This is a genomic window from Agrococcus sp. DT81.2 (genome assembly GCF_049844935.1).
GTDB lineage: Bacteria > Actinomycetota > Actinomycetes > Actinomycetales > Microbacteriaceae > Agrococcus.
This window is the reverse complement of the sequence record NZ_JBNCLZ010000006.1, coordinates 186734-234191: the sequence shown is the minus strand read 5'-3', so window position 1 is coordinate 234191 and position 47458 is coordinate 186734. Positions and strand designations below refer to the sequence as shown.

Below are 47458 nucleotides of genomic sequence, written 5' to 3'. Positions count from 1 at the left end.
CGTCTCGAGGTGCTTGTCGGCGGTGCACGAGATCGGCGAGCGCCACGAGGAGCTGCGCGAGCTCGAGGCGCGGCGGCGCGCGGCGCAGCGCGAGCGACCCTGGTGGCAGTAGCCCTCCCTGCTCACTGAGCCGCTCCGCCGCCGCCAGGCGGCTGAGCGTGTCGAAGCCGGGTGAGTCGGGCACCAGGTTTCGACACGTTCAGGGCGCTGCGCGCCCGGAACGGCTCAACCACCGGAAAGGGACGGCGTCCGCCACCACGACGCGGCGGGCGACGCCGAGGCGTGCGCGGCGATCGTCATCGGCGCGGCGAAGCGACACGAGCTCGACGAGCTCGACGAGCTCGTCTCGAGGTGCTTGTCGGCGGTGCACGAGATCGGCGAGCGCCACGAGGAGCTGCGCGAGCTCGAGGCGCGGCGGCGGGCGGCGCAGCGCGAGCGGCCCTGGTGGCAGTGAGCCGGAGGTCGGCCGTCGCAGCCGAGCCGGGTGGGTGGCAGCCGTGTGGGTGGCCGCCCCTACCGTGTGCATCACGACGAAGCGCCATGTGGGTGGCCCCGCATAGCCTTTTTGGCGACGAAGGAGTCGACGATGACCCGGAGCGAGCAGGCAGCAGCAGCGGTGCAGGCCGCGCGCGACCTGCTCGACGACGCAGGCTCGTTCCCGCTTGAGTCCCACGCCGACTTCGTCGACCTGCTCGGCGCAGTGGCGGCGCTGTCGAGAGTCGTCGACAGCCTCAAGGTGCGGATCGCGGCCGGCGTCGAGGAACGCTCGCACGGCTGGGCAGACGAGTCGCTGTGCCTGCGGATGGGGCACCGCAGCCCTCGAGAGGCGCTCGCATCCGCGTTCGGCATCCGCGACCGCCAAGCGTCCGAGCTGCTCACCATGGCAGCGACCACCTCCGCCACGCCGGGACTGACCGGCCACGAGGTCCCCGCCAGGTACCAGCGCGTCGCCGGAGCGCTCGCCGGCGGCGAGCTCTCGCTCGCGCAGGCGCACGCCATCGTGGCGACCCTCGAACCGGCGGCGCCGCGCGCCGACCGCGAGCAGCTCGCTTGGGCTGAAGACGCGCTCGTGGGCGCGGCGACGGATCCGGCAGCACCGCTCGTCCCCGAGCTGCTCGTGACGCAGGCGCGCGCGTACGCCGCGGCCCTCGACCCCGACGGCGTGCTGCCGAGTGCCGAGCGGCAACGGTCCATGCGCTCGCTCCGGCTGTGGCAGCGGCGCGACGGCATGTGGCGGCTCGAGATGGACTCGCCTCCGGAAGACGGCTCTGCCCTCAAGTCGCTGCTCGATGCCTACACCGGTCCGAGGGTCAAGGTCGGCTTCCGCGACGACGATGACGGCACGGCCGGTGCAAGCGCTGACGAGCCGCCGATCGACGACCGAAAGCCCGAGCAGAAGCGGCACGACGTCCTCGTCACGCTCGTGCGCGCGCACGCCGCATCCGGCGACGCGCCCGTGGCGGGCGGCGAGGCTCCCGTGCTGGTGCTCACCGGCACAGTGGAGGCATACACCGCCTATCTGCAGGGGGTCGCGCACCCCGAGCGCACCCTCACGATCGAGCACACCGGAGACCTCATCCCGATCGAGACGATCGAGCGGCTCGTGTGCGACGCGAAGCTGCAGCACGTCGTCGTCAACTCCTGCTTCCACACGCTCGCCCTCGGCCGAACCGAGCGCCTCTTCAATCGCGCCATCAGACGCGCGCTCGCCGCGCGCGACAAGGGCTGCCGCGTGCCGGGCTGCGGTATGCCGGTCGCCTGGTGCGAGGCGCACCACATCGTCCCCTGGCAGCTCGGCGGCCCGACCGACGTCGACAACGGCATCCTCGTGTGCAGCTACCACCACCACGAGATCCACGCCGGCCGACTGCGGGTCGAGAAGGCCGGTCCGGAGCCGGGCAACTGGCGCATCGTGGCCGAGCTGCGGCCGGCAGATCCCTACGCCCGTAGCCGGCGCAAGCCCGCGGAGCGCTCGCCGTCGACGCCCGTGCAGCCGGTGCAGTACCCGACGCGCGACCTCGACGCCGCCTCCACCGGCGCGGGCAGCTCGAGCGGCGTCCTGGCCATGAGCGCGGCACCCGCGCTCGCCCGCAGGCTGCCGGATGTGGCACCCGCGACGCGGCCACCGCGGCCACCGCGGCGCACGCGGCATGCCAGGCCGCGCCTCGTCGAGCAGAGGCTTCGCGGCATCATCCGACGGCGCCGGCCAGCTGCACGCGTGGCGGCGTTCGACCTTCGGCCGCCCGGCCACATCGTGATGCGGACCTGAGCCGCCTCGGCCACGGCCGTTCGCTTGCCGCGCCCGGAGTCGGAGCACCCGGCCATAACGAAAGCATCACGTTCTGGCGCGGCGGATGCACTTACATTCGCGGTTTTTCGCGGATCTCTCGCTCGCGGACCAGAAGTCGAGGTTGTAACAGCGGGTACGGTGGAGGGGCGGACGGCATCCATGTCGTCCCGATCCACCTGGACGCGACCGTCGGCTGCGCCGCCGACGAGCGTATGGTGCCGCTTCGCAGACGATCCCGATCGTCCATGAACGGCAGACCACACACCGCTCGCGCGGCTGCACCCGTCCTCGACTGAACGCCATCCGTGGCGCGACAGGAGCGACATGAGCGAACCGCGCATGCCAGACGACGACCCAGCCGCCGACGGCATCGCCGTGCGCGTCGAGCGCCTCACGAAGGTGTTCGGCCGACGAGCGAAGGAGGCCGCCGACAGGCTCGCGGACGGGTCGTCGCGCGACGAGGTCGCGAAGCTCGGCACCGCAGCCGTCATCGACGCCTCCTTCGAGGTGCGGCGCGGCGAGATCTTCGTCGTCATGGGCCTGTCGGGCTCGGGCAAGTCGACGCTCATCCGCATGCTGAACGGCCTGCTCGAGCCCACGCGCGGTCGCGTCGAGATCGGCGGTGCCACGGTCACCGGCATCGATGCGAAGCGACTGCGCGACGTGCGCCGCTCGCAGGTGTCGATGGTGTTCCAGCACTTCGCACTGCTCCCCCACCGGACCGTGCTCGAGAACGTCGCGTACGGCCTGGAGATCCAGGGCGTGCCGCGCGACCGCCGCCACGAGCAGGCGCGCGCGGTCATCCGCCGGGTCGGTCTGCAGGAGTGGGAGTCCCGGCTGCCGGGCGAGCTGTCGGGCGGCATGCAGCAGCGCGTCGGCATCGCCCGCGCCCTGTGCGCCGACACCCCGGTGCTGCTGATGGACGAGGCGTTCAGCGCCCTCGACCCCCTCATCCGCCGCGAGATGCAGGAGCAGCTCGTCGAGCTGCAGGCCGAGCTCGGCAAGACCATCGTCTTCATCACGCACGACCTCAACGAGGCGATGTTCCTCGGCGACCGCATCGCGGTCATGCGCGACGGCCGGATCGTGCAGATCGGCACCCCGGAGGAGATCCTCACCGACCCCGCGAACGACTACGTCGCGCAGTTCGTGCAGGACGTCGACCGCACGCGCGTGCTGACCGCCGCGAGCGTCATGGAGCCGCCTGCCGCCGCCGTGCCCATCACGGTCGGCCCGCGCGGTGCGCTCAAGGCGATGCGAGACCTGCAGACCTCGATGCTCCTCATCACCGGTCCTGGCCGCACCGTGCTCGGCGCCGTGCACGACCGCGACGTCATGCGTGCCGTGCAGCGCGGGCAGCGCGACCTCGGGCCCCTCATCGACCCGCACGTCCACCGCGTGGGACCCGACACGAGCCTCGCCGAGCTGCCCGAGCTCGCCGTCACGAGCGGACTCCCCATCGCCGTCGTCGGCGAGGGCGAGCGGCTGCTGGGCGTCATCCCGCGCGTGATGCTGCTCGCCGCGCTCGGCAACGTGCCGACCGACACCTCCGAACTGCAGGTCGTCGACCTGCCGCCGGCGGTCGACGCGCGCCTCGTCACGCAGACCCTCGACGCCGTCCAGGAGGTGTCCGATGCTCGATGATCTCCGACTCCCGCTCGGGACGTGGGTGGAGTCCGGCGTCGACTGGATCACCACCAACCTCGCCGTGCTCTTCAGCCTGATCCGCACGGTCGTCAGCGGCGTGTTCGACGGTGCGGAGCTGCTGTTCACGGAGCCGCCCGCGATCGTCATGATCGCCGTGCTCGCCGGCCTCGGCTTCGTCGTGCGCGGTTGGCGGATGGCGCTCGGCACGGTGCTCGGGCTCGTCGCGGTCGCGCTCGTCGACCAGTGGGACAACGCGATGGAGACCCTCGCCCTGACGGTCGTGGCTGCCCTCATCGCGCTCGTCATCGCGATCCCGCTCGGGATCTGGGCGGCGCGCTCCGACACCGTCTCGGCGATCCTGCGGCCGATCCTCGACTTCCTGCAGACGATGCCGGCGTTCGTCTACCTGATCCCCGCGATCATCCTGTTCGGCATCGGCGTCGTGCCCGGCATCATCGCGACCATCGCGTTCGCGATGGCGCCCGGCGTGCGGCTCACCGAGCTCGGCATCCGCGGCGTGAACCGCGAGATCGTCGAGGCCGGCACCGCCTTCGGCGCGTCGCCGGGCCGCATCCTGCGCCAGATCCAGCTGCCCCTCGCGGTGCCCACGATCATGACGGGCGTCAACCAGATCATCATGCTGTCGCTCTCGATGGTCGTGATCGCCGCGATGGTCGGCGCCGGTGGCCTCGGGCAGGACATCGTGCAGGCGCTCCAGCGCATCGACGTCGGCCTGGGCTTCGAGGCGGGGCTCTCGGTCGTGATCCTCGCGATCATCCTCGACCGGATGACGAACGCGCTCGGCAGCCTCCAGCAGCACAGCCCTGTCGCGCGCCTCCGCGCGCGGCGCTCGGCGGCCATCGCGGCGCCGGCCCCCACGAGCCCTGAGCCGTCCGCGGCGCCGGGGAACGACGATCTCCGCGCCGTCGGCGCGGGTGGAAAGGACGAAGCATGACGAAGCGATTCATCCGAGGAGCCGCGATCGCGGCAGTCGGCGCGCTCGCCCTCACCGGCTGCGCAGCGAGCGGCGCCGAGCCCGAGGCAGGCGACGCGGCGACGAGCGACCGGACCGACCTGACCATCGGCGTCTTCAACGGCTGGCCCGAGGGCGAGGCCGTCTCGTACCTGTGGGAGGCGATCCTCGAGGAGCAGGGCTACGACGTCGAGCTCGAGTACGCCGACGCGGGTCCCGTGTTCGCGGGTGTCGCCGGCGCCGACTACGACGTGACGCTCGACGGCTGGCTGCCGATGACGCACGCCGACTACCTCGAGCAGTTCGGCGACGACCTCGTCGACCTCGGCGCCTGGAACGAGGACGCCGTGCTCACGCTCGCCGTGAACGAGGACGCGCCGATCACCTCGATCGCCGAGCTCGCCGACAACGCCGACGCCTTCGGCAACCGCATCGTCGGCATCGAGCCGGGCGCTGGGCTCACGGGCGCGACGCAGGACAGCGTCATCCCGACGTACGGCCTCGACGGCATGGAGTTCCAGACGTCGTCGACGCCGGCGATGCTCGCGGAGCTCTCGAGCGCGCTCGACGCCGGCGAGAACGTCGTCGTCACCCTGTGGCGCCCGCACTGGGCCTACGACGAGTTCGCGATCCGCGACCTCGAGGACCCGGAGGGCACTCTCGGCGCTGCCGAGGGCATCCACTCGATCGCCCGCACGGGCTTCGAGGAGGACTACCCGCAGCTGACGCAGTGGCTGCAGGCCTTCGAGATGGACTCGGAGCTGCTGTTCTCGCTCGAGAACGCCATGTTCAACAGCGACGCCGACGCCTCCGACTACGAGGACGTCGTCGAGACCTGGATCTCCGAGAACCAGGAGTGGGTCGACTCGCTCACCGCGACGGCGTAGCGCACGAACGACGAGGGCCCCGCATCCGATCGGATGCGGGGCCCTTGCCGTTCCTCCGGCAGATAGAGGGCGATGTGCTCGTTCGAGGCGCGCTCTGCAGCCGATCGTCCTCTACCTGCGTGCGGGCCCGCGCTGCCGTCAGTCGGTCGCCGTCACGTGCGCGAGCAGCTCCTCCACGAAGCGCGGCTCGTCCTCGAGGTGCGGCGAGTGCCCCGCGTGCTCGAACACGACCTCGCGGTACGCGCCGCCGTTGGCCGCGTACTCCTCGAGCACCGCACGCGTCTGGGCGATCATCGGCTGCGGCGGCGCGACGTCCTCGCCCGGCCAGCCGGGCACGATGCCGTGCTTGCCGAGCGTGTTGATGTCGAAGAACGACTCGTCGCCGACGATCGCGTCGTGCGCCCCGCGGATCCAGAGGATGCTCGGCTTGTGGTCGAGGTCGACGATCCCCGTCAGGTCCATGTGCGCCGCCGACATCGTGTTGAGGATGCCGCGCGTGCCTGCCGCGAAGCCGGGCCACGACTCGGACGCGACACCGTCGCCGGGCTGGTTGTCCTCCCCCGTCTTCGTCGACAGCATCGACTCGACCCAGAGGTCCTCTCGGCCGTCGTCGAAGCCCGGTGCGACGTAGCCGGAGCGGAAGACGCTCCGCGGGCTCGTCGGCGCGTCGGCCGTCGTGTCGCCCGCGGCGAGCCGGGCGACGAAGTCGGGGTTCACACCGAGCCCGCCCGTGCCCGCCGCGTCGGGCGTGCACTTCGAGCCGTCGAGCCTCGTGCCGAAGCCCTGCGGCGGCACGGTCGCCATGAGCGTCGCCGACCGCACGAGATCCGGCCGATCGAGCATGAGCTGCATCACGATGCCCCCACCCATCGACCAGCCCACGAGGTGCACGGCCGCCAGGCCGAGCGCATCCAGCACGCTCGCGACGTCGTCGGAGAAGTCGCGCAGCCCCCTGGTCGCGTCGACCGGCAGCGTCTCGCTGTCGCCGTAGCCGCGCAGGTCGATCGCGACCGTCGGCCGCGGGAGCGCGAGCATGAGCGGCTGGAAGAACAGCGACGACGAGACGTTGCCGTGCACGAGCACGATCGGCGTGCCCTGCCCGTGCCGGCTGAGCACCGACGCCCGCAGTCGGTCGGTCTCGACGAAGGTCTGCTCGATCCCGTCGAGGACCGTGCTCACGCGAGGATCTCCGGCTCGGTCTTCTCCCGCAGCTCCTCGAGCGAGACGCCGGGCGCGAGCTCGACGAGCTTCAGGCCCTCGGGGGTGACGTCGAGCACGGCGAGGTCGGTGATGATGCGGTCGACGACGCCCTTGCCCGTCAGCGGCAGCGAGCACGCGTCGACGATCTTCGCCGAGCCGTCCTTCGCGACGTGCTCCATGAGCACGATCACCTTCGCGGCGCCGTGCACGAGGTCCATCGCGCCGCCGGGACCCTTCACCATCTTGCCGGGGATCATCCAGTTGGCGATGTCGCCGGATGCCGACACCTGCATCGCGCCGAGGATGGCCGCGTCGATCTTGCCGCCGCGGATCATCGCGAACGACGTCGCGGAGTCGAAGAACGACGTGCCCGGCAGCGTCGTGACGGTCTCCTTGCCGGCGTTGATGAGGTCGGGGTCGACCTTGTCCTCCGTCGGGTACGGACCGACGCCGAGGATGCCGTTCTCGCTCTGCAGCACGACGGTCACGTCGTCGGGCACGTAGTTGGGCACGAGCGTCGGCAGGCCGATGCCGAGGTTGACGTAGTTGCCGTCCTCGAGCTCCTTCGCCGCACGCGCGGCCATCTCATTCCTGGTCAGTGCCATCTCAGGCCTCCTCTGCTGCTTCGGTCACCGTGCGCCGCTCGATGCGCTTCTCGATGTCGTGCCCGACCTCCACGATCCGGTGCACGAACACACCGGGCAGGTGCACGGCATCCGGGTCGATCTCACCGGGCTCGACGAGCTCCTCGACCTGCGCGATGCAGATCCGCCCCGCCATCGCGGCGGGCGGCGAGAACTGGCGAGCCGCCTTGTTGAAGACGAGGTTGCCGTGGCGGTCGCCGCGCAGCGCGTGCACGAGCGCGAAGTCGGTCGTGATCGCCTCCTCGAGCACGAACTCCTTCGGCACACCGTCGACGTCGAACGTCGCGGTGGGCTTCGGGGCGGATGCCTTGGCGACCGTGCCGTCGGCGTTGTACAGCTGCGGGAGGCCGCCCTCCTGCACCTGCGTGCCGACGCCCGTGCGGGTGTAGAACGCCGCGATGCCCGAGCCGCCCGCGCGCAGCTTCTCGGCGAGCGTGCCCTGCGGCGTGAGCTCGAGCTCGAGCTCGCCGGTGAGGTAGCGGCGCTCGAACTCCTTGTTCTCACCCACGTACGACGAGGTCATCTTGTCGATCTGCCCGTTGCGCAGCAGCAGGCCGAGGCCCCAGTCGTCGACGCCGCAGTTGTTCGAGACCACCTTGAGGTGCTTGACGCCGCGCTCCTCGAGCGCGCGGATGAGCGCCATCGGGTTGCCGGAGAGGCCGAAGCCGCCGACGGCGAGCGTCGCCCCATCCTGGATGTCGGCGACGGCCTCCGCCGCGGAGCCGTAGGTCTTGTCGATCGCCATCGGTCAGCGTCCCTCTCTGGTTGCTTCTGCAGCGCTGTGTTCTTCTCCAGCGCTGGGGTCTGCGGTCGCGGCGAGCGAGACCGCGTCAGCCACGGCGTCCACCCCCCGGCCCATCAGGATCGTGTAGTGGTTCGTCTGCTCCACGTCTCGCACGTCGAGCAGCGGCAGCCGCGACGTCCACGTCGCCAGCCACTCGTCATCGTAGAGGCCGGGGGCCTCGTCGAAGAGGCCGCGCGGGCTGCGCAGCAGCAGCACGGGCACCGTCAGGCCCTCGAGCGCCGCCGTGTAGCCGCCGCGGCCGTCGAGCTCGAGCAGGTTCGCGATGACGGCGTCGGGCGTCGCGGATGGGCGCAGCGCGCCGTCCACGTCGACGAGGTCGTAGTCGACGTACTCCTCGATCGCCGGGCTCCAGTAGGGGCCGAACGCGGGGTGCTGCCGCCAGAAGTCGCGGTACGCCTCGGTCGACGGGAACGTCATCCGCAGCCGCTCGATCGCCGGTCCCAGCACGTCCTCGGGGTTCAGGACGACGCCCTCGGGCGCCGGGCGCAGCGGCAGCCCGCCGTCGACGAGCACGAGCGCCTCGACGAGCTCCGGGTGCGCGGCGGCGAGCCGCACGGCGACGTAGGCGCCCATGGAGTGCCCCACGACGATCGCGCGCTCGAAGCCGGCGGCGGCGATCGCGGCGGCGACGTCCTCGGCGTGCTGCTCGAGCCCGAAGGGAGCCGGCAGCGAGCGCGAGCCGCCGCGACCGCGCAGGTCGACCGCGAGCACGGGCGCGTCGAGGCGTGCGGCGAGCGGGGAGAACGAGCGGTGGTTCGCCGTGATCCCGTGGATCGCGACGACCGGCGTGCCCGCCGCATCCGCATGCCAAAGCGTCGCGACGAGCTCGCCGCCGTCGACGGCGGCGCGCAGCGAGGTCTCCCGCAGCGGGGTCTCCCTCACCCGGGTCTCACGCAACGGGGACTCGCTCATCGGGTCGTCCATCCGCCATCCATGACGTACGAGGCGCCGGTGGCCATGCCGGCGTGCGGGCCGACGAGGAAGAGCGCGAGGGCGCCGATCTCCTCGGGCTCCAGCAGCCGCTTGATGGCCGGCTCGGTCAGCATGATGCGCTCGAGCACCTCCGACTCGGGAATCCCGTGGATCCTCGCCTGGTCGGCGATCTGCGCCTCGACGAGCGCCGTGCGCACCCAGCCCGGGTTGATGCAGTTCGAGGTGATGCCGTGCGCGGCGCCCTCGAGCGCGGTCACCTTCGACAGCCCCTCGAGGCCGTGCTTCGCGGCGACGTAGGCCGACTTGAAGGGCGAGGCGATGAGGCCGTGCACGCTCGAGATGTTGAGGATGCGTCCCCACCCGCGCTCGACCATGCCCGGCATCGCGGCGCGCGTGAGCAGGAACGGCACCTCGAGCATGAGCGTGTGGATGCGGCGCCACGCCTCGGGCTCGAAGTCGACGATCGGCGAGACGCGCTGGATGCCGGCGTTGTTCACGAGGATGTCGGCCTCGAGCGAGAGCGACTCGAGCGCGCCGACGTCGAGCAGGTCGACCTCCCACGACTCGCCGCCCAGCTCCTGCGCGAGCGCGGCGGCTGCCGCGCCATCGCGGTCGGCGATGACCACGGCCGCGCCCTCGGCCGCGAACGCGCGGGCGATGGCGGCACCGATGCCCGCGGCGCCACCGGTGATGACGGCCCTGCGGCCGGAGAGCGTGCTCATGAGTCCTCCTTGCTGTGCGCCGCGATCGCGACGCGGTCACTGGTGGGTGCTGGGGTGGTCTGGACGGCCGGCGCGGCCTGGCCGGCCGGTGCGGCCTGGGCGGCCGGTGCGGCCTGGGCGGTGCCGAGCGCGCGCTGCACGAACGCGACCATCTCGTCGAAGACGTGCTCGGGCACGGGCGTCGCGCCGGAGCCGAAGGCGCCGTCGTCGCCGGTCGGCCACAGCACGTAGCGCATGCCGATCATCTCGCCGACGCCCATGAGCGCCCACGCGGCGACCTCCGGGTCGATGTCGCCGATCTCGCCCGCCGCCTTCGCGCGGGTGAGGCCGTCGCGGTAGCCGTCGACGATGCGCTCGTAGTGCGCGCGCATCGCGCCCGGCGAGACGTACTCTGCCTCGCGCACGACGCGGTAGAGCGCGGGGTGCTCGGCGGTGAACGCGAAGAACTCGCGGAAGCCCTCGCGCTCAGCCTCCGCCCGGTTCGCGCCGCGCGCGGCGCCGTCGCTCATCGCCTTGCGCACGCGCCGGTTCAAGTCCTCGACGAGCTGCTCGAACAGATCGAGCTTCGACGAGAAGTAGAGGTAGAAGGTGCCCTGCGCGACGGCGGCGCGCTCGGTGATGCGCGAGATCGACGCCGCCTGGTAGCCCTGCTCGGCGAACACCGCCTCGGCGGCCGCGAGCAGCCTGCCCTTGGTCTGCTCGCCGCGCTTCGTCCTCGGCTCGTTCATCGTGCCTCCGCCCGCTCCGCCTCGAAGGCGGCGGTGAGCGCGCGGCGCAGCGGCTTGCCGCTCGTCGTGCGCGGGATGTCGTCGACGACGACGAAGCGCTTGGGGTGCTTGAAGTCGGCGAGCCGGCCGTCGAGGTGCGCGCGCAGCGCCGCCGGCTCGGCGGGCTCGGCGAGCACGACCCAAGCGACCAGCTCCTCGCCCCAGCGCTCGCTCGGCACGCCCGCGACGGCCGCGTCGGCGACCGCGGGGTGCTCGAGCAGTGCGAGCTCGACCTCGATGGGCGCGATGGACTCGCCGCCAGAGCGCACGATGTCCTTCACCCTGTCGACGATGCGGATGCGGCCGGCCGCGTCGCGCGCGACGAGGTCGCCGGTGCGCAGCCACGGCCCGAGGAACGCCGCCGCGGTCGCGTCCGGGTCGCGGAAGTAGCCCTGGAAGACGGCGGGACCGCGCACGAGCAGCTCGCCGATGCCGGCGCCGTGCTCGACGCGCCCGTCGATGAGCAGGGCGAGGTCGACGTGCGGGTAGGGGCGGCCGACCGTGCCGGCGTCGCTCTCGTCGCGCGTGATCGCGACATTGGGCGCCGCCTCGGTGAGCCCGTAGCCCTGGCGCGCGACGATGCCCTTGCGCGTGAGCTGCTCGGCGGCCCGCGGGTCGAGCATGCCGCCGCCCACGATGGCGCTGCGCACGCTCGAGAGGTCGCGGGCCTGGAAGTCGGGGTGCTGGATGAGCGCCCGGAACGTCGTGGGCACGCCCATCGTCGCCGTCACGCGGTGGCGCTCGATGAGCGCGAGCGCGCGGCCGGCGTCGAATGTGCGCTCGAGCACGACGCACGCGCCGACCCACCACGCGAGCAGCGGCTGGATGTTCCATCCCGCCACGTGGTGCTGCGGCAGCACCTGCAGCACCACATCGTCCGGCGTCAGCGGTGTGGCGCGCGAGAGCGACAGGTTGGCCCACGCGCAGTTCGCGTGGCTCAGCACGACGGCCTTCGGCGCGCTCGAGGTGCCGGAGGTGAAGAGCATGAGCAGGCCGTCGTCGTCCTGCGGCGCGTCCGCGACGATCGGTCCCAGCGCATCCGGCCGCAGCGCATCCGGCACCGACGACTCGGCGCCCGCGGCGCCGAGCGTGGTCGACGGGATCGACGTCGGAGAGCCGCTGCTCGCCAGCCGCTCGAGCGCGGCCTCCGCGACGGGACGGTGGTCGTCCTCGAGGAGCAGCAGCGACGGATCGGCGATGCGCAGCTGCGCGGCGAGCTCGCCCGCCGTGAGCCGCCACGACAGCGGCACGAGCATGGCGCCCGCCTTCGCGCACGCGAACAGCAGCACCACCTGGTCGGCGGTCGAGCCGGTGACGGTCGCGATGCGCGCGCCGCGCCCGTGGCCGGCCTCGGCGAGGGCGTGCGCGAGCGCCGTGGAGCGCGCCTCGAGCTCACCGTAGGTGACGACGACGCCGCGGTCGACGATGGCGGCGCGCGCCGGCTCGGTGGCGGCGCGGTCGGCCGTCCACCGTCCCAGGGTCAATGCACCCGGTGTCAGCGCGTCAGGAGCCATTTGCCTAGGCTTCCATGTCCTGCAGCACCGCGGGCTCCTCGACGTCCTTCTTGCTGCCGCGCCGCCCGGTCACGCGATGCGCGATGCCGACGATGCCGCCGGGCGCGAACATGACGACGAGCACGAAGAGCATGCCGAGGATGAACAGCGGCTCCGACAGCGGGATCCGCAGCACGTCGGGCAGACCCGCGATGACGTCGCTCGAGGCGAGTGCCGCGAGCCGCTGGTCGAGGAGCGTGTAGACGATGCCGCCGACGATCGCGCCCCAGCGGTACCCGACGCCACCGAGCACGACGATCACGAGCAGCGTGAGCGTGAAGTCGCTCGTCGAGATGCGCGGCGTCGCGCTCGACTGCAGCAGCATGAACCCCATGCCCGCGAGCGCCGCCAGCACGGCCGCCGTCGCGAAGAGGAACAGCCGCACGAGGTAGGGGCGCAGGCCCAGCACGGTGACGCGCAGCTCGTTCTCGCGCGCCGCGGCGACGACATGCCCGAGGCGCGACCGCTCGACCCACACGCACGCGAGGTAGACGATCACGAGCACCGCGAGCGCCATCCAGTAGAGGTTGCGCGTGTTGACGACCCCGACGAGCCAGTCCGGCACGACCGAGACGGTGAGCGTGATGCCCTCCTCGCCGCCGGTGAGGCCGCCGACGTTGCGACGCACCATGACGTTCATCGCCTGCGCGATCGCGAGCGTCACCATCGCGAACGAGATGCCGCTCACGCGCAGCGCGAGCGCGCCGACGAGGTTGCCGAGCACGAGCGCGATGACGAGCGTGATGCCGATCGAGAGCAGGAACACGACCTCGCTCGGCATGCCCGTCGGCGCGAGCAGCCGGAGGATGATGCCGAGCCCGTAGGCGCCGGCGGCGAAGAACATCGCGTGGCCGAACGACAGCATGCCCGCGACGCCGAAGATGAGGTGGTAGCTGAGCGCGAGCGCGGCGATGAGCATCGCGTACGCGAGCACCGTGAGCGTGCCGGGCGTGTAGGTGGGGCCGGGCAGCACGCCGGGGATGTCGATCGCGAGCAGCGGCAGGATCGCCGCAGCGACGATGACGGCGGCGCCGACGAGGAGGCGGCCCCAGCGAGAGGTGAGGAAGGTGCGCATCGCCATCTCCTAGTGCTTGACCTTGCCCATGAGGCCGGTCGGTCGGACGAGCAGCACCGCGGCGAGCGCGAGCACGACCGCGAGGTCGCCGGTGCCGCCGAGGTAGAAGTTCGCGAACTGCTGGATGACGGCGACGAGCACCGACGCGATCGCGGCGCCTGAGAGCGAGCCGAGGCCGCCGATGACGGTGACGATGAACGCGTAGATGAGCAGCGACGTGCCCTGGTGGGCACCGACCTGGCCGTAGTAGACCGAGGCGAGCACGCCGCCGAGGCCCGCAGCCGCGCCGCCGATCGCGAAGACGATCGTGAACGCGCGGCGCACGTCGATGCCGAGCGCGGTGACCATCGTGCGGTTCTCGACGCCCGCTCGGATGACGAGGCCGTAGCTCGTCTTCTGCAGGAACAGCACGATGCCGAGCAGCACGAGCACCGCGGAGCCGATGAGCAGCCAGCGGTCGTTCGGGATGTTCGCGCCGAGCACGTTCGTCGTCTGGCCGAGCCACTCGGGCAGCCGGATCTGGATCGGGTCGGTGCCCCAGATGCCCTCGAAGAGGGCGACGGATGCGAGCCCCAGGCCGACGGTGACGAGCACCTGCTCGATGTGCCGGTTGTAGAGCGGCCGGATGAACACGAGCTCGGTGATGGCGGCGACGAGCGCGCCGACCACGAGGCCGACCAGCATGCCGGTGAGCAGGCCCGCCCAGCTGCCGTCGCCGACGCGGCGACCGACCTCCCAGCCGAGGAACCCGGCGAGGGTGAGGAAGGAGCCGTGCGCGAAGTTCAGCACGCCCATGAGCCCGTAGATGAGCGAGAGGCCGCTCGCCACCAGGAAGTAGAGGGCGCCGAGGCCCACGCCGGTGATGAGCAGGAGCAGGACGGTGGTCACGCGGCCTCCTGGTCGGTCGAGACGCCGAGGTGGCGGTGCACGAGGTCGGAGTCGAGGAAGGCTGCGGCGGGGCCGGTGTGGACGACGCGGCCGCCGGAGAGGACGATGACGGTGTGCGCGAGGGCGCGCACGACCTGCAGGTTCTGCTCGACGAGCAGCATCGGCGTGCGCTCCGCGGCGGCCTCGAGGGCCTTCGTCACGGTGCCGACGATGAGCGGGGCGAGGCCCTTCGTGGGCTCGTCGACGAGCAGCAGCCGGTTGTCGTTCATGAGCGCCCGGGAGAGCGACACCATCTGCTGCTGGCCGCCCGAGAGGGTGCCGGCCTGCTGCTTGGAACGCTCGATGAGCTCGGGGAAGAGCTCCGCGACGATGGCGCGGTTCGGCGCCCCGCCCCGCTCGGCGAGCCGGAGGTTCTCCTCGACGGTGAGCTGGCCGAAGACCTCGCGGTCCTCCGGCACGTACGCGATCCCCTGCTGCACGATGCGGTGGGTCAGCATCCCATCGATCCGGGCACCCGCGAACGTCACCTCGCCGGTGCGCTCGTAGAGGCCGAGCAGCGCCTTGATGGTCGACGACTTGCCGACGCCGTTGCGGCCGAGCAGCGCCGTGACGCCGTGCTCGGCGACGTCGAAGGAGACGTCCTCGACGACCTGCTGGCCGGCGATCCGGGCGCGGAGGCCGCGGACGGTCAGGATGTCGGTCACACGGTCTCCCCGAGGTAGGCCTTCTGGACGGCTGGATCGGCCATGACGGCCTTGGGCGAGTCGATCGCGAGCAGCTCGCCGTGGTGCATGACGGCGACGCGGTCGACGAGGCCGAGCAGCACCTCCATGTGGTGCTCGACCATGAGGACGGTGCGGCCGGATGCGTGCAGGCGGCGGATGACCTCGACGAGACCGGCGACGTCGCCGGAGCCGACGCCCGCCATCGGCTCGTCGAGCAGCACGACCTCGGGCTCGGTGGCGAGCAGCATCGCGATCTCGAGCTTGCGCTTGTCGCCGTGCGAGAGCACGCCAGCTGCCGTGCCGGAGTGGTGGGCGAGGCCCACCTCCTCCAGGCAGCGCGTCGCCACGCCGCTCGCGTCGTCGTCGGCCCGGGGGAACCGCCAGGGGCTGGTGGCTCCCCCGAGCTTCGACTGCGCCGCGAGGCGCGCGTTCTCCCCCACCGTGAGGCCGGGGAAGACGCTGGAGGTCTGGAACGTGCGGCCGAGGCCGGCCCGCGCCCGCTGGTGCACCTTGCGGCCGGTGACGTCGTCGCCGCCGAGCAGCACGCGGCCGCTCGTCGGGATGGCGACGCCCGAGATGATGTTGAACAGCGTGGTCTTGCCAGCACCGTTGGGGCCGATGACCCCGACCATCTCGCCGGTCGCGACCTGCATCGAGACGTCGCGCAGGATGCGCGCGCCGCCGATCTGCAGGCCGACGGCGTCCAATACGAGCGCGGGCCCAGTCATCGCTGTGTCACCCTCACTGGCCCGCGACGGGCGGTGCGACCGCCTCTGCATCGACGATCTCGACGAGCTCCGGCACCCAGGTGCCGGCCTCGTCGACCAGGCGCACCTGGAACATCGGCTGGATGAGCGCGTGGTCCTCGGCGCGGATCGTGAGCTCGCCCTTGACCGAGTCGAAGGTCCAGCCCTCGAGCGCTGCGATCATCGCGTCCACGTCGCCGCGGCCCTCGGTGATCGCGTGCACGAGCATCTGCGCGCCGACGAATCCGTCGACCGTGAACAGGTCGGCCTCGTTGCCCGCCTCCTCGAGGAACGCATCCATCGCCTTGGCGGCCTCGGTGTCGGTCGCGCCCGGGAAGTAGTGGTTGAGGAACTGGATGTTCGCGGAGCCGGGGCCGTACGCCTGGTAGGAGGCGCGGTCGGCGAGGCCGGTGACGACGGTCGTCGACTCGAGCACCTGCTGCTGGGCGAGCGACTCCCACATCGCGCCGGTGGTCGCGCCGGCCCAGGCCACGAACACGAGGTCGGGCGACTGCGACGAGATCTGCTGCGCGAACGGCGTGAACTCGGTCGCGTCCTCGGGCACGAGGATGGGCGTGACGTTCGCGCCCTCGCCGCCGAGCACGGCTTGCACCGAGGCGACGTTGCCCTGGCCGAACGCGTTGTCCTGGCCGAACACGACGATGTTCGAGCCCTCGACGCTGTCGAGGAAGGTCGCGGCGGTCGCGACGTCCTGCAGCGTCTGGCGGCCCGAGCGGAAGGTCTGCCCGTTGACGCCGGTGATCGCGTCGGCGGCTGCCGGGCCGGAGAGGAAGAGCGTGTTGTTCTGCGCGGCCTGCTCGGCGACGGCGAGCGAGACGCCCGACGCGGCGGAGCCGCCGATGATCTGGAAGCCCTGGCCGATGACGTCCTTGGCCTGCGTCACCGCGGTGTCGGGATTGCCCTGGTCGTCGATCCACTCGATCGTCAGGTCGACGCCCTCGATCTCGCCCGTGCCCTCGGTCGCGTAGTCGAGACCGGCCTCGAAGCCCTGCTGGTAGCTGGCGCCGTAGGCGGCGAGCGGGCCCGTGATCGAGGTGATCATGCCGACGTTGACGGCGACGGACTCCTCGGCCGCTGCCTCGGAGCCGCTCGCGGCGGGGGCGGCCGGCGTGGTGGTCGGCGCGCACGCCGTGAGCGCGAGCGCGGCGAGGGCGATGCCCACGCCTGCGAACTTCGTTGTCCTGCGCATGAGTTGCCTTTCGAGCAGTGCGAGCCCCAGCTGGCGCTGCTCGGCGGGCGAGCGAGCACTTCGTCGTGCGGCTTCACGGTATCTAGAACCTGACAGGTGGTTCAGGTTTCAGGTCCCAGCATGCGAGCGAAGCCGCCGCGTGTCAAACCGGCCCGGCGACCGTGACCGGATCGTGACCATCCGGCGTCGCAGCGAGGGGTGGCCGCACGCGTGGGGGCAGCCGCGGACGGCTGCCCCTCGCGCCGAGCGCTACCCCTCGGTGGACGGAGCGCTCGCGAACGCGGAGTCGAGCCGGTCGAAGCCCGCGTCGATGCCCTCGGCCATGCCGCTCGCGTAGGCGCCGTCGCGCATCTCCTTCGACGGGTACGTGATGACGGTGCGCATCGTGGTCACCCCATCCGCCTCGGCGAAGGTGACGACGTTGTGGGTCGGCGGCAGGTCCATGCCGCCCATCGCCGAGCCGCCCATGCGCTCGGTGCTGACGAGCCGAGTCGGCTCCTCCGCCTCGAGCACCTCGCCCGCGATCTCGAGCTCGCCGTCGTCGTCGACCCACACCCAGCGGAACGAGCCGCCGGGCCGCATGTCCATCTCGCAGACGGGGAACTGCGTCTCAGGGTTCGGGCCGAGCATCCAGGTGCGGACGATCTCGGGCTCGGTGTAGGCCCTCCACACCTCGGTCGCCGGGGCGCGGAAGTCGCGCTCGTAGGCGATCGAGGTGTCGTCGGGCATGGTGAACCTGGTCTTCATGATGACTCCTTGTCGGTTCCCGACTGGAGGTGCGCCTCGAGGCGGTCGAGTCGGGCGTCGACCTCCTCCTCGAACTGCGAGACGAAGACGGCAGCGCGGATGAGCGGCGCGAGCTCGATGATCCGGTGGATGCGCTGCGCGTCGCGCTCCGCCCGCACGAGCCCGGCCTCCTCGAGCACCTTGCAGTGCTTCGAGACGGCGGGCTGCGTGAGGCCGGCGAGCGCGGTGAGCTCGGTGACGGTCGCGGGGCCCGAGCGCAGCCGCAGCAGGATGCGGCGGCGCGTGCGGTCGGAGAGCGCGGCAAAGATGCGGTCGAGCGTCTCGTCGTCGAGCTCGTGCTCCATGTCCATCACCTCCTGGTTCTATAACCAAGTGGCAATGTACGCCTGGGGCTCGCTGCCGTCAAGCCCCTGCGAAAGCGTCGTTGCTTCGGGATCGCGATCCGTCCGGCGACTCGCCCTCGGCGTCCGGAGGCGGTGGCTCGCTGCGGTAGCCGACCAGCTTGTGGGTGCCGTCGCAGAAGGGCTTGATCGCCGAGGCCCCGCACCGGCACAGCGCCACGGTCCGTCGCGTGCGGTCGACCGGTTCGCCGGTGGAGGAGACGAGCTCGAAGTCGCCGCGCACGAGCAGCGGTCCGTCGACGCACGCGACGATCTCTGCGGCGTGCATCACGGCACCTGCTGGAGCGCGATGCGCCGATCGGTCCCGCCTGCCTGGCGGAGCGCCGAGCGGCCGGCGGTCCACGCCTCCAGCGTGTGTTCCGCCCCCCAGCCGTCGACCATGAGCGAAGCGCTCGCGCCGAACATGATGTCGGCGACGAGCGACGGCTCCTGCTCTGCCAGGCCGCCGGCGAGGTCGCGGCCGGCGATCTGCTCGTGCACGGCATCCGCCTCGACGTGCTCATCGAAGTAGTCCGTGACCGACTCGCCGTAGCCGAGCCGACGGAAGCCGTCGCCTACCATGCGGTTGGGCAGGGACGAGGTCATCTCGTACGTGGCGTAGTGACCGGCGCTGGCGCCCCTCAGGCGGCGGTTGAGCCCGAACATGGTCATCATCGTGACGGAGGCGATGCGGATGGTCGGCACCGCGTCGAGGTACGCGCCGTAGCGGTCGTCGAGGCCGAGCTCGCGCATCGTCCGCGCGTAGATCGCGGAGTGCATCCGCTCGGGGCGCCCGCCGCCGTACTCGTCCGCCTGGATCTCGACCATGGCCGCCTTGGCCCGGCCCTCGAGCCGAGGGATGCTCCACGTCTGCGCATCGGCCTCCTTCAGCGTGTACACGGAGCGCAGCACCACGTACTCGCGCGCCTGCTCGTCGGTCGCCTGCTTCGCCACGAAGCGCGCGACGCTGGGCCCCGGCGTCGGCTTCGTGAGCTCGAAGAGCACGGCCGCGACGGCCTCGGCATCCGGGGCCGGCAGCGGAACGCTCGGGACCTGCTCGCGGAGCTGGCGCTCGAACGCGCGCTCGATGGCGACTCGCGCCGCGACCATCGCCGGATGCCACTCCCACTCCTCATCGGCATCGACGACTGAGCCGTAGTGGAGCCCGTGCAGCACGAGCAGCGCCAGCTGGAGGTCGTCGTCTCGCGCGATGTCGTCGGAGCCGGCGAGCGCGTCGTCGATCGCACCGGCGAGCCCCGCGAGCGTCTCGGGGGCGTCGGCCGTGGGCCTGCGGAACGCCTGCAGCAGCTGTTCGCTCACCGGACCGCGGGCGCGGAACGGCGGAGCATCGAAGCGCTGCTCCCGCTCGACCGCCGGATCGGAGCCTGCCGCGACGACCGGCTGCGTGGCGTCGATCATGGGTGTCCTCCCGTTGGGCGATGGCGTCGTTCGGGAGATGGTAGCGAGCGCGCCCGGGAGCCCAGCCCGGCCTCCTAGGAGCGCCGCGGCTCCCCCGCCTCGTGCAGCCCGCCGGCCCTGCTCGCGAGTCGCCCGACGACCCGCTCGAACGGCCCGCGCGTGCCATGCGCGGCCAGCACCGCACCGATCCCCAGCGCGACGGCGACCTGCAGCGCCCAGGCGCCCCATCCGCGGACGAGGCCGGGCGCGACGCCGATCAGCAGGCCGCCCATGGTCGAGAGCAGCACGATGTGCACGACGTAGATCGTCAGCGGTGCCCCGCCCGCCGCGCGCACGGGTTCGATGACGCGGAGAACTGTCGCCGGCAGCGCGGAGGCGAGCAGCCCGAGCAGCGCGATCGCGAGCAGCGCGATGCCGCCCGTGCGGGCGATGTCGGCAGGCGTGCCCGAGTGCGGCGCCGCGAGCAGCTGCCACGCGGGCTCGAGGCTCGGCGCGCCGCCGTAGGCGTTGGCGAGCAGCGACTCCCGCGCAGCCGCGACGTCGCCACGTGCGAGCAGGCGGAGACCCGCCTCGCTCGCAGCGATCCCCGCTGCGACGAGCACTGCGCCGACGCCCGCGAGCGCCACGAGCGTGCGTCGCTCCCGGCCGACGCGGCGCCCGGCCAGCAGTGCGCGGGCGAGGAGGATGCCGATCGTCAGGTAGGCGATCCAGGTGAGCGCCGGGTAGACGCCGTTCAGCAGCACGTCGTTCACCGAGCCGAGCGGGTTGCGGAACAGCTGCTCGAGCGAGTGCGAGCGCTCGAGACCCGGTAGCCGATCGTGGGCGAGCGCCACGATCCAGCCGCTGCCGGCGGTCAGGAGCGCCGCGAGCACTGCGAGCTGCCAGGTGCGCAGCAGCACGAGGAGCGCCGCGGCCATGATCGCGACGCCGAACGGCACCAGCACGACGTACACGGCCGAGGCGAAGGGGATGACGAGCAAGCCGAGCAGCACGATCGCGAGCCCGCGGACGAGCAGCGAGCGCACCGCTCCCCTGCGGTCGCCGATCGCGAGCCTCGACCGGCTCGCGAGCACGACGCTCACGCCGCCGAGCACCGCGAACAGCGTCGACGGGGGTCCGTCGATGAGCGCGACGACGCCCGCGGGCAGCTCCTCATCCCGCACGCGCAGCGTGTGCGCGGCCATCATCCCCGCGACCGCCACGAAGCGCGCGAGGTCGATGCCGACCAGTCGCGCGCCGTCCCGGTGCGGGGTGCCGCTCACGGCACCATCGTGCCGTACGCGGCAGCGAGGCGCTCAGCCGCGGTGCGACTCCTTCTCGAGCCACTTCTCGGCGCGGTGCTCCGCGATGACGCGGCGGGCGGTGCCGGTCTTCGAGCGCAGCACGAGCGACTCCGTGCGGATCAGCGGCCCCTTGCGGCGCACGCCGTCGAGCAGCTGCCCGTCGGTGACGCCGGTGGCGACGAAGTAGGTGTTGTCGCTCGAGACGAGGTCGTCGAGCCCGAGCACGCGCGAGAGGTCGTGGCCGGCGGCGATCACCTTGCGGTGCTCCTCGTCGCTCTGCGGCGAGAGGCGGCCCTCCATGAAACCGCCGAGGGCCTTGATCGCGCACGCGGTGATGACGCCCTCCGGCGTGCCGCCGGCGCCCGCGCACATGTCGATGCGGCTCTCCCAGCGCGAGGCGTTGATGCCGCCGGCGACGTCGCCGTCGCGCATGAGCCTCGTGCCCGCGCCCGCGGCGCGGATCTCCTCGATCAGCTCGGCGTGGCGCGGCCGGTCGAGCACGGCGACGACGATGTCCTCGACGTCGCGGCCCTTCGCCTTCGCGAGCTCGCGGATGTTGTCGCCGATCGACTGCTCGAGCGAGATGACGCCGTGCGCCTCGGGACCGGCGACGAGCTTGTCCATGTAGAACGCGTCGACCGGGTCGTACATCGTGCCGCGGTCCGCGACCGCGATGACGCTGAGCGCGTTCTGGCGGCCCGCGGCGGTGAGCGACGTGCCATCGATGGGGTCGACCGCGATGTCGCAGGACGGGCCGCGGCCGTTGCCGACGTGCTCGCCGTTGAACAGCATGGGCGCCTCGTCCTTCTCGCCCTCGCCGATCACGATCACGCCGTCGAACGCGACCGTCGCGAGGAACGTGCGCATCGCATCCACCGCCGCGCCGTCGGCCGCGTTCTTGTCGCCGCGGCCGATGAACGGCACCGCGCGGATGGCGGCGGCCTCGGTGGCCCGCACGAGCTCCATGGCCAGGTTGCGGTCGGGATTGTCGAAGACCGGGGCCTTCTGCGAATCGGGGTGCTGCGCCCCTGCGTGCTGAGCCACGGTTTCCTCCATCGGTGAGCCTGCTTCGAGCGTAGTGAGCGGATGCGTCGGGCTCGGCACACGCGCCCGGAAATTCCGGCGGATCCTTCGCCGGACGCGCGAAGGCCGGACCAGGGTGTCGCGGGTCCCGGTCCGGCCTCGGGTGCACCCTGGGCGGGTGCACGTCTGGTGGCGCGTCAGAGGAGGCCTTCGTCCTCCCCCGGACGCGCGCCGACCGTGACCGGCTGCTCGCGCTTCTTGCGGAGCAGGCCGAAGAGCTTCGGCAGCACGACCAGCACGGCGGCGAGCGCGAGCACACCGACCGCGATGGGGCTCTCGAACACGACGCCGAGGTTGCCCTTGCCGATCGCGCTCGTCTGCACGAGCGCCTTCTCGAAGAGGGGGCCGAGCACGAGGGCGAGCACGAAGGGCGCGACCGGCAGGTCGAGCTCCTTCATGATGTAGCCCACCACTCCGAAGATGAGGACGAGCCACACGCTGAACATGTTGTTGCTCACCGAGTAGGCACCGATGAGCGACGTCAGCAGGATGATCGGGTACATGTAGCCGTACGGGATGCGCAGCATCTGCGCGAATACCGGCGCGAGCGGCAGGTTGAGCACGAGCAGCAGCACGTTGCCGATGAAGAACGAGACGAGCAGGCCCCAGACGAGCTCGGGCTGCGTGTCGAACAGCAGCGGTCCCGGCTGGAGGCCGAAGATCGTGAACGCGCCGAGCAGCACCGCGGTCGTCGCGCCGCCCGGGATGCCGAGCGCGAGCGTGGGCACGAAGTTGGCGTTCGCGGCCGCGTTGTTCGCGCTCTCGGGGCTGGCGACGCCCTCGATCGCGCCCTTGCCGAAGTTGGCCTTGTTCTTGCTCACGCGCCGCTCGATGCCGTACGACATGAACGAGGCGAGCGTCGAGCCGGCGCCGGGCAGCACGCCGAACAGGAAGCCGATGCCGCTGCCGCGCAGGATCGCGGGCATCGAGTCGGTGATGTCCTTGCGCTTGATCACCATGTCCTTGAAGCGGGCCTTGATGGGCTCGGCCGCGCCGATGCGGATCTGGTAGAGCACCTCGCCGAGGGCGAAGACGCCGATCATCACCTCGACGAAGGGGATGCCGGAGAGCAGGTTGACGTTGCCGAACGTGAAGCGCTCGGTGCTGCCGGTGCCGGGGAAGATGCCGACGGTGGCGACGAGCAGTCCCGCGACCGCCATGAGCGCGCCGCGGATGAGCGCGCCGCCCTGGAACGTCACGACGATGATGAGGCCGAGGATCATGACGGCGAACATCTCGACCGGCTGGAAGTTGAGCGCGATGTCGGCGAGCGGTGGCGCGAGGGCGATGAGCAGCGCGAGCGAGATGATCGCGGCGATGAAGGAGCCGATCGCGCTGATGGCGAGGGCCGCACCGGCCCTGCCGCGCTTCGCCATCTGGTAGCCGTCGAGCGTCGTGACGACGCTCGCGGCCTCACCGGGCGTCGAGATGAGCACCGACGTGATCGTGCCGCCGTACTGCGCGCCGTAGTAGATGCCCGCGAGCATGATGAGGGCCGTGACGGGCTCGAGCGCGAACGTGAGCGGCAGCAGGATGGCGACGCCGGTCGTCGAACCGAGGCCGGGCAGCAGCCCGATGACGGTGCCGAGCAGGACGCCGATGAAGCACCAGGTGACGTTCTCGAGCGTGAGCGCGACCTGGAAGCCGAGCAGGAGGTTCTCGAGCATCAGATGAAGCCGATCATTCCGGTGGGGAGCGGCACCCTGAGCAGGACGCCGAAGACGAGGTGGAAGACGCCGACGGTGACGGCGGTCACGAGCACCGAGGCGATGACGCTCCGGCGCTCGACGAAGATCGCGACGGCGAGCATCAGCAGCCCGAGCGCGAGGAGCAGGCCGACGACGGGCACGAGCAGCACCGCGACGAGCAGCAGGCCCGACACGGTCGCGAGCATGCGGTTGCGCTGGCGCTGGCTGCGGCCGAGCGCGTCGATGTCGGGCGACTCCTCGACGGTGTCGATCGCCGCGGCGTCGACCTCGGTGCCGAGCGAGCCGAGCTCGTCGACGACGTTCGTCGGCTCGCGCCGCAGCAGCGTCGCGACGACGTCGATGCCGCCGAGCACGACCATCAGGATGCCGAGCACGACCGGCAGGAAGCCGGGGCCGATCTGGCCGTTGTCCTGGGCGACGCCGTAGCCCCATCCTCCGATGGCTGCGGCGAGGCCCAGGAGGGCCAGGGCCGCGCTGAACGCGGCCCTGGCGATCCGGGGAGAGAGGATCACGGCGCGAGCGCTGCTTCCAGGTCGGCCGAGTTCTGCGCGAGGTACTCGACGAACTCGTCGCCGTAGATGGCGTTCGGCTGCATCAGGTTCTCCTCGATGTAGGTCGTGTACGCCTCGCTCGCCGCGAACTCCTCGCCGGCGGCGATCCAGTAGTCACGAGCCTCGTCGCTGATGTTGCCCGGCGCGATGAAGCCGCGCCACTGCGCGAACGCCACGTCGATGCCCTGCTCGATCGCCGTGGGGACGTCGGCGATCTGCTCGTACTCGTAGCGCTCCTCCGACAGCGAGCACAGCGCGCGCAGGTCGCCGGACTCGAGCTGACCGAGCACCTCGCCCGGGTTGAGCGAGCCGACCTCGACCGTGCCGCCGAGCAGGCCGGCGATGACCTCGCTGCCGCTCTCGAACGGCACCCGGTCGAACTCGACGTCCTGGTCCTGCTCGACGAGCGTGAAGACGATCTCGTCGAGGCTGATCGCGCCGGAGACCGCGACGACGACGCCATCGGCCTTGGCCGCATCCACGACGTCGGTGCAGGTCTGGAACGGGCTGTCGGCGGGCACGACGACGAGCGTGTAGTCGTCGCCCAGCTTCATGATCGGCGTGAACGACTCGTAGTTGTACTCGACATCGGTCGTGAGCGGGAGCGACAGCAGCGTCGTCTCGGAGGCGAGCAGGTAGTTCGGGTCGCCGTCCTGCGCGAACAGGTGCGAGTAGCCGACCGCGCCGGAGCCGCCCTCACGGTTCTCGACCGTGATGGTGGCGCCCGTGGCCGCCTCGAGGCCGCTCGCGATCGCGCGACCGGAAGCGTCGGAGCCGCCGCCCGCGGAGAACGGGACGATCATGCGGACGTCGGAGGGCTCGAACGCGCCCTCTGCGGCGGCGGACCCGGCCGGCTGGCCCGCGGAGCTCGAGCAGCCCGCGAGGGCCGCGACGGCGACGACACCGATGAGGGTCGTGGTGATGCGTGACTTCATTGTCGGTTCCTTGCTGTGGTGGTGGGGTGGGGTCAGGAGAGCTCTCGGGCGGCCCGGCGCTGCGCGCCGACGCCGACCGCGGTGGAGAATGCGTGCTCGTAGGCGCCGGTCGAGGCGACGCGCTGGCCGACGACGTCGAACGCGGTGCCGTGCGCCGGGGTGCAGACGGCGACGCTCAGGCCGCCGGCCATCGTGACCCCGCGGTCGAAGCCGAGCAGCTTCACGGCGATCTGGCCCTGGTCGTGGTACATCGTGAGCACGCCGTCGAACGCGCCGTCGCGAGCCTTGAGGAAGATGGTGTCGCTCGGGAAGGGGCCGGTCGCGTCGACGCCGCGGGCGCGGAGCTCCTCGATCGCAGGCGCGATGATGTCGATCTCCTCGCGGCCGAACTTGCCGGACTCCCCCGCGTGCGGGTTGAGGGCGCAGACGCCGATGCGGGGCGCCTCGATGCCGCGGGCTCGCAGGACGCGATCGAGCAGCTCGCCGCGCTCGACCACGAGGTCGTGGTCGATCAATGCCGCGACCTCGGCGATCGAGCAGTGGCTCGTGACGCGTGCCGTGACGAGCTCGGGCAGGAGATTGAGCTCGGTCGCGGTCGTGCCGTCGTCGAGCACCGTCTCGAACCACGACATCTCGTCGTTCTCCTGCATGCCTGCCAGGTGCAGCGACGACTTGTTGAGCGGCGCGAACACGATCGCGTCGACCTCGTCGGCCTTCGAGAGCTCGAGCGCGCGGCGCAGGCTCGCCATCGCCCACAGCCCGCCCTCGCGGGTCGCCTGCTTGCGGACGAAGCCGCCCACGGGCCGCTCGCCGTCGTTGTCGATCAGCTGGGGCACCCCGGTGCCGGCCTCGCGCGTCCACGCGAACTCGACGCCCGCATCCGCCATCGCGTCGCGCAGCTCCTGCTCGTCGCCGATCAGCAGGATCTCGGCCGCCTCGGAGGTTGCGGGATCGGCGAGCTGGCGGGCGACGAGCTCAGGCCCGATGCCGGCGGGGTCGCCGAGGGTGAGGGCGATACGGGGTCGCGAGGTCTGCTGCGTCATGTCACTCCGTCGTGTCCAGGGCGCCGATCGTTGGCGTTCTGTGAATCCTATAGGAAATAGCAGCGAGGATCCACACCACGCCGAAACGCCCCGAGACGACGGACGGGGCCGGGAGCAGCTGCTCCCGACCCCGTCCCGAGCCGTGCTCGGTCGCTCGACCTCAGAGGCCGGGCGCCTCGCTCTCGACGTCGACGTTCTGCTCAGCCTCCAGCAGCGCGTCCGCCTTCGCGCTGAAGAACTTGGTGCAGAACAGCATGATCGCCGCGAGGAACGCGAACACGCCGAGCGAGACGATGCCCCAGGTGCCGGACTCCGTCGGGACCGCCTCGTTGATGCCCGTGCGCATGAGCGGCGCGACGAAGCCGCCGAGGTTGCCGAGCGAGTTGATCAGGCCGATGCCCGCAGCCGCCGCCGTGCCCGTGAGGAACGCCGTCGGGTACGACCACGTGATCGGACCCACCGAGAGGAAGCTCGCCACCGCGATGGTGATGAACAGGATGCCGAGGATCGGCTGCCCCGCGGAGCCCGCCCACGCCGAGGCGAGGATCGCGAGGCCCGTGATGATGTAGAACGTGGTGCCCCAGCGGCGGCGGCGCAGGATCGTGTTCGCCGCGCGGCCGAAGAAGTAGCACGCGAAGAGGCCGACGAGCCACGGGATGGCGGCGACGAGGCCGACCTGCCAGCCGACGTCCTGGCCGATCAGGTTCGACACCTGCTGCGGCAGGTAGAACGTCGTGCCGTAGACCGCGATCTGCAGGCAGAAGTAGATGATGGTGAAGTACCACACCTTCCAGTTGCCCATCGCGCGCCAGATGCCCGTCGGGCCGTCGGACTCGCGGACCGTGTCCTCCTTGGCCATCACATCGATGAGGGCGTCCTTCTCGGCCTGGTTCAGCCACTTCGCGTCCTGCGGACCGTTGATCAGCAGGAAGATGGCCGCGATGCCGGCGACGACGGCCATCATGCCCTCGACGAAGAACATCACCTGCCAGCCCGCCCACGGCGTGAGCGTCTCGCCGAAGCTGATGAGGCCGCCCGAGAGCGGGGCGCCGAGCATCTGCGAGAACGGCTGCGCGAGGTAGAAGATCGCGAACATCTGCACGCGGTGCTTGTTCGGGAACCACTCGGAGAGGAAGAGGATGACGCCCGGGAAGAGGCCGGCCTCCGTGACGCCCAGCAGGAAGCGCAGGACGATGAACGACGTGTCGTCCGTGACGAACGCGAACGCGGCCGCCACGATGCCCCACGTGATCGCGATGCGGGCGAGCCAGAAGCGCGCACCGAACTTCTTCAGCAGCAGGTTCGACGGGATCTCGAAGATCGCGTAGCCGATGAAGAAGATGCCGGCGCCGAGCGCGAACGCGCCCGCCGAGATGCCGCGGTCCATCTGCAGGGCATCCTCGGCGAAGCCGACGTTCGTGCGGTCGAGGAATGCGACGAAGTAGAGGATCACCAGCATCGGCATCAGATGCTTGGCGGCCTTCTTGATGGCGGAGTCGAGGGCGGGGTTCGCCTGCGACGTGCCGTTCAGAGCCGTGTCGGACACAGAACTCTCCTTTGAGTGCGGTTGGGGTTCAGAGGAAGGACGGGAGGAGCAGCCAGAGCCCGACGCCGACGAGGATGATGCCGACGGCCAGGAAGAGGATGCGGGACTTCGACCATTGCTGCATGGTGGCGTCAGTGCATGTAGAGGCCGCCGTCGACGTTCAGGGTCTGGCCCGTCACGAATCCGGCGTCCTCGGAGATCAGGTAGGCGATGGCCGCGGCGATGTCGCGGGGCGTGCCGATGCGCGGGAGCACGCCGTCGGCCGCCATGGCCGTCTTGCGCTCCTCGGTGAGCGTGCCGCCCATGATGTCGGTGTCGATCGGGCCGGGCGAGATGGCGTTGACCGTCACGCCCTGCGGGCCGAGCTCGCGCGCGACGGAGCGGGTGAAGCCGATGACGCCTGCCTTGGCGGCCGAGTAGACCGTCTTCGAGAACGTGCCGCCACCGCGCTGCGCCGAGACCGACGAGAGGTTGACGACGCGGCCGACGCCGTGCTGCACCATCGACTCGACGGCGCGACGGGTCGCGTAGTGCACGCCGTTCATGTTGATGCCCATGACGCGGTTCCACTCCTCGGCCGTGACCTCGAGGTACGGCACGGGGCTCGAGACGCCGGCGAGGTTGACGAGCGCGACGATCTGCGGCAGCGCCGCCTCGAGCTCGTCGTACGCGGCGCGGACCTGGGCCTCGTCGGCGACGTTGGCCCCGGCACCCGCGGCCTGCACACCGTGCTGCTCGGCGATCTCAGCGGCGACGGCCTTCGCCGCATCCGCGTCGAGGTCGATGATGCCCACATTCCAGCCGTGCTCGGCGAGGTAGTGCGCGGATGCGCGGCCGATGCCGCGCGGGGATGCCGCGCCGGTCAGGACGACGGTCTTGGACTCGGGGAATGCGGTTGCCATGGTGCCGGTGCCTCTCGTGCGATCAGTGGATGGGGGCCGGGCCGAGCTCGTCCATGAGCTTCTTGATGGCCACGTACGCCTTGTTGCGGTAGGCGATGAGCTCCGCCGTGCGCTCGGCCGGCACATCGAGGTAGCCGGCTCCCGACTTGGTGCCGAACTTGCCGGCGTCGACGAGCTCCTTGAGGGAGTCCGGCGTCGCGAAGCGCTCCGGCCAGCGCGTCTGCAGCGACGCGTAGCAGAACGCGTAGACGTCGAGGCCCGCCATGTCGGCGATCGCGAACGGTCCGAAGACCGGCAGGCGGAAGCCGAAGGTCGTGCGCACGATCGTGTCGATGTCATCGGGCGTCGCGACGCCCTCCTCCACGAGCTGGGTGGCCTCGTGGAAGAGGGCGTACTGCAGCCGGTTGAGCACGAAGCCCGTCGCGTCGCCGACGCGCGCGGTCTCCTTGCCGGTCGCCGCGACGATCTCCTCGACGACGGGGAGGACGGCAGGATCGGTGCCCTCGTGCGCGATGAGCTCGACGCCCGGGATGAACGGGGCCGGGTTCGAGAAGTGCACGCCGAGGAAGCGCTCGGGGCGCTCGACGGCCTCTGCCAGCTTGCCGATCAGGATCGTCGACGTGTTCGAGCCGATGATCGCGTCCGGGCGGGCCGCCGCCGAGATGCGCGCGAGCGTCGCGTGCTTGATCTCGATCTTCTCGGGCACGGCCTCCTCGATGAAGTCGGCGTCGGCGACGGCGGACTCGATCGACTCGGCGGCCGTGATGCGCGCCTCGATGCGCTCGACGGCGTCCTCCGGGAAGAGGCCGTCGGCGACGAAGGTCGCCGCCTCGTCGATGAGGCGCTGGCGGTTCGACTGCGCGATCTCCGCGCTGATGTCGGCGATCTGCACGTCGTAGCCGGCGAGCGCGAGCACCTGTGCGATGCCGCCGCCCATGTAGCCGGATCCGACGACCGCGATGGTCTTCGTGCTGGTGGAAGGAGTGGTCATGGTCAACCCTTCGGGAGGAGCGAGCGCAGGTAGCGCTCATTGGTGGAGCAGTTGCCGAGGCTGTCGCCGCCGTAGTGCTCCATGAGGAAGATGCCGTCGAAGCCGAGCTCGAGCGCGTCGCGCACGACCTGGCGGTAGTTGATGAGGCCGCCCTCCATCGTGGAGGGGACGCTCGTGGCCCACGAGCCGTCGGCCGACTCGTCGCGGGTGTAGTTCTTGACGTGCCAGTAGTTCGCGTACGGCAGCGTCTTCGCGTGCATCTCGCGCCAGTCCTCGATGGGACGGTGGAGACGGATGAGGTTGGCGATGTCGGGGTTCAGGCCGACGTTGTCGAGGCCGATCTCCTCGACGAGGCGGACGGCCGAGTCCGCCGTGCCGAGGAAGGTGTCCTCGTACATCTCGAGCGACATCTTGAGACCGACATCCGCCGCGTGCTTGCCGAGCTCGCGCAGGCGCGAGACCGCCGCGGCCCACAGCTCGGGGTCGTCCGGGTCGTTGACCGGGCCCTGCGCGGTCCAGAACCACAGCGCCTTGCGCTGCGCGTCGCTGAACGGCTCGTGCAGGCCGGTCGAGAAGACCTCCATGCCCCACTCCGCTGCCGCGTCGATCGTGCGGTGGGCGTAGGCGAGGTTGCGCTCCTCGTGGCCGGGCATGATCACGCTCTGGCGCTGCAGGTGCACCGACGGGATGCGGATGCCGTGCGAGTCGAGGATCGAGAACAGCTCGTCCTTGCGGCTCGCCTCGAGGTCGGCGGGTCGGATGTGGCTGTCGGCCAGCTCTGCGAGCGAGAAGCCGACGTCGGCGACCTGCGCGAATGCAGCGTCCCAGACCTCCGGGGTCGCGTCGTGCAGGGCCACGCCGTCGCGCGAGACCGGGGGGATGCCGTGCAGGCACGTGGCGATCGGCCAGGTGTCTGCGGTGAATGCGGGCTGCTCTGCCATGTCGTCTGCTCCGTTGCAATCGCGGGGCGCGCTATCGCCCTCGAAAAAAGATCCTATAGGAAGGTAGTCTGATAACGCCAGTCCGTGCAAGGGCCAATGCCGTCGGGCGGGTCGCGCTCGAGGACGTGCACGCGACCACCCATGGCTGCACGGCCTCGCTACACGACCGCGTCGCGGACGGATCGGGTGCGCACGCCCTCGATGTGCGCGCGCATCGCGGCCGTCGCCGCTGCAGGGTCGCCCATCTCGAGCGCATCGAGCACGCGCGCATGCTCGAGGTGCGCCTCGCGCACGTCGCTCGTGCCCCGGAGCACCGCCTGGCGCAACCTGTGCGTCATCGCCCCCAGGTCCTCCTGCATCGCGATGAGGTAGCGGTTGCCGGCGGCGGCGAAGATCGTCCGGTGGAAGGCGCTGTCGGCGTCGAAGTAGTCCTGCGTGATCCGCACCGGCACCTCGCCGCCGCGCTCCATCGCCTCGACCACGCGGTCGGCGCACTCCTGGTGCAGCCGGTGCGCCCGCCGCAGCTCGGCGAGCACCTCCCCCGCCCGCGGAGCGGCGAGCCGGGTCGCCTCGACCTCGAGCATGAGCCGGGCATCGAACAGCTCGGTGAGCTGCGCCGGCCCCAGCGGCGGCGCGACGCGGTAGCCCTTGAGCGCCTCGCGGGTCACGAGGCCGGTGCGCTCGAGCTGCACCATCGCCTCGCGCACCGGCGTGGGCGACACGTCGAGGTGCTTCGCGAGCGTGTCGATCGAGAGCCGGGAGCCCGGCTCGACGTCGCCCTCGAGCAGCATCGCGAGGATCAGGTCGTAGACGCGGTCTCGCAGGCCCCGGCGCTCGAGCTCGCCGAGCCGCATCGGCAGCTGCGCGGTCATCGGGTCGCCCCGAGCGCGAGTGCCTCGTCGAGGATGGTGCCGAACGCCGCCGGGTCGTGCGCGAAGCGGCCGAGGAACATCCCGTCGACGCTGTCGGCGATGCGCGGCAGCAGGCCGGGGCCGGCGCTGCCGCCGTAGATCACCTGCGCGTCGAGCTGGTCACCGGCGAGGTGGTCGCGCAGCGCGCCCGCGACGGCTCGGATGTGATCGTCGCCAGCGGGCCGCGGCGCACCGATCGCCCACACGGGCTCGTACGCGACCACGAGCCTGCCGACCGCATCCGCCTCACGAGCGAGCGCGAGGGATGCCTCGAGCTGGCGGATGCACGCGGCGGCGGCCGCCGCCGGTGCGCCCTCGTCGGTCTCGCCGATGCACAGCACCGGGGCGATGCCGTGCCGGAGCGCGGCGGCGACCTTGAGCGCGACGGTCGCGTCGCTCTCCCCGAACATCGCGCGCCGCTCGGCGTGGCCGATCTCGGCGAGCGCGACGCCGTGCTCAGCGAGCTCGAGCGCCGAGACCTCGCCGGTGAAGGCGCCGGCGTCCTCCCAGTGCAGGTCCTGGGCGCCGACGAGCATCCGCGCATCCGTCGCGATGGGCACGACCTCGGGGATCGACGGGAAGGTGGGGATGACGAACGGCTCGACGAGGCCGTCGCGCACTGCGGGGTGCTCCGCGCAGATCGCCGCGACCGCCCGGGTCCACTCGAGCGTGCGGGCGCGCCCGAAGTACATCTTCAGGCTCGAGCCGATCAGCATCCTCGGCAACGTCAGCCCTCGTACGCGCAGATGTCGTCGACGTTCGCCTGCGAGTGGCTCGACGGGTCGAAGGTGTAGGTGAGCCACTCCTTGGCGAGGCGGCGGGCGAGCTCGACGCCCACGACGCGCTGGCCCATGCACAGCACCTGCGCATCGTTCGACAGCACCGAGCGCTCGACCGAGAACGAGTCGTGCGCGGTCACGGCGCGGATGCCCGACACCTTGTTCGCCGCGATCGCGACGCCGAGGCCCGTGCCGCAGACCAGCAGGGCGCGGTCGGCCTCGCCGCGCGCGATGCGCTCGGCTGCCTCGATCGCGACCTTCGGGTAGGAGGTGGCGCCCTCCGCGTCGTCGACACCCACGTCGACGACGGACGCGACGAGGTCGTGCGCCTCCATGTCGCGCTTGAGGATCTCCTTGTAGTCGAAGCCGGCCTTGTCGCTGCCGACGATGAGGCGAATCGCCATGGTCACTGCTCCCTGTCTGTGGTGAGGACGTCGTAGATGGTGCTGCAGATGAGGGCGAACGAGACGGCGCCCGGGTCGGGCGTGCCGATCGACTTGTCGCCGTGCGACTTCGCGCGACCCAGGGTCGCGGCGAGCGCGGCGGTCTCCTGCGCGGCCTCGTCGGCGACGCCGGCGGAGTGGCCCCACGCGTCGCGCAGTCGCTGGCCGTCGGCGATGCGGCGCGCGAGGTCGTCGGCGAACGGCACGATGGCGTCGACCATCGTCTTGTCGCCCACCTTCGCCTTGCCGAACGCCATCACGGCGTCCTTCGCGGCGACGATGCCGTCGGCGATCGTCTGCGCCGTGACGTGGCGGTCGTCGCCCACGTGCTCGCCCAGCGTGCGCAGCATCTCGCCCCAGATGGCGCCGGAGGTACCGCCGGCGCGGTCGCTCCAGGCGTCGGCCGCCCACGTGAGGGTCGTCTTCGCCCCGGCGCCGGCGTGGAAGGCCGCGGCCGCCGCGTCGGCGCCCGCTCGCGAGCCGCGCTGCATGCCGATGCCGTGGTCGCCGTCACCGGCCACCGAGTCCATGTGGCCGAGCTCCTCGGCGGCCTCGTCGATCGCCACCGCGACCGCGGCGAGCGACGCCGAGATCAGGTGCGCGGCGTCACGGGACTCGGCGGTCGACTCGGGCACGTCGTGGACGTCGGCGACCATCGAGACGGCGTCGGCCTGCTGCTGGGGCGCGATCGAGCCCTTGCGGAAGCCGGCGCTGTCGGCGGGAGCGGTCCAGAGGCGCTCGAGCTCCTCGTCGAGCCACAGCAGGGTCAGCGAGACGCCCGCCATGTCGAAGCTCGTGCAGAGCTCGCCGACCTCTGGCTCGACGACCGTGATGCCGTGCTCCTCGAGCAGGGCGTGCACGCGGCGGTAGACGACGAACATCTCCTCGTACTTGACGCTGCCCAGGCCGTTGAGCAGCGGCACGACGCGCGCGCCGTCGACGTCGACGCCGTCCGGCACCTCGTCGAGCAGCTTCTCGACGAACATCGTCGCGAGCTCGTCGGCGGTGGGCACGTCGACCTCGTCGATGCCGGGCTCGCCGTGGATGCCCAGGCCGACGGCCATCTTGCCCTCGGGCACGGTGAAGAGCGGCTCGGAGGCACCGGGCAGCGTGCAGCCCGAGAAGGCGACGCCGAACGATCGCGTGCGCGCGTTCGCGAGCTGCGCGACCCGCTCGACGCCGTCGATGTCGTAGCCGGCCTGTGCGGCGGCCCCAGCCGTCTTGAAGACCGCGAGGTCGCCGGCGATGCCGCGGCGCTCGTCGAGCCGGTCCTTCGGCGCGCTCCAGATGTCGTCGGTGACCGTGACGGTGCGCACATCGATGCCCTCGGCCCGCAGGCGCTCCTGTGCCTGGTCGAAGTGCAGCACGTCGCCCGCGTACTTGCCGTAGCTCAGCAGCACGCCGAGCCCCTGGTCGGCCTGCTTCGCGATCGAGTAGACCTGCTGGGCCGAGGGCGAGGCGAAGAGGTTGCCCATCGCGGCGCCGTGCGCGAGCCCGGGGCCGACGAGCCCGCCGAACGCCGGGTAGTGGCCGCTGCCGCCGCCGATGACGAGCGCGACGGTCGGCTCCTCGGCCCTGGTCGAGCGGACGACGCCACCGGGGGCCGCCTGCACCCAGCGCGATGCCGCTGCGGCGAAGCCCTCGATCATCTCGTCGGCGAACTGGGACGGATCGTTGAACAGCCGCGTCATTGCGCTCTCCTCGTGTAGGAACCCCAAGCGGGGCGGGCACTGCCGAAATCCTATAGGAAGTTGGGTTGCCTGTCACGCCCCCACCGACCCTCCCGCTGGTCTCCCGCATCCGACATCGGCCCGCTGACGCGCCCGCGACCTAGACTGAGGCCGATCCCGCGCGGCCGACGCCACGAGGCCCGCGACCAGACGAGTCAGGAGCCACAGCATGCCCGTCGCAACCCCAGAGCAGTACGCAGCGATGCTCGACAAGGCGAAGCAGAACGCCTTCGCCTACCCCGCCATCAACGTGTCGTCATCGTCGACGATCAACGCCGTGCTGCAGGGCCTCGCAGACGCCGGCTCGGACGGCATCATCCAGGTCACCACCGGCGGCGCCGACTTCTTCGCCGGCCAGAGCGTCAAGAACCGCGCCGGCGGCGCGATCGCGTTCGCCCGCTTCGTCACCGAGGTCGCAAAGGCCTACCCGATCACGGTCGCGCTGCACACGGACCACTGCCCGAAGGACGCGCTCGACGGCTTCGTCTTCCCGCTGCTCGAGGCGAGCGAGGAGGAGGTGCGCGCGGGTCGCGCACCGCTGTTCCAGTCGCACATGTGGGACGGCTCGGCCGTGCCGCTCGAGGAGAACCTCGAGATCGCGAAGCAGATCCTCCCCCGCACCCACGCCCTCGGGCAGGTGCTCGAGGTCGAGATCGGCGTCGTCGGCGGCGAGGAGGACGGCGTCAGCCACGAGATCAACGACCAGCTCTACACGACGCTCGACGACGCCGTCGCGACCGTCGAGGCGCTCGGGCTCGGCGAGCACGGCCGCTACATGGCGGCGCTCACCTTCGGCAACGTGCACGGCGTCTACAAGCCGGGCAACGTGCGGCTGCGCCCCGAGCTGCTCGGCGAGATCCAGCGAGGCATCGCGGAGAAGTACGGAACGGGCGAGAAGCCGCTCGACCTCGTCTTCCACGGCGGCTCCGGCTCGAGCGACGAGGAGATCGCAGAGGCGGTGCGCAACGGCGTCATCAAGATGAACATCGACACCGATACGCAGTACGCGTACACGCGGTCCGTCGCCGGCAGCATGTTCGCCAACTACGACGGCGTGCTGAAGGTCGACGGCGAGGTCGGCAACAAGAAGGTCTACGACCCCCGCTCGTGGGGCAAGGCCGCCGAGACGGCGATGGCCGCGCGCGTCGTCGCCGCGACGCAGCAGCTGGGCTCGGCCGGCTGGTCCAGCAAGTAGCAGCACCGACGAAGCGCCCCTCCACGGAGGGGCGCTTCGTGCTTCCTCACCGTCGCCGGTGGTCGGACGACGCGCATATCGCGACGAGCGACCACCGGCGACGTTGAGAAGTCCTGGCCGGTTGGCGCGTTCTACCGCGTGCGGTCGACGACGACGGCGCCGCCCTGCACGACGACGTCGGGCCGGCCGTCCGCGAGCGCCGAGACGTGCTCGAGCGGATCCCGGTCGAGGATGACCAGGTCGCCGTGGGCGCCAGGCGCGATGACGCCCAGCTCCCCCTCGCGCTGCAGCAGCCGCGCGGCCGTCGTCGTCGCGCTGCGGATGGTGTCGAGCGTCGGCACGACGTCGGCGCGCACCGCGAACTCCTGCGCCTGGTGCTCCTGCATCCCGCCGAGCAGATCGCTGCCGTAGCAGAGGTTCACGCCGCCGCGGTGCGCCTTCTCGAGCGCCTCCATGCCGCCGGTGAGCACGGCGTCGACCTTCTCCCAGTTCTCCTGCGAAAGCCCGAAGTCGCGTCCCTCCTGCTGCAGGTAGTGGTAGGTGACGAGGTTCATCGTGAGGAAGGCGTCGTGCTCGAGCAGCAGCTCGATCGACTCGTCGTCGAGCAGGTTGCCGTGCTCGATGCCGCGGACGCCCGCGCGCAGCGCCCGGTTGATCGAGCGCCCGGTGTAGGCGTGCGCCGTCACATAGCGGTTCGCCGCCTCGGCCTCCTCGACGACCGCGGCGATCTCCTCGAGCGAGTACTGCGTCGAGTCGACGCGGTCGGTGGGCGATGCGACGCCGCCGCCCGCCATGATCTTGACGTGATGGGCGCCCTTGCGCAGCTCATCCCGCGCGGCGTGCCGCACCGCATCCACCCCGTCGGCGATGCGACCGATGTGCGAGCAGGTGTACTCCCCCTGCACCTGCGACTCGCCGCGCTCGCGCGGGTCGGCGTGCCCACCGGTCTGCGACAGCGCCTTGCCGCCGAAGAACAGCCGCGGGCCCCGGAGCAGCCCCTCGCGCTGCGCGTCGTGCAGCCCGAAGTCGGCTCCGGCGACGTCGCGGACCGTCGTGAATCCGCGGTCGAGCATGTCGCCCATGAGCCTGGACGCCTGCATCGCGACGTAGTTCGGTGATTCGGAGCCGAGGCTGCCGAGGTCCGCAGTGTGCGCCGTCACGTGCACGTGGCAGTCGATGAGACCCGGGAGCACGAAGCGGCCCGCCGCATCCAGCTGCGCGATGTCTCCCGCGCCGCTGCCCGAGCGCTCGTCGACCTCGACGAAGCGGCCGTCGCGGATGAGGAGGTCGCTCTCGCGGTACGTGCCCGTGTCGGCGTCGAGCCAGGTGGCATTGCGGACGATGAGATCGGCGGTCATGAGGATGCTCCTTCGCTGTCGGTGGTGCTGGGTGCAGGCGGGGCCAGCTCGTCGATGAGCCGCTCCGCGAGCGCGACGCGCTCCGGCGTGTAGGTGCCCTCCGCCCCGCACATGTTGACGGTCCCCCAGTTCGTGCCGTCGGCCCGCTGCAGCGGCACGTTGAGGATCGACCCGACGCCGAGCGACTCGATGAGCGCCGAGTCGGCGAAGATCGACCGGAGGTCCGCCGGTGTCGCGGCCAGGAACGTCGAGGCGGAGTCGCGCGAGATGGCGATCCACTCCGGGCTCACCTCGGTCGCGACGTCCTTCCATCCTCCGACGGGATACTCCACCGGGTGCGAGGAGTAGATGCGCTCCATGCGGCTGCCGCCGCGCGTGAAGGCGAGCACCGTGAAGAGGATGACGCCCACCTCCCGCTCGATGCGGTCGTGCAGCTCCGCCCATGCGACCGACTGCTCGGTCACGAGTGCACCTCCTTGGCTGCCTGGCGCTTCGCGACGCTGCCCGTGATGTCCTCGAGCGAGCGGCCGGCCGTGCGCTCGGCGAACAGCAGGGTGCAGACGACGCCGACGGCGAGTACGGCGGTCGTGAGCCCGAAGACCCCGATGAACCCCCACTGCGCGGCGAACGTGCCGATGATGAGCGGCGCCGTGATCGAGCCGATGCGGCCGAACGACGAGCTCATGCCCACGCCCGTGGCGCGCAGCCAGGTCGGGAACACCTCCGGCGTGTAGGCGTAGACGCCCGCGTAGGTGCCGTTGAGGAAGAACGAGAGCATGATGCCCGCCACCGTCACGAGCACCGGATCCTCCGCCTGGCTCATGAAAAATGCGGAGCCGGCCGAGCCGACGAGGTAGAGGGCGATCGTGAACTTGCGGTCGAGCTTCTCGTTGAGCCACGCGGCGCTGAAGTAGCCCGGGATCTGCGCGAGGTAGATGTAGAGCGAGTAGGTGAAGCTCGTCGTGACGTCGATGCCCTTGTCGACCAGCAGCGTCGGGATCCAGGTGAAGAAGCCGTAGTACGAGAAGGTGATGACGAACCAGATGGTCCAGGTGGTGGCCGTGACGCGCCACATGGCCCTGCTCCAGAGGTAGCGGACAGCCTTGCCGAAGGCGAACTTCGTCGGCGTCTCCTCCTCGGCGGCGTTCGGGTCGACGGGCGGGACCTCCGCGCCCGTCGCACGGCGGACCCGGTCCTCGAAGGCCGCGACGACCTGTTCCGCGGCCTCGTGCTTGCCCTCGCTGATGAGGAAGCGCGGCGACTCCGGCAGGGCGCGCCGCCACCACAGCAGCATGACGATCGGGATGAACGTGATGACCTGCGCCCATCGCCAGCCCTCGTCGATCTCGGGGACGACGAAGCGGCCGATGAGCGCGGCGCCCACGAAGCCGAACGAGAAGAAGCCGGCGAGCGCGCCGATGAACCAGCCGCGCCGATGCTTGGGCACGAACTCGGCGAGGAACGGGGCGATGATCGCGCTCTCCGCGCCAGCTCCAGCACCCGCGATGATGCGGAACGTCAGGAAGCTCTCGAAGTTCCACGACACCGCGGCGGCGAGCGAGGCGATCGCATAGAGCGCGAGCGCCCACATCATCACCTTCTTGCGACCGATCTTGTCGCCGAGGTAGCCGGCCAGCAGCGCGCCGAACAGGAAGCCGAACGGCGAGGCGGAGCCGACCATGCCGAGCTGCGTCGCCTCGAGGGCGAACACCTCACGGACGCTCGGCATGAGGAAGGCGACGATCGCGCTGTCCATGCCGTCGAAGGTGTAGCCGAGGCCACCGATGAGCAGGAGGGCGAAGTGCGGACGGCTCATCGGCAATCGATCGAGCCTGGCGCTCAGGGACACGGGGACTCCTTCGTCTGTGTGTGGTGCTGGTGTCGACGTTTGCAACAGACGTTGCGTCGATGACGAACATGCAAGCACACTTGCAGTACGACCGCTAGACCACTCCGACAGAATCGGTCCCATGGACACCCTGCCGACACCGGCCGCCCCTCGCGCTGACCTCGAGGACGAGGGACCCCTCACGCCCGATGCCTGGCTGCGCTCGCGCATCCCGGAAGCGGGCCTCGGCGCATCGGCCCGCCGGCTCGTCAACTACCTGCTCACCAATGTCGGAGAGGCCGGGTTCGCGAAGGCCGCGGATGTGGCGGAGGCGGTGGGGGTGAGCATCTCGAGCGTCACGCGCCTGGCACAGCAGCTGGGCTTCGAGGGGTGGCCGCACCTGCAGCGCGACCTGCGCGCCCGGTATCTCGCGCAGCTGACCATGGTCGACGTCGCCGACATCCACAGCGTGACGGATCCGCCGTTCCAGAGCTCGCTCCGCCGCGACGCCGTCTCGCTGCGCGAGACGATCGACTCCCTCGACGACCGCATCATCGGGCGCGTGGCTGAGCTCCTGCACGGCGCCACGCGCATCCACGTCACGGCCATGGGCAGCTTCGCAGCGGTCGGCCTGGCGCTCAGCCACAACCTGCTGATCGCGGGCTACCCGACCCAGGCGCTCCTCGACCGCGATGCGCTCCTGACCAACACGGTCGCGACGCTCGGCGAGGGGGACGTGCTGGTCGTCTGCAGCTACTGGCGCCACTACCGGACCGTGGTCGGCGCGGCCGTCGCGGCGCATGCGCGCGGCGCGCGCATCGTGGCGATCGCCGACTACCTGCCGGCGCAGCTCGCCGAGGTCGTCGACGAGGCTGTGCTCATCCCGGCAGAGGGCACGTCGTTCTTCGCGTCGCTCACGGTCCCGATGGCGGTGCAGCAGGGCATCATGGCGACGCTCGCGCGGCTCGACCCGGAGCGCACCCGCCAGCAGATGCGCGAGACGGAGCGCTTGTGGACCGAGATCGGGCTGCTCGTCGACCCGCGCTCCGCGTAGCACCACGACCACGACGAAGCGCCCCTCCGCGGAGGGGCGCTTCGAGCTTCCTCAACCGGCTGGTTGGCACCGCGAGGGGATAGCGCCCTCGCGTGACCAGCTAGCTGTACCGGGTCAGCAGGTTGGTTGCAGTCGGCTGACCGGTGGGGCTCCGATGGCTGAGTGGGTGCGTTCAGTGTTGTAGCGGTGGAGCCATGGGGCAAGGGCGGCCGCCCGGTCGTCGTTCGAGGTGAAGACCTGCCGGTAGGCCCATTCGGTCTGCAGGGTGCGGTTGAAGCGTTCGACCTTGCCGTTCTGCCAGGGGCAGTGGGGGCGGATGAACACCTGCTTCGTGTCCAGCTGCTCGCAGGTCGCACGGAGCGAGAAGCGGTAGGCCCAGGCGTTGTCGGTCATCAGCCGTTCGATGTGGGCGATGCCGTGGCGCGCGAAGTAGGCGGCGGCTCGGCGCAGGAAGCCGGCGCAGGTGGGGCCCTTCTCGTCCGTCAGGATCTCCGAGTAGGCGAGCCGGGAGTGGTCGTCGACGAGCGAGTGGATGAAGTCGTAGCCGATCTTCGCGTCGCGGTCGTAGTTGTCGATCTGCCCGCGTCCGTGCGCGCGCCAGCCGCCGCCGTCCGGGATGCGGCCGAGCTTCTTCACGTCCATGTGGACCAGCTCGCCCGGCCGATCCCGCTCGTAGCGGACGGCCGTCTGCTTGGAGGAGCGGATCAAGACGCCGGTCATCGGATCCAGCAGCCGCAGCGGCGGCGCCCCGCGGCGGGCGAGGATGCGGGAGACGGTCCGGGCCGCGACCGGCACCAGCTCCGCGATCCGATCGCGGCCCAGCCGCTCCCGGGTGCGCAGCGACAGCACCTGCTCCTCGATCTGGGCCGAGGTGCGCGAAGGTGATGTGTGTGGTCGCGAGGACCGGTCGACCAGGCCGGCGTCCCCCTCGAGCAGCCAGCGGTCGATCCAACGGCCGACGCACTGCCTTGAGCAGCCCATCGCCGCAGCGATATGCGCCTGCTTCCAGCCGGCCAGATGCCGGTCGATGATCAGCCGCCTCCCGCGCGGCGTGAGGCGAGCGTTAGCGTGGGACACGAGGACCTCCGTTGGTCGGTGAAGCGTCAACAACTCCACTCAACCCGCGGGGGTCCTCCTCACGCCAGCCTCGATGCCACCAACGTCCTGACCGGGTACAGCTAGCCGGTTGAGGATTCACTCCCAGTCGTCGTTGTCGTCGACGATGCGGTCGGTGCCCTCGGGCAGGGTCGTGTCGTCGACGCCGTTGTCGTCGGTGTCGATGCCGGCCTGCGTGCCGCCGTGCTCGTCGGGGATGTCGGCGGGGTCGTCGCCCTCGAACTCCTCGTCGCGCGCCTCGGCACCCTCGGGCGCGTCGTCGTCGTCGATCTCGTCGAGCTCGTCGGTCGCGAGCACGCGGTCGTCGTCGGCGGGCTCCCCCATCGACTCGTCGAAGTCCTCGCCGTCGGCCATCTGCTCGGCCCACCGGTCGGGGTCGGCCACCTCGCCGCCGTCGTCGACGGGGGTCGTGGACACGGCGCCGAGCGCACCGTCGACGTCGTCGACCTGGTCGGTGTCGATCGCGCTCGCCTGGCGGACCGCGTCGATCCCCTCGGGCGCGATCCCTCCGGCGCCCGGTCCCGCAGCGCCCGCGGCGGTCGTCTGGACGCTGTCCTCATCTCGAAGCTGATCAGTCATGCCGCGAGCGTATCGACGGGCGCTGGGAGCACGCCAGGAACCGCGTGAGCGGTCGCGACGCGTCAGCGGTTGCGGCTGGGCCGCAGCTCCTTGGGCAGCGAGAAGATGAGGTCCTCCTCGGCGGTGCGCACCTCGTGGACGTCGCGGTAGCCCGCATCGTCGAGCTCCGCGAGCACCTCGCGCACGAGCCCCTCGGGCACGCTCGCGCCGCTCGAGACGCCGATCGACCGCACGCCCTCGAGCCACTCCTGCTGGATCTCGGTCGAGTAGTCGACGCGGTAGGCGGCCTTCGCGCCGTACTCGAGCGCGACCTCGACGAGCCGCACCGAGTTCGACGAGTTCGCGCTGCCGACGATGATGACGAGGTCGGCCTCGGGCGCGACCTTCTTGATCGCGACCTGCCGGTTCTGCGTGGCGTAGCAGATGTCGTCGCTCGGCGGGTCCTGCAGGTTCGGGAAGCGGGCGCGCAGGCGTCGCACCGTCTCCATCGTCTCGTCGACCGAGAGCGTCGTCTGGCTGAGCCACACGAGCCGGTCGGCGTCCTGCACCTGCACGGTGTCGGCCTCGTCGGGGCTGTTGACGATCGTCACGCGATCCGGCGCGTGACCGGCCGTGCCCTCGACCTCCTCGTGGCCCTCGTGGCCGATGAGCAGGATCTCGAAGTCGTCGCGCGCGAACCGCACGGCCTCCTTGTGCACCTTCGTCACGAGCGGGCACGTCGCGTCGATCGCATCGAGGCCGCGGTCGGCGGCCGCCTGGACGACGGCCGGGCTCACCCCGTGCGCGCTGAAGATGACGCGCGCGCCCTCGGGCACCGCATCCACCTCGTCGACGAAGATCGCGCCCTCGGCCTCGAGCGTCGAGACCACGTGCTTGTTGTGCACGATCTCCTTGCGCACATAGATGGGGCCCTCGTACTGCTCCAGCGCCTTCTCGACCGCGAGCACCGCGCGGTCGACACCGGCGCAGTAGCCGCGCGGCGTGGCGAGCAGGATGCGCTTGCCCCCGTCGACGGGGAGGTCCTGCAGCCGACCCCGGCGGAGTGCTGGACGCGGGGCGTCGAGCGGGACTCGTCCGTTCGTGATCGTCACCCGTCCAGTCTACGTTGGATGCGGCGGGCCGCCCCCAGCGGCCACCACGGCGACGACGGGAGCGGCATGGCGGAGCGCATCACGGGCACCCCGGACGACCCGTGGAGCGTCGAGCGGCTCGGCAACGAGCTGAAGGCCTACATCGGCAGGCTCGGGCACCTGTGGGTCGAGGGCGAGATCACGCAGTGGTCGGCCTCGCGCGGCAACGTCTTCGGCAAGCTCAAGGACGTCTCGACCGACACCACCGTCGCGTTCAACGTCTGGAGCTCGACGCTCGCCCGCATCGAGGGCGAGTTCAAGCAGGGCGACCGCGCCGTGCTGCTCGTGAAGCCCGACTACTGGCCCCGCGGCGGCACGCTCTCGATGGTGACGGCGCAGATCCGCCACGTGGGCTTCGGCGACCTGCTCGCCCGGCTCGAGCAGCTGCGCCGCACGCTCGCCGCCGAGGGCCTGTTCGACGCCGCGCGCAAGCGGCCCCTCCCCTTCCTGCCCGGCACGGTCGGCCTCATCACCGGGCGCGACTCCGACGCCGAGAAGGATGTGCTCCGCAACGCGCAGCTGCGCTGGCCCGGCGTGCGGTTCCGGGTCGTGCACGCCGCGGTGCAGGGCGACCAGACCGTGCCGTCCGTGCTCGCCGCGCTCGCGCAGCTCGAGGCCGACCCCGAGGTCGAGGTGATCGTCATCGCGCGCGGCGGCGGCGACTTCCAGAACCTGCTGGGCTTCAGCGACGAGCGCATCGTGCGCGCCGTTGCGGCCGCGACCACGCCGATCGTCTCGGCGATCGGCCACGAGGCCGACCGCCCGCTGCTCGACGACGTCGCCGACCTGCGCGCATCCACGCCGACGGATGCCGCGAAGCGCGTCGTGCCGGACGTCGCGGAGGAGCTCTCGCGCATCGCCCAGGCGCGAGCGCAGCTGCGCGCCCGCGTGACGCAGCACGTCTCCCGCGAGGCCGACCGGCTCGAGGCGTTCCGCTCGCGGCCCGCGCTCGCCCGCCCCGAGTCGATGATCGAGTCGCGCGCCGAGGATCTCGCCCGGCTCACGGCCCGCGCCGACGAGCTCGCCGGCCGGGTCGTCGAGCTCGGCGGCCAGCGACTCGGCCACCTGCGGCAGACGCTGCGCGCCCTCAGCCCGCAGTCGACGCTCGATCGCGGCTACGCCGTCGTGCAGACCGCATCCGGCTCGGTGGCGCGCGATGCCGGCGCGCTCGCCGCCGGCGACGCCCTGCTCGTCACGCTCGCGAGCGGCACGCTCGACGCCGAGGTGCGAGCGGCGCACCCCGAGGAGTGATCGCCTCGCACTGAGACGACGCCGGCTCAGCGCTGCCCGTAGCGCTTCCGCACGAAGTAGAGCCCGACGAGCGAGAGCGCGGCGATCGCCATGTAGTAGAGGCTCGGCGTCGTGAGCACACCGGTCGTCTCGAGCAGCCAGGTGAGCACGAGCGGCGCGATGCCGCCGAGCAGCGTCACGCCGACGTTGTACGTGACCGAGAGCCCGGAGCCGCGGATCTCGGCGGGGAACATCGACGACAGCAGGCCGGGCAGCGGCGCGAAGTAGAACACCATGATGAGCCCGAGCAGGCTGATCGCGATGATGAGCGACGGGACGCTCCGGAGCGTCGTGATGAGCTGGAAGATCGGCCACGCGAGCACGAGCGCGGCCACCGCCGCGACCGTCATGATGCGCGCCGGCCCGACCCGGTCGGCGAGGCGCCCGACGAGGGGCGATCCGAAGATCGTGATCGTGCCTGCCACGACGCCGCCGAGGTAGGCCGCGGCCGGCGGGATGTCGAGGTTCGTGACCGCGAACGTCGGCATGTACAGGATCATGTAGACCGAGATCGTCGCGACGCCGATCACGGCGGAGCCGGCCAGCAGTCGGCCGTAGTGCTCGCGGAAGAGGGTGCCGAGCGGCGACTTCCGGCGCTGGGCGGTGCCGAGCTCGTCGGGCTCCGCGAGGCGAGCGCGGATGTACAGGCCGACCGGGCCGATGAGCAGGCCGACGAAGAACGGCACGCGCCAGCCCCACGCGTACAGGTCCTCCTCCGACAGCCACGTGTTGAGCGCGAAGCCGAACGCCGACGCGAGCAGCATCGAGGCGCCCTGCGCCGCGATCTGCCACGACGCGTAGAACATCTTCCGGTGCGGCGCCGTCTCGATCAGGAAGGTCGTCGCGGTGCCGAACTCGCCGCCGGCGGAGAACCCCTGGATGAGGCGCGAGAGCAGGATGATCACGCCGCCCCAGACGCCGACCGTCGCGTAGGTCGGCGCGATCGCCATCAGCAGCGTGCCGACCATCATGAGCATGAGCGTGAGCGTCAGGGCGTTCTTCCGGCCCTTCCGGTCTGCCCAGCTGCCGAGGATCATGCCGCCGAGCGGGCGGATGAGGTAGGTGGTCGCGAAGGTCGCGAACGTCAGGATCAACCCGTACGCGCCCGCGTCGGGGAAGAAGTTCGCGGTGATGACCACGGCGAACGACGCGTAGACGATGATGTCGAACCACTCGAGGGCTGCGCCGATCGAGCTCGAGATCACCGCCTTCTTCGCGGCGGCGAGGCGCTCTGGAGTGACGCGGGTCGGGGGTGCTGCGGTGGTCATGCTGTCTCCTCTTGGCTCGTCCGCTGCTTAGATCAGGCTGCGGCGATCAGGCTGCGGCGATCAGGCGGTGGTGCTGAGGTCGGCGATGAGGCGGTCGACGAACGACTCGCATCGCGCGATCTGGTCGAGCTCGATGAACTCGTCGGCGGCGTGGGCCTGGGCGATGTCGCCAGGACCGCACACGACCGTGGGGATACCTGCCTGCGCGAACAGGCCGGCCTCGGTGCCGTACGTCACCTTCGCGTCGCTCGGCTCGGCGCCCCACGACGCCGCCATCGCGACGATCTCGGCGTCGGCGGGCGTGTCGACGCCCGGCGCGGCGGCGGTGGTCGTGAGCTCGACGCTCGCGCCCGGGTGCTGCTCGCGCATGGCCGCCTCGATCCGGCGGCACTCGGCGCGGAAGCGCTGGACGAGCGCCTCGTGGTCGACGGTCGTGAGCGCACGGAACTCGAAGTGCACGGTGCACTCGGCCGGGATGGTGTTGATCGCGATGCCGCCGTCGATGCGGTTCACGCTCACGGTCGTGAAGGGCACGACGTAGGCGTCGTCGAACGGCCCCTCGAGGCGCATCTCGTCGGCGACGCCGTGCACGAAGCGCACCAGCTCCGCGGCGTGGGCGATCGCGTTGACGCCCTGCGGGGTGAGCGAGGAGTGCGCGGCGAGGCCGCGCACGTCGACCCGGAACACGTTCATCGACTTGTGACCGCGCACGATGCGCATGCTCGTCGGCTCGCCGACCACGCAGCCGCGCGGCTCCATGCCGCGCCGCACGATCTCGTCGACGAGGCCGATCGCGCCGACGCAACCGACCTCCTCGTCGTACGAGAAGGCGAGGTGGATGGGCTCGGCCAGGGTCGCCTGCGCGATCTGCGGCAGCTTCGCCACGACCACGCCGAGGAACGACTTCATGTCGGCGCTGCCGCGCGCGTACAGCCGCCCGTCACGGACCTCGGGCGCGAAGGGCTCGCTGCTCCATGCCTGACCGTCGACCGGCACGACGTCGGTGTGCGCCGACAGCACGACCCCGCCGGTGACGGTGCCGTCGGCTGCCGGGAAGGTTGCGAGCAGGTTCGTCTTCGTGCCGTCCGCGTTCGGCACGAGCACGGGCTCCACGCCGACCGCGGCGAGGCGCTCCACGACGTGGTCGATGAGCGGCAGGTTGGACTCGCGGCTCGTGGTGTCGAAGCCGATCAGCGTGGCGATCTCGGCGATGGTGGCGTCGGTGGGCGCATCGGGCACTTGCGGATCCTCACGGTCGACGGATGGCGAGGTGGTCGATTCTCCCACGGCGACCGCGCCAGACCCGGCACGGAAGCACCGCGGTAGACTGGGCTCGTGACCATCCCGGACCCCGCCGCGCCCGCCGCTGACGTCGCGTCCGTCGCCGAGCTCGGCTACGAGGCCGCCCGCGACGAGCTCGTCCGCGTCGTGCACGCGCTCGAGTCCGGCGGCGCGTCGCTGGAGGAGTCGCTCGCGCTCTGGGAGCGCGGCAATGCGCTCGCCGACCGCTGCGAGGAGTGGCTGCAGGGCGCGAAGGCCCGGCTCGACGCCGCCCGGTCGTCGAGCGGCGCCGCGACGGCCGCCACGACGGCCCAGGGGGCCGACGAGGCATGAGCCGCGATCGCCGCATCGTCGCCGAGCTCGGTCGCCCGGAGACGCCGGAGGAGACGGCCGCGCGCAAGGCGGCCGCGTCGAAGCGCCACCGCGACAACCAGACCTTCGGCAACCTCATCGCGGCGCTGGCAGTCTGCCTGGGCCTCGTGCTCGTGATGGTGCTCGTGGTCGTGCGGCCCGGCCCGCCGGAGCGAGAGGCCATCGACGTGCCCGCGGCCGCGGCGGCGGCGCAGCCCACGTTCGACGTGCCGCTCGTCGCACCCGCGCTGCCCGAGGGCTGGGATGCGAACCTCGCCGAGGTGCGCGGCGGCGCCGACGGCGTGACCACCTGGTACGCGGGCTACGTGACCCCCGAGCAGCAGTTCCTCTCGTTCACGCAGGCCGTCGACGCCAACCCGACCTGGCTCGCGACCGCGATCGAGGGCGCCCCGCAGACGGGCGAGCGCGAGATCGCCGGGATCACCTGGACGGAGCACGACCAGCGCGCCGCGGAGGACCCGGGCAACCTGGCATTCGTGCTCACGACCCAGCAGGGCGCATCCACCGTCGTCGTCGCCGGCACCGCGGG

The 47458-nt window shown here is 71.3% G+C and carries 47 protein-coding genes (1 of these 47 only partly in view); 9 read left to right on the top strand and 38 right to left on the bottom strand.

All coding sequences use genetic code 11. The annotated features are described in order from the left end of the window. Window positions 1-586 precede the first annotated feature (586 nt). From ACLQ21_RS12970 to ACLQ21_RS12955, 4 genes are all read left to right on the top strand, one after another. Entirely contained in the window at window positions 587-2269 is a 1683-nt protein-coding gene (locus tag ACLQ21_RS12970) for a DUF222 domain-containing protein (RefSeq protein ID WP_425664292.1), read from the top strand. A gap of 345 nt (window positions 2270-2614) precedes the next feature. After that, window positions 2615-3934 (top strand): quaternary amine ABC transporter ATP-binding protein, encoded by a 1320-nt coding sequence (locus ACLQ21_RS12965; RefSeq protein ID WP_425664290.1) that lies wholly within the window; start codon window positions 2615-2617, stop codon window positions 3932-3934. Beyond that, entirely contained in the window at window positions 3924-4892 is a 969-nt protein-coding gene (locus ACLQ21_RS12960; protein WP_425664288.1) for an ABC transporter permease, read from the top strand. The genes ACLQ21_RS12965 and ACLQ21_RS12960 overlap by 11 nt, the downstream gene beginning before the upstream one ends. Further along, window positions 4889-5797, top strand: coding sequence for a glycine betaine ABC transporter substrate-binding protein (locus ACLQ21_RS12955; RefSeq protein WP_425664286.1), 909 nt, complete (start codon window positions 4889-4891; stop codon window positions 5795-5797). Before ACLQ21_RS12960 ends, ACLQ21_RS12955 begins: the two co-directional genes overlap by 4 nt. A gap of 138 nt (window positions 5798-5935) precedes the next feature. On the opposite strand, the gene ACLQ21_RS12950 is transcribed toward ACLQ21_RS12955, so the two are convergent. From ACLQ21_RS12950 to ACLQ21_RS12805, 30 genes are all read right to left on the bottom strand, one after another. Further along, entirely contained in the window at window positions 5936-6976 is a 1041-nt protein-coding gene (locus ACLQ21_RS12950) for an alpha/beta fold hydrolase (protein WP_425664284.1), read from the bottom strand. Next, window positions 6973-7602, bottom strand: a complete 630-nt coding sequence (locus ACLQ21_RS12945; protein WP_425664283.1) for a CoA transferase subunit B — start codon at window positions 7600-7602, stop codon at window positions 6973-6975. Before ACLQ21_RS12945 ends, ACLQ21_RS12950 begins: the two co-directional genes overlap by 4 nt. Window position 7603: 1 nt before the next feature. Further along, the gene (locus ACLQ21_RS12940; protein ID WP_425664281.1) at window positions 7604-8386 is read right to left on the bottom strand and encodes a CoA transferase subunit A; all 783 of its coding nucleotides are present in this window, start codon (window positions 8384-8386) and stop codon (window positions 7604-7606) included. A gap of 3 nt (window positions 8387-8389) precedes the next feature. Further along, entirely contained in the window at window positions 8390-9328 is a 939-nt protein-coding gene (locus ACLQ21_RS12935; protein ID WP_425664279.1) for an alpha/beta fold hydrolase, read from the bottom strand. Between the two features lie 26 nt (window positions 9329-9354). Continuing rightward, window positions 9355-10101 (bottom strand): 3-hydroxybutyrate dehydrogenase, encoded by a 747-nt coding sequence (locus tag ACLQ21_RS12930; RefSeq protein ID WP_425664277.1) that lies wholly within the window; start codon window positions 10099-10101, stop codon window positions 9355-9357. Continuing rightward, window positions 10098-10829, bottom strand: coding sequence for a TetR/AcrR family transcriptional regulator (locus ACLQ21_RS12925; protein WP_425664275.1), 732 nt, complete (start codon window positions 10827-10829; stop codon window positions 10098-10100). The genes ACLQ21_RS12930 and ACLQ21_RS12925 overlap by 4 nt, the downstream gene beginning before the upstream one ends. Then, window positions 10826-12382 carry a class I adenylate-forming enzyme family protein gene (locus ACLQ21_RS12920; protein WP_425664273.1) on the bottom strand — a complete coding sequence of 519 codons (1557 nt, stop codon included), beginning with the start codon at window positions 12380-12382 and terminating at the stop codon, window positions 10826-10828. The genes ACLQ21_RS12925 and ACLQ21_RS12920 overlap by 4 nt, the downstream gene beginning before the upstream one ends. A gap of 4 nt (window positions 12383-12386) precedes the next feature. Continuing rightward, window positions 12387-13496: a branched-chain amino acid ABC transporter permease gene (locus tag ACLQ21_RS12915; RefSeq protein ID WP_425664271.1), complete on the bottom strand. Its 1110-nt coding sequence runs from the start codon at window positions 13494-13496 to the stop codon at window positions 12387-12389. A 9-nt stretch (window positions 13497-13505) separates the two neighbouring features. After that, a complete protein-coding gene (locus ACLQ21_RS12910) occupies window positions 13506-14384 on the bottom strand; it encodes a branched-chain amino acid ABC transporter permease (RefSeq protein ID WP_425664270.1) in 879 nt (292 codons plus the stop codon). Then, window positions 14381-15088 carry an ABC transporter ATP-binding protein gene (locus tag ACLQ21_RS12905; RefSeq protein ID WP_425664268.1) on the bottom strand — a complete coding sequence of 236 codons (708 nt, stop codon included), beginning with the start codon at window positions 15086-15088 and terminating at the stop codon, window positions 14381-14383. Before ACLQ21_RS12905 ends, ACLQ21_RS12910 begins: the two co-directional genes overlap by 4 nt. Further along, window positions 15085-15837 (bottom strand): ABC transporter ATP-binding protein, encoded by a 753-nt coding sequence (locus tag ACLQ21_RS12900; protein WP_425664266.1) that lies wholly within the window; start codon window positions 15835-15837, stop codon window positions 15085-15087. The genes ACLQ21_RS12905 and ACLQ21_RS12900 overlap by 4 nt, the downstream gene beginning before the upstream one ends. 13 nt (window positions 15838-15850) lie before the next feature. After that, complete coding sequence (locus tag ACLQ21_RS12895; RefSeq protein WP_425664264.1) at window positions 15851-17065, bottom strand: substrate-binding domain-containing protein; 1215 nt, start codon at window positions 17063-17065, stop codon at window positions 15851-15853. Window positions 17066-17314: 249 nt separating this feature from the next. After that, window positions 17315-17812: an SRPBCC domain-containing protein gene (locus ACLQ21_RS12890; protein WP_425664262.1), complete on the bottom strand. Its 498-nt coding sequence runs from the start codon at window positions 17810-17812 to the stop codon at window positions 17315-17317. Then, the gene (locus ACLQ21_RS12885) at window positions 17809-18156 is read right to left on the bottom strand and encodes an ArsR/SmtB family transcription factor (protein WP_425664260.1); all 348 of its coding nucleotides are present in this window, start codon (window positions 18154-18156) and stop codon (window positions 17809-17811) included. The genes ACLQ21_RS12890 and ACLQ21_RS12885 overlap by 4 nt, the downstream gene beginning before the upstream one ends. 58 nt (window positions 18157-18214) lie before the next feature. Continuing rightward, complete coding sequence (locus ACLQ21_RS12880) at window positions 18215-18481, bottom strand: CDGSH iron-sulfur domain-containing protein (RefSeq protein ID WP_425664258.1); 267 nt, start codon at window positions 18479-18481, stop codon at window positions 18215-18217. Then, window positions 18481-19611, bottom strand: a complete 1131-nt coding sequence (locus ACLQ21_RS12875; RefSeq protein ID WP_425664256.1) for an iron-containing redox enzyme family protein — start codon at window positions 19609-19611, stop codon at window positions 18481-18483. The genes ACLQ21_RS12880 and ACLQ21_RS12875 overlap by 1 nt, the downstream gene beginning before the upstream one ends. 74 nt (window positions 19612-19685) lie before the next feature. Next, entirely contained in the window at window positions 19686-20873 is a 1188-nt protein-coding gene (locus ACLQ21_RS12870) for a heparan-alpha-glucosaminide N-acetyltransferase domain-containing protein (protein ID WP_425664255.1), read from the bottom strand. Window positions 20874-20906: 33 nt separating this feature from the next. Then, on the bottom strand, window positions 20907-21860 hold the full coding sequence (glpX, locus tag ACLQ21_RS12865; protein ID WP_425664365.1) for a class II fructose-bisphosphatase: 954 nt from the start codon (window positions 21858-21860) through the stop codon (window positions 20907-20909). Between the two features lie 254 nt (window positions 21861-22114). After that, window positions 22115-23644, bottom strand: a complete 1530-nt coding sequence (locus ACLQ21_RS12860; protein WP_425664253.1) for a tripartite tricarboxylate transporter permease — start codon at window positions 23642-23644, stop codon at window positions 22115-22117. Next, the gene (locus ACLQ21_RS12855) at window positions 23644-24198 is read right to left on the bottom strand and encodes a tripartite tricarboxylate transporter TctB family protein (protein WP_425664252.1); all 555 of its coding nucleotides are present in this window, start codon (window positions 24196-24198) and stop codon (window positions 23644-23646) included. Before ACLQ21_RS12855 ends, ACLQ21_RS12860 begins: the two co-directional genes overlap by 1 nt. Beyond that, window positions 24195-25172 (bottom strand): tripartite tricarboxylate transporter substrate binding protein, encoded by a 978-nt coding sequence (locus ACLQ21_RS12850; RefSeq protein WP_425664250.1) that lies wholly within the window; start codon window positions 25170-25172, stop codon window positions 24195-24197. Before ACLQ21_RS12850 ends, ACLQ21_RS12855 begins: the two co-directional genes overlap by 4 nt. Before the next feature lie 32 nt (window positions 25173-25204). Beyond that, window positions 25205-26215, bottom strand: a complete 1011-nt coding sequence (locus ACLQ21_RS12845; protein WP_425664248.1) for a 4-hydroxythreonine-4-phosphate dehydrogenase PdxA — start codon at window positions 26213-26215, stop codon at window positions 25205-25207. A 160-nt stretch (window positions 26216-26375) separates the two neighbouring features. Continuing rightward, window positions 26376-27761, bottom strand: coding sequence for an MFS transporter (locus ACLQ21_RS12840; protein ID WP_425664246.1), 1386 nt, complete (start codon window positions 27759-27761; stop codon window positions 26376-26378). A gap of 131 nt (window positions 27762-27892) precedes the next feature. Further along, on the bottom strand, window positions 27893-28663 hold the full coding sequence (locus ACLQ21_RS12835) for an SDR family NAD(P)-dependent oxidoreductase (protein ID WP_425664244.1): 771 nt from the start codon (window positions 28661-28663) through the stop codon (window positions 27893-27895). A 22-nt stretch (window positions 28664-28685) separates the two neighbouring features. After that, window positions 28686-29654 carry a 3-hydroxyacyl-CoA dehydrogenase family protein gene (locus ACLQ21_RS12830; RefSeq protein WP_425664243.1) on the bottom strand — a complete coding sequence of 323 codons (969 nt, stop codon included), beginning with the start codon at window positions 29652-29654 and terminating at the stop codon, window positions 28686-28688. Window positions 29655-29656: 2 nt separating this feature from the next. Continuing rightward, window positions 29657-30595: a sugar phosphate isomerase/epimerase family protein gene (locus ACLQ21_RS12825; protein ID WP_425664241.1), complete on the bottom strand. Its 939-nt coding sequence runs from the start codon at window positions 30593-30595 to the stop codon at window positions 29657-29659. A gap of 158 nt (window positions 30596-30753) precedes the next feature. Further along, window positions 30754-31467 carry a GntR family transcriptional regulator gene (locus ACLQ21_RS12820; RefSeq protein ID WP_425664239.1) on the bottom strand — a complete coding sequence of 238 codons (714 nt, stop codon included), beginning with the start codon at window positions 31465-31467 and terminating at the stop codon, window positions 30754-30756. Beyond that, window positions 31464-32222 carry a triose-phosphate isomerase family protein gene (locus ACLQ21_RS12815; RefSeq protein ID WP_425664363.1) on the bottom strand — a complete coding sequence of 253 codons (759 nt, stop codon included), beginning with the start codon at window positions 32220-32222 and terminating at the stop codon, window positions 31464-31466. The genes ACLQ21_RS12820 and ACLQ21_RS12815 overlap by 4 nt, the downstream gene beginning before the upstream one ends. 11 nt (window positions 32223-32233) lie before the next feature. Continuing rightward, entirely contained in the window at window positions 32234-32689 is a 456-nt protein-coding gene (locus ACLQ21_RS12810) for a ribose-5-phosphate isomerase (protein WP_425664238.1), read from the bottom strand. Between the two features lie 2 nt (window positions 32690-32691). After that, entirely contained in the window at window positions 32692-34419 is a 1728-nt protein-coding gene (locus tag ACLQ21_RS12805; protein ID WP_425664236.1) for a dihydroxyacetone kinase family protein, read from the bottom strand. A gap of 208 nt (window positions 34420-34627) precedes the next feature. Between ACLQ21_RS12805 and fbaA the strand changes: the two genes are divergently transcribed. Continuing rightward, window positions 34628-35653: a class II fructose-bisphosphate aldolase gene (gene fbaA, locus ACLQ21_RS12800; protein WP_425664234.1), complete on the top strand. Its 1026-nt coding sequence runs from the start codon at window positions 34628-34630 to the stop codon at window positions 35651-35653. A 131-nt stretch (window positions 35654-35784) separates the two neighbouring features. On the opposite strand, the gene ACLQ21_RS12795 is transcribed toward fbaA, so the two are convergent. The 3 genes from ACLQ21_RS12795 to ACLQ21_RS12785 are packed head-to-tail and all read right to left on the bottom strand — an operon-like array spanning window position 35785 to window position 38827. Further along, the gene (locus ACLQ21_RS12795) at window positions 35785-37011 is read right to left on the bottom strand and encodes an amidohydrolase family protein (RefSeq protein ID WP_425664232.1); all 1227 of its coding nucleotides are present in this window, start codon (window positions 37009-37011) and stop codon (window positions 35785-35787) included. Then, entirely contained in the window at window positions 37008-37475 is a 468-nt protein-coding gene (locus tag ACLQ21_RS12790) for a GAF domain-containing protein (protein WP_425664230.1), read from the bottom strand. Before ACLQ21_RS12790 ends, ACLQ21_RS12795 begins: the two co-directional genes overlap by 4 nt. Continuing rightward, window positions 37472-38827 carry an MFS transporter gene (locus ACLQ21_RS12785; protein ID WP_425664229.1) on the bottom strand — a complete coding sequence of 452 codons (1356 nt, stop codon included), beginning with the start codon at window positions 38825-38827 and terminating at the stop codon, window positions 37472-37474. Before ACLQ21_RS12785 ends, ACLQ21_RS12790 begins: the two co-directional genes overlap by 4 nt. A 154-nt stretch (window positions 38828-38981) precedes the next feature. On the opposite strand from ACLQ21_RS12785, the gene ACLQ21_RS12780 reads away from it, so the two are divergent. Further along, the gene (locus tag ACLQ21_RS12780) at window positions 38982-39893 is read left to right on the top strand and encodes a MurR/RpiR family transcriptional regulator (protein WP_425664227.1); all 912 of its coding nucleotides are present in this window, start codon (window positions 38982-38984) and stop codon (window positions 39891-39893) included. Window positions 39894-40007: 114 nt separating this feature from the next. Here the strand turns inward: ACLQ21_RS12780 and ACLQ21_RS12775 are convergent, their stop codons facing one another. The 3 genes from ACLQ21_RS12775 to ACLQ21_RS12765 form a co-directional block, all read right to left on the bottom strand. After that, on the bottom strand, window positions 40008-40970 hold the full coding sequence (locus ACLQ21_RS12775) for an IS481 family transposase (RefSeq protein ID WP_425664361.1): 963 nt from the start codon (window positions 40968-40970) through the stop codon (window positions 40008-40010). A gap of 117 nt (window positions 40971-41087) precedes the next feature. After that, window positions 41088-41588: a hypothetical protein gene (locus tag ACLQ21_RS12770; protein WP_425664226.1), complete on the bottom strand. Its 501-nt coding sequence runs from the start codon at window positions 41586-41588 to the stop codon at window positions 41088-41090. Between the two features lie 62 nt (window positions 41589-41650). Next, the gene (locus ACLQ21_RS12765) at window positions 41651-42673 is read right to left on the bottom strand and encodes a 4-hydroxy-3-methylbut-2-enyl diphosphate reductase (RefSeq protein ID WP_425664359.1); all 1023 of its coding nucleotides are present in this window, start codon (window positions 42671-42673) and stop codon (window positions 41651-41653) included. Window positions 42674-42745: 72 nt separating this feature from the next. On the opposite strand from ACLQ21_RS12765, the gene xseA reads away from it, so the two are divergent. Further along, window positions 42746-43969 carry an exodeoxyribonuclease VII large subunit gene (gene xseA / locus ACLQ21_RS12760; RefSeq protein WP_425664224.1) on the top strand — a complete coding sequence of 408 codons (1224 nt, stop codon included), beginning with the start codon at window positions 42746-42748 and terminating at the stop codon, window positions 43967-43969. A 26-nt stretch (window positions 43970-43995) separates the two neighbouring features. On the opposite strand, the gene ACLQ21_RS12755 is transcribed toward xseA, so the two are convergent. Both ACLQ21_RS12755 and argE read right to left on the bottom strand, forming a co-directional pair. Continuing rightward, entirely contained in the window at window positions 43996-45276 is a 1281-nt protein-coding gene (locus ACLQ21_RS12755) for an MFS transporter (protein ID WP_425664222.1), read from the bottom strand. Between the two features lie 60 nt (window positions 45277-45336). Beyond that, window positions 45337-46515, bottom strand: coding sequence for an acetylornithine deacetylase (argE, locus tag ACLQ21_RS12750; protein ID WP_425664220.1), 1179 nt, complete (start codon window positions 46513-46515; stop codon window positions 45337-45339). A 96-nt stretch (window positions 46516-46611) separates the two neighbouring features. Between argE and ACLQ21_RS12745 the strand changes: the two genes are divergently transcribed. Beyond that, window positions 46612-46890, top strand: coding sequence for an exodeoxyribonuclease VII small subunit (locus tag ACLQ21_RS12745; RefSeq protein ID WP_425664218.1), 279 nt, complete (start codon window positions 46612-46614; stop codon window positions 46888-46890). Further along, a protein-coding gene (locus ACLQ21_RS12740) for a DUF4245 domain-containing protein (RefSeq protein WP_425664216.1) crosses the window boundary here: on the top strand, window positions 46887-47458 show its 5' portion. The gene runs 61 nt beyond the window's last position; the window shows 572 of its 633 coding nt (coding positions 1-572); it begins with the start codon at window positions 46887-46889; the stop codon falls past the right edge of the window. Before ACLQ21_RS12745 ends, ACLQ21_RS12740 begins: the two co-directional genes overlap by 4 nt.

Coding starts and splice junctions, on each gene's coding strand:
- ACLQ21_RS12830 (WP_425664243.1), bottom strand. CDS start 29,654: ATGACCACTCCTTCCACCAGCACGAAGACCATCGCGGTCGTCGGATCC.
- ACLQ21_RS12890 (WP_425664262.1), bottom strand. CDS start 17,812: ATGAAGACCAGGTTCACCATGCCCGACGACACCTCGATCGCCTACGAG.
- ACLQ21_RS12795 (WP_425664232.1), bottom strand. CDS start 37,011: ATGACCGCCGATCTCATCGTCCGCAATGCCACCTGGCTCGACGCCGAC.
- ACLQ21_RS12920 (WP_425664273.1), bottom strand. CDS start 12,382: ATGGCTCCTGACGCGCTGACACCGGGTGCATTGACCCTGGGACGGTGG.
- ACLQ21_RS12880 (WP_425664258.1), bottom strand. CDS start 18,481: ATGCACGCCGCAGAGATCGTCGCGTGCGTCGACGGACCGCTGCTCGTG.
- ACLQ21_RS12940 (WP_425664281.1), bottom strand. CDS start 8,386: ATGGCGATCGACAAGACCTACGGCTCCGCGGCGGAGGCCGTCGCCGAC.
- ACLQ21_RS12805 (WP_425664236.1), bottom strand. CDS start 34,419: ATGACGCGGCTGTTCAACGATCCGTCCCAGTTCGCCGACGAGATGATC.
- ACLQ21_RS12930 (WP_425664277.1), bottom strand. CDS start 10,101: ATGAGCACGCTCTCCGGCCGCAGGGCCGTCATCACCGGTGGCGCCGCG.
- ACLQ21_RS12945 (WP_425664283.1), bottom strand. CDS start 7,602: ATGGCACTGACCAGGAATGAGATGGCCGCGCGTGCGGCGAAGGAGCTC.
- ACLQ21_RS12960 (WP_425664288.1), top strand. CDS start 3,924: ATGCTCGATGATCTCCGACTCCCGCTCGGGACGTGGGTGGAGTCCGGC.
- ACLQ21_RS12860 (WP_425664253.1), bottom strand. CDS start 23,644: ATGCTCGAGAACCTCCTGCTCGGCTTCCAGGTCGCGCTCACGCTCGAG.
- ACLQ21_RS12915 (WP_425664271.1), bottom strand. CDS start 13,496: ATGCGCACCTTCCTCACCTCTCGCTGGGGCCGCCTCCTCGTCGGCGCC.
- ACLQ21_RS12925 (WP_425664275.1), bottom strand. CDS start 10,829: ATGAACGAGCCGAGGACGAAGCGCGGCGAGCAGACCAAGGGCAGGCTG.
- ACLQ21_RS12970 (WP_425664292.1), top strand. CDS start 587: ATGACCCGGAGCGAGCAGGCAGCAGCAGCGGTGCAGGCCGCGCGCGAC.
- xseA (WP_425664224.1), top strand. CDS start 42,746: ATGGCGGAGCGCATCACGGGCACCCCGGACGACCCGTGGAGCGTCGAG.
- ACLQ21_RS12895 (WP_425664264.1), bottom strand. CDS start 17,065: ATGCGCAGGACAACGAAGTTCGCAGGCGTGGGCATCGCCCTCGCCGCG.
- ACLQ21_RS12780 (WP_425664227.1), top strand. CDS start 38,982: ATGGACACCCTGCCGACACCGGCCGCCCCTCGCGCTGACCTCGAGGAC.
- ACLQ21_RS12875 (WP_425664256.1), bottom strand. CDS start 19,611: ATGATCGACGCCACGCAGCCGGTCGTCGCGGCAGGCTCCGATCCGGCG.
- fbaA (WP_425664234.1), top strand. CDS start 34,628: ATGCCCGTCGCAACCCCAGAGCAGTACGCAGCGATGCTCGACAAGGCG.
- ACLQ21_RS12845 (WP_425664248.1), bottom strand. CDS start 26,215: ATGACGCAGCAGACCTCGCGACCCCGTATCGCCCTCACCCTCGGCGAC.
- ACLQ21_RS12810 (WP_425664238.1), bottom strand. CDS start 32,689: ATGGCGATTCGCCTCATCGTCGGCAGCGACAAGGCCGGCTTCGACTAC.
- ACLQ21_RS12785 (WP_425664229.1), bottom strand. CDS start 38,827: ATGAGCCGTCCGCACTTCGCCCTCCTGCTCATCGGTGGCCTCGGCTAC.
- ACLQ21_RS12850 (WP_425664250.1), bottom strand. CDS start 25,172: ATGAAGTCACGCATCACCACGACCCTCATCGGTGTCGTCGCCGTCGCG.
- ACLQ21_RS12955 (WP_425664286.1), top strand. CDS start 4,889: ATGACGAAGCGATTCATCCGAGGAGCCGCGATCGCGGCAGTCGGCGCG.
- ACLQ21_RS12885 (WP_425664260.1), bottom strand. CDS start 18,156: ATGGAGCACGAGCTCGACGACGAGACGCTCGACCGCATCTTTGCCGCG.
- ACLQ21_RS12820 (WP_425664239.1), bottom strand. CDS start 31,467: ATGACCGCGCAGCTGCCGATGCGGCTCGGCGAGCTCGAGCGCCGGGGC.
- ACLQ21_RS12900 (WP_425664266.1), bottom strand. CDS start 15,837: ATGACTGGGCCCGCGCTCGTATTGGACGCCGTCGGCCTGCAGATCGGC.
- ACLQ21_RS12815 (WP_425664363.1), bottom strand. CDS start 32,222: ATGCTGATCGGCTCGAGCCTGAAGATGTACTTCGGGCGCGCCCGCACG.
- ACLQ21_RS12965 (WP_425664290.1), top strand. CDS start 2,615: ATGAGCGAACCGCGCATGCCAGACGACGACCCAGCCGCCGACGGCATC.
- ACLQ21_RS12835 (WP_425664244.1), bottom strand. CDS start 28,663: ATGGCAACCGCATTCCCCGAGTCCAAGACCGTCGTCCTGACCGGCGCG.
- ACLQ21_RS12825 (WP_425664241.1), bottom strand. CDS start 30,595: ATGGCAGAGCAGCCCGCATTCACCGCAGACACCTGGCCGATCGCCACG.
- glpX (WP_425664365.1), bottom strand. CDS start 21,860: ATGGAGCTCGTGCGGGCCACCGAGGCCGCCGCCATCCGCGCGGTGCCG.
- ACLQ21_RS12755 (WP_425664222.1), bottom strand. CDS start 45,276: ATGACCACCGCAGCACCCCCGACCCGCGTCACTCCAGAGCGCCTCGCC.
- ACLQ21_RS12770 (WP_425664226.1), bottom strand. CDS start 41,588: ATGACTGATCAGCTTCGAGATGAGGACAGCGTCCAGACGACCGCCGCG.